General features: G+C 73.6%; 59 protein-coding genes and 1 pseudogene. 28 read left to right on the top strand and 32 right to left on the bottom strand.

Annotated elements, in window-relative coordinates:
* Nucleotides 1–48: 48 nt before the first annotated feature.
* The 4 genes from AWH51_RS01645 to AWH51_RS01630 form a co-directional block, all read right to left on the bottom strand.
* Nucleotides 49–663: an RES family NAD+ phosphorylase gene (locus tag AWH51_RS01645; protein WP_254654427.1), complete on the bottom strand. Its 615-nt coding sequence runs from the start codon at nt 661–663 to the stop codon at nt 49–51.
* 2 nt (nt 664–665) lie between these two features.
* The gene (locus tag AWH51_RS01640; protein WP_131798090.1) at nt 666–1,277 is read right to left on the bottom strand and encodes a hypothetical protein; all 612 of its coding nucleotides are present in this window, start codon (nt 1,275–1,277) and stop codon (nt 666–668) included.
* 120 nt (nt 1,278–1,397) lie between these two features.
* Nucleotides 1,398–2,522, bottom strand: a complete 1,125-nt coding sequence (locus tag AWH51_RS01635; RefSeq protein WP_063070394.1) for an epoxide hydrolase family protein — start codon at nt 2,520–2,522, stop codon at nt 1,398–1,400.
* A gap of 89 nt (nt 2,523–2,611) precedes the next feature.
* Complete coding sequence (locus tag AWH51_RS01630) at nt 2,612–3,544, bottom strand: MerR family transcriptional regulator (protein WP_063070393.1); 933 nt, start codon at nt 3,542–3,544, stop codon at nt 2,612–2,614.
* 285 nt (nt 3,545–3,829) lie between these two features.
* Here AWH51_RS01630 and AWH51_RS01625 point away from each other — a divergent pair, with 285 nt between their 5' ends.
* A complete protein-coding gene (locus AWH51_RS01625; RefSeq protein ID WP_063070392.1) occupies nt 3,830–4,786 on the top strand; it encodes a manganese catalase family protein in 957 nt (318 codons plus the stop codon).
* Nucleotides 4,787–4,865: 79 nt separating this feature from the next.
* Here the strand turns inward: AWH51_RS01625 and AWH51_RS01620 are convergent, their stop codons facing one another.
* Nucleotides 4,866–5,702, bottom strand: coding sequence for an alpha/beta hydrolase (locus tag AWH51_RS01620; RefSeq protein ID WP_131798089.1), 837 nt, complete (start codon nt 5,700–5,702; stop codon nt 4,866–4,868).
* Between the two features lie 243 nt (nt 5,703–5,945).
* Between AWH51_RS01620 and AWH51_RS01615 the strand changes: the two genes are divergently transcribed.
* The 3 genes from AWH51_RS01615 to AWH51_RS01605 all read left to right on the top strand — a co-directional run bounded on the left by AWH51_RS01615 (nt 5,946) and on the right by AWH51_RS01605 (nt 10,217).
* Nucleotides 5,946–7,250, top strand: coding sequence for a hypothetical protein (locus AWH51_RS01615; protein ID WP_131798088.1), 1,305 nt, complete (start codon nt 5,946–5,948; stop codon nt 7,248–7,250).
* 32 nt (nt 7,251–7,282) lie between these two features.
* Nucleotides 7,283–7,687 carry a LysM peptidoglycan-binding domain-containing protein gene (locus tag AWH51_RS01610; RefSeq protein ID WP_131798087.1) on the top strand — a complete coding sequence of 135 codons (405 nt, stop codon included), beginning with the start codon at nt 7,283–7,285 and terminating at the stop codon, nt 7,685–7,687.
* A gap of 91 nt (nt 7,688–7,778) precedes the next feature.
* Nucleotides 7,779–10,217 (top strand): phosphoketolase, encoded by a 2,439-nt coding sequence (locus tag AWH51_RS01605; protein WP_063070389.1) that lies wholly within the window; start codon nt 7,779–7,781, stop codon nt 10,215–10,217.
* Nucleotides 10,218–10,241: 24 nt separating this feature from the next.
* Here the strand turns inward: AWH51_RS01605 and AWH51_RS16150 are convergent, their stop codons facing one another.
* Nucleotides 10,242–10,388 carry a hypothetical protein gene (locus tag AWH51_RS16150; RefSeq protein WP_175345445.1) on the bottom strand — a complete coding sequence of 49 codons (147 nt, stop codon included), beginning with the start codon at nt 10,386–10,388 and terminating at the stop codon, nt 10,242–10,244.
* A 252-nt stretch (nt 10,389–10,640) separates the two neighbouring features.
* On the opposite strand from AWH51_RS16150, the gene AWH51_RS01600 reads away from it, so the two are divergent.
* From AWH51_RS01600 to AWH51_RS16145, 3 genes are all read left to right on the top strand, one after another.
* Nucleotides 10,641–11,303, top strand: coding sequence for a pentapeptide repeat-containing protein (locus tag AWH51_RS01600; protein ID WP_063070388.1), 663 nt, complete (start codon nt 10,641–10,643; stop codon nt 11,301–11,303).
* Between the two features lie 105 nt (nt 11,304–11,408).
* Nucleotides 11,409–11,762 carry a hypothetical protein gene (locus tag AWH51_RS01595; protein ID WP_063070387.1) on the top strand — a complete coding sequence of 118 codons (354 nt, stop codon included), beginning with the start codon at nt 11,409–11,411 and terminating at the stop codon, nt 11,760–11,762.
* Nucleotides 11,763–11,783: 21 nt separating this feature from the next.
* A complete protein-coding gene (locus AWH51_RS16145) occupies nt 11,784–11,954 on the top strand; it encodes a hypothetical protein (RefSeq protein ID WP_175345444.1) in 171 nt (56 codons plus the stop codon).
* A gap of 28 nt (nt 11,955–11,982) precedes the next feature.
* Here the strand turns inward: AWH51_RS16145 and AWH51_RS01590 are convergent, their stop codons facing one another.
* From AWH51_RS01590 to AWH51_RS01575, 4 genes are all read right to left on the bottom strand, one after another.
* Nucleotides 11,983–12,633 carry a response regulator gene (locus AWH51_RS01590; RefSeq protein WP_063070386.1) on the bottom strand — a complete coding sequence of 217 codons (651 nt, stop codon included), beginning with the start codon at nt 12,631–12,633 and terminating at the stop codon, nt 11,983–11,985.
* A gap of 269 nt (nt 12,634–12,902) precedes the next feature.
* Complete coding sequence (locus AWH51_RS01585; protein ID WP_063070385.1) at nt 12,903–13,424, bottom strand: GNAT family N-acetyltransferase; 522 nt, start codon at nt 13,422–13,424, stop codon at nt 12,903–12,905.
* Nucleotides 13,425–13,456: 32 nt separating this feature from the next.
* Complete coding sequence (locus AWH51_RS01580) at nt 13,457–14,260, bottom strand: alpha/beta hydrolase (protein WP_063070384.1); 804 nt, start codon at nt 14,258–14,260, stop codon at nt 13,457–13,459.
* On the bottom strand, nt 14,260–14,790 hold the full coding sequence (locus AWH51_RS01575) for a phenolic acid decarboxylase (RefSeq protein ID WP_063070383.1): 531 nt from the start codon (nt 14,788–14,790) through the stop codon (nt 14,260–14,262). Before AWH51_RS01575 ends, AWH51_RS01580 begins: the two co-directional genes overlap by 1 nt.
* A gap of 63 nt (nt 14,791–14,853) precedes the next feature.
* Here AWH51_RS01575 and AWH51_RS01570 point away from each other — a divergent pair, with 63 nt between their 5' ends.
* Nucleotides 14,854–15,348, top strand: coding sequence for a MarR family winged helix-turn-helix transcriptional regulator (locus AWH51_RS01570; protein ID WP_063070382.1), 495 nt, complete (start codon nt 14,854–14,856; stop codon nt 15,346–15,348).
* A gap of 27 nt (nt 15,349–15,375) precedes the next feature.
* Here AWH51_RS01570 and AWH51_RS01565 read toward each other — a convergent pair whose 3' ends face one another.
* Together AWH51_RS01565 and AWH51_RS01560 are read right to left on the bottom strand one after the other, a co-directional pair.
* Complete coding sequence (locus AWH51_RS01565) at nt 15,376–15,978, bottom strand: MarR family winged helix-turn-helix transcriptional regulator (protein WP_063070381.1); 603 nt, start codon at nt 15,976–15,978, stop codon at nt 15,376–15,378.
* Nucleotides 15,975–17,744, bottom strand: coding sequence for an MDR family MFS transporter (locus AWH51_RS01560; protein WP_302621237.1), 1,770 nt, complete (start codon nt 17,742–17,744; stop codon nt 15,975–15,977). Before AWH51_RS01560 ends, AWH51_RS01565 begins: the two co-directional genes overlap by 4 nt.
* A 139-nt stretch (nt 17,745–17,883) precedes the next feature.
* Here AWH51_RS01560 and AWH51_RS01555 point away from each other — a divergent pair, with 139 nt between their 5' ends.
* Entirely contained in the window at nt 17,884–18,243 is a 360-nt protein-coding gene (locus AWH51_RS01555) for a VOC family protein (protein WP_063070380.1), read from the top strand.
* Between the two features lie 13 nt (nt 18,244–18,256).
* On the opposite strand, the gene AWH51_RS01550 is transcribed toward AWH51_RS01555, so the two are convergent.
* From AWH51_RS01550 to AWH51_RS01525, 6 genes are all read right to left on the bottom strand, one after another.
* Nucleotides 18,257–18,562 carry a DUF1905 domain-containing protein gene (locus AWH51_RS01550; protein ID WP_081234759.1) on the bottom strand — a complete coding sequence of 102 codons (306 nt, stop codon included), beginning with the start codon at nt 18,560–18,562 and terminating at the stop codon, nt 18,257–18,259.
* 20 nt (nt 18,563–18,582) lie between these two features.
* The gene (locus AWH51_RS01545; protein WP_063070379.1) at nt 18,583–19,101 is read right to left on the bottom strand and encodes an AAA family ATPase; all 519 of its coding nucleotides are present in this window, start codon (nt 19,099–19,101) and stop codon (nt 18,583–18,585) included.
* Nucleotides 19,102–19,213: 112 nt separating this feature from the next.
* A complete protein-coding gene (locus AWH51_RS01540) occupies nt 19,214–20,116 on the bottom strand; it encodes a hypothetical protein (RefSeq protein WP_063070378.1) in 903 nt (300 codons plus the stop codon).
* Nucleotides 20,117–20,238: 122 nt separating this feature from the next.
* The gene (locus tag AWH51_RS01535) at nt 20,239–20,868 is read right to left on the bottom strand and encodes an SDR family oxidoreductase (protein WP_063070377.1); all 630 of its coding nucleotides are present in this window, start codon (nt 20,866–20,868) and stop codon (nt 20,239–20,241) included.
* Entirely contained in the window at nt 20,865–22,286 is a 1,422-nt protein-coding gene (locus tag AWH51_RS01530; RefSeq protein WP_063070376.1) for a DUF6421 family protein, read from the bottom strand. The genes AWH51_RS01535 and AWH51_RS01530 overlap by 4 nt, the downstream gene beginning before the upstream one ends.
* A 136-nt stretch (nt 22,287–22,422) precedes the next feature.
* Nucleotides 22,423–22,986 carry a GNAT family N-acetyltransferase gene (locus AWH51_RS01525; protein ID WP_063070375.1) on the bottom strand — a complete coding sequence of 188 codons (564 nt, stop codon included), beginning with the start codon at nt 22,984–22,986 and terminating at the stop codon, nt 22,423–22,425.
* A 115-nt stretch (nt 22,987–23,101) separates the two neighbouring features.
* On the opposite strand from AWH51_RS01525, the gene AWH51_RS01520 reads away from it, so the two are divergent.
* The 8 genes from AWH51_RS01520 (at nt 23,102) to AWH51_RS01485 (ending at nt 30,315) form a co-directional block, all read left to right on the top strand.
* A complete protein-coding gene (locus tag AWH51_RS01520) occupies nt 23,102–24,319 on the top strand; it encodes an inorganic phosphate transporter (RefSeq protein WP_063070400.1) in 1,218 nt (405 codons plus the stop codon).
* An 11-nt stretch (nt 24,320–24,330) separates the two neighbouring features.
* Nucleotides 24,331–24,636: a hypothetical protein gene (locus AWH51_RS01515; protein WP_063070374.1), complete on the top strand. Its 306-nt coding sequence runs from the start codon at nt 24,331–24,333 to the stop codon at nt 24,634–24,636.
* A gap of 2 nt (nt 24,637–24,638) precedes the next feature.
* On the top strand, nt 24,639–25,328 hold the full coding sequence (locus AWH51_RS01510; RefSeq protein ID WP_063070373.1) for a DUF3349 domain-containing protein: 690 nt from the start codon (nt 24,639–24,641) through the stop codon (nt 25,326–25,328).
* A 47-nt stretch (nt 25,329–25,375) separates the two neighbouring features.
* On the top strand, nt 25,376–26,035 hold the full coding sequence (locus AWH51_RS01505; RefSeq protein WP_063070372.1) for a TetR/AcrR family transcriptional regulator: 660 nt from the start codon (nt 25,376–25,378) through the stop codon (nt 26,033–26,035).
* Entirely contained in the window at nt 26,032–27,735 is a 1,704-nt protein-coding gene (locus AWH51_RS01500) for an MDR family MFS transporter (protein ID WP_063070371.1), read from the top strand. The genes AWH51_RS01505 and AWH51_RS01500 overlap by 4 nt, the downstream gene beginning before the upstream one ends.
* A 184-nt stretch (nt 27,736–27,919) precedes the next feature.
* Nucleotides 27,920–28,363, top strand: coding sequence for an SRPBCC family protein (locus tag AWH51_RS01495; RefSeq protein ID WP_063070370.1), 444 nt, complete (start codon nt 27,920–27,922; stop codon nt 28,361–28,363).
* Nucleotides 28,364–28,513: 150 nt separating this feature from the next.
* Nucleotides 28,514–29,005, top strand: coding sequence for a helix-turn-helix transcriptional regulator (locus AWH51_RS01490; RefSeq protein ID WP_063070369.1), 492 nt, complete (start codon nt 28,514–28,516; stop codon nt 29,003–29,005).
* Entirely contained in the window at nt 29,002–30,315 is a 1,314-nt protein-coding gene (locus tag AWH51_RS01485; RefSeq protein ID WP_063070368.1) for a HipA domain-containing protein, read from the top strand. Before AWH51_RS01490 ends, AWH51_RS01485 begins: the two co-directional genes overlap by 4 nt.
* Nucleotides 30,316–30,395: 80 nt before the next feature.
* Here AWH51_RS01485 and AWH51_RS01480 read toward each other — a convergent pair whose 3' ends face one another.
* Nucleotides 30,396–32,021 carry a histidine-type phosphatase gene (locus AWH51_RS01480; RefSeq protein WP_063070367.1) on the bottom strand — a complete coding sequence of 542 codons (1,626 nt, stop codon included), beginning with the start codon at nt 32,019–32,021 and terminating at the stop codon, nt 30,396–30,398.
* 201 nt (nt 32,022–32,222) lie between these two features.
* Here AWH51_RS01480 and AWH51_RS01475 point away from each other — a divergent pair, with 201 nt between their 5' ends.
* On the top strand, nt 32,223–33,152 hold the full coding sequence (locus AWH51_RS01475) for an AEC family transporter (protein ID WP_063070366.1): 930 nt from the start codon (nt 32,223–32,225) through the stop codon (nt 33,150–33,152).
* On the opposite strand, the gene AWH51_RS16140 is transcribed toward AWH51_RS01475, so the two are convergent.
* From AWH51_RS16140 to AWH51_RS01465, 3 genes are all read right to left on the bottom strand, one after another.
* Nucleotides 33,149–33,307, bottom strand: a complete 159-nt coding sequence (locus AWH51_RS16140) for a hypothetical protein (protein WP_172407153.1) — start codon at nt 33,305–33,307, stop codon at nt 33,149–33,151. The genes AWH51_RS01475 and AWH51_RS16140 overlap by 4 nt on opposite strands.
* A gap of 125 nt (nt 33,308–33,432) precedes the next feature.
* Nucleotides 33,433–33,909, bottom strand: a complete 477-nt coding sequence (locus AWH51_RS01470; RefSeq protein WP_063070365.1) for a GNAT family N-acetyltransferase — start codon at nt 33,907–33,909, stop codon at nt 33,433–33,435.
* 98 nt (nt 33,910–34,007) lie between these two features.
* Nucleotides 34,008–34,970, bottom strand: a complete 963-nt coding sequence (locus AWH51_RS01465) for an NAD-dependent epimerase/dehydratase family protein (RefSeq protein ID WP_063070364.1) — start codon at nt 34,968–34,970, stop codon at nt 34,008–34,010.
* A gap of 74 nt (nt 34,971–35,044) precedes the next feature.
* On the opposite strand from AWH51_RS01465, the gene AWH51_RS01460 reads away from it, so the two are divergent.
* Both AWH51_RS01460 and AWH51_RS01455 read left to right on the top strand, forming a co-directional pair.
* A complete protein-coding gene (locus tag AWH51_RS01460; RefSeq protein ID WP_063070363.1) occupies nt 35,045–35,572 on the top strand; it encodes a GrpB family protein in 528 nt (175 codons plus the stop codon).
* A 34-nt stretch (nt 35,573–35,606) separates the two neighbouring features.
* Nucleotides 35,607–35,999, top strand: a complete 393-nt coding sequence (locus tag AWH51_RS01455) for a hypothetical protein (protein ID WP_063070362.1) — start codon at nt 35,607–35,609, stop codon at nt 35,997–35,999.
* Nucleotides 36,000–36,180: 181 nt separating this feature from the next.
* On the opposite strand, the gene AWH51_RS01450 is transcribed toward AWH51_RS01455, so the two are convergent.
* From AWH51_RS01450 to AWH51_RS01440, 3 genes are read right to left on the bottom strand one after another with little or no spacing between them, the layout of a single operon-like run.
* Nucleotides 36,181–36,933: a hypothetical protein gene (locus AWH51_RS01450; RefSeq protein WP_063070361.1), complete on the bottom strand. Its 753-nt coding sequence runs from the start codon at nt 36,931–36,933 to the stop codon at nt 36,181–36,183.
* A 33-nt stretch (nt 36,934–36,966) separates the two neighbouring features.
* A complete protein-coding gene (locus AWH51_RS01445; protein WP_063070360.1) occupies nt 36,967–37,842 on the bottom strand; it encodes an endo alpha-1,4 polygalactosaminidase in 876 nt (291 codons plus the stop codon).
* A gap of 9 nt (nt 37,843–37,851) precedes the next feature.
* Entirely contained in the window at nt 37,852–38,289 is a 438-nt protein-coding gene (locus tag AWH51_RS01440) for an ASCH domain-containing protein (RefSeq protein WP_063070359.1), read from the bottom strand.
* 111 nt (nt 38,290–38,400) lie between these two features.
* Between AWH51_RS01440 and AWH51_RS01435 the strand changes: the two genes are divergently transcribed.
* Complete coding sequence (locus tag AWH51_RS01435; RefSeq protein WP_081234757.1) at nt 38,401–39,309, top strand: SDR family oxidoreductase; 909 nt, start codon at nt 38,401–38,403, stop codon at nt 39,307–39,309.
* Nucleotides 39,310–39,371: 62 nt separating this feature from the next.
* Here the strand turns inward: AWH51_RS01435 and AWH51_RS01430 are convergent, their stop codons facing one another.
* The gene (locus tag AWH51_RS01430) at nt 39,372–40,010 is read right to left on the bottom strand and encodes an MOSC domain-containing protein (protein ID WP_254654426.1); all 639 of its coding nucleotides are present in this window, start codon (nt 40,008–40,010) and stop codon (nt 39,372–39,374) included.
* A gap of 111 nt (nt 40,011–40,121) precedes the next feature.
* Here AWH51_RS01430 and AWH51_RS01425 point away from each other — a divergent pair, with 111 nt between their 5' ends.
* Nucleotides 40,122–41,819 (top strand): sensor histidine kinase, encoded by a 1,698-nt coding sequence (locus tag AWH51_RS01425; RefSeq protein WP_063070358.1) that lies wholly within the window; start codon nt 40,122–40,124, stop codon nt 41,817–41,819.
* A gap of 455 nt (nt 41,820–42,274) precedes the next feature.
* The gene (locus tag AWH51_RS16415; RefSeq protein ID WP_254654425.1) at nt 42,275–42,781 is read left to right on the top strand and encodes an Hpt domain-containing protein; all 507 of its coding nucleotides are present in this window, start codon (nt 42,275–42,277) and stop codon (nt 42,779–42,781) included.
* A gap of 192 nt (nt 42,782–42,973) precedes the next feature.
* On the opposite strand, the gene AWH51_RS01415 is transcribed toward AWH51_RS16415, so the two are convergent.
* The 3 genes from AWH51_RS01415 to AWH51_RS01405 form a co-directional block, all read right to left on the bottom strand.
* Nucleotides 42,974–43,831: a response regulator transcription factor gene (locus tag AWH51_RS01415; protein ID WP_081234755.1), complete on the bottom strand. Its 858-nt coding sequence runs from the start codon at nt 43,829–43,831 to the stop codon at nt 42,974–42,976.
* 143 nt (nt 43,832–43,974) lie between these two features.
* Nucleotides 43,975–44,610 carry a hypothetical protein gene (locus tag AWH51_RS01410; protein ID WP_063070355.1) on the bottom strand — a complete coding sequence of 212 codons (636 nt, stop codon included), beginning with the start codon at nt 44,608–44,610 and terminating at the stop codon, nt 43,975–43,977.
* Nucleotides 44,611–44,701: 91 nt separating this feature from the next.
* A complete protein-coding gene (locus tag AWH51_RS01405) occupies nt 44,702–45,538 on the bottom strand; it encodes an exodeoxyribonuclease III (protein WP_063070354.1) in 837 nt (278 codons plus the stop codon).
* 354 nt (nt 45,539–45,892) lie between these two features.
* Here AWH51_RS01405 and AWH51_RS01400 point away from each other — a divergent pair, with 354 nt between their 5' ends.
* The gene (locus tag AWH51_RS01400; RefSeq protein ID WP_063070353.1) at nt 45,893–46,789 is read left to right on the top strand and encodes a hypothetical protein; all 897 of its coding nucleotides are present in this window, start codon (nt 45,893–45,895) and stop codon (nt 46,787–46,789) included.
* Between the two features lie 31 nt (nt 46,790–46,820).
* On the opposite strand, the gene AWH51_RS01395 is transcribed toward AWH51_RS01400, so the two are convergent.
* From AWH51_RS01395 to AWH51_RS01385, 3 genes are read right to left on the bottom strand one after another with little or no spacing between them, the layout of a single operon-like run.
* A complete protein-coding gene (locus AWH51_RS01395; RefSeq protein WP_063070352.1) occupies nt 46,821–47,210 on the bottom strand; it encodes a hypothetical protein in 390 nt (129 codons plus the stop codon).
* Entirely contained in the window at nt 47,207–47,821 is a 615-nt protein-coding gene (locus AWH51_RS01390) for an Asp23/Gls24 family envelope stress response protein (RefSeq protein ID WP_063070398.1), read from the bottom strand. The genes AWH51_RS01395 and AWH51_RS01390 overlap by 4 nt, the downstream gene beginning before the upstream one ends.
* Entirely contained in the window at nt 47,818–48,372 is a 555-nt protein-coding gene (locus AWH51_RS01385; protein WP_063070351.1) for an RNA polymerase sigma factor, read from the bottom strand. Before AWH51_RS01385 ends, AWH51_RS01390 begins: the two co-directional genes overlap by 4 nt.
* 133 nt (nt 48,373–48,505) lie before the next feature.
* Between AWH51_RS01385 and AWH51_RS01380 the strand changes: the two genes are divergently transcribed.
* The 4 genes and pseudogenes from AWH51_RS01380 to AWH51_RS01365 form a co-directional block, all read left to right on the top strand.
* Nucleotides 48,506–49,003, top strand: coding sequence for an Asp23/Gls24 family envelope stress response protein (locus tag AWH51_RS01380; protein WP_063070350.1), 498 nt, complete (start codon nt 48,506–48,508; stop codon nt 49,001–49,003).
* Between the two features lie 101 nt (nt 49,004–49,104).
* Nucleotides 49,105–50,040 carry an NAD(P)-dependent oxidoreductase gene (locus AWH51_RS01375; protein WP_254654424.1) on the top strand — a complete coding sequence of 312 codons (936 nt, stop codon included), beginning with the start codon at nt 49,105–49,107 and terminating at the stop codon, nt 50,038–50,040.
* A 66-nt stretch (nt 50,041–50,106) separates the two neighbouring features.
* Nucleotides 50,107–50,661: an orotate phosphoribosyltransferase gene (gene pyrE / locus AWH51_RS01370; protein WP_063070349.1), complete on the top strand. Its 555-nt coding sequence runs from the start codon at nt 50,107–50,109 to the stop codon at nt 50,659–50,661.
* Nucleotides 50,661–52,127 (top strand): annotated as a pseudogene (locus AWH51_RS01365) (large membrane associated protein); the annotation flags it as partial. The gene pyrE and the pseudogene AWH51_RS01365, both read left to right, overlap by 1 nt.

Genomic DNA, 52,127 nt, shown 5'->3' with positions numbered 1-52,127 from the left:
GGGCGCCCCGCATCCCGGGGCGTCCCGCCTTCGTGCGTGAGCAGTGCGTCAGGCGAGGCGCAGCACGGTGACGCCGAGCGGGCGGCACATCTCGTAGAGCCGCGCGAAGCCGTCGGCGTCGTCGAACCACCAGCGGTAGGCCGGGTCGGGCTCGAGGTCGCGGGTGCCCACGCGGTCGCCGAAGAGCACCATGGCCCGTCGTCCGGCTGCCTGTCGCGACGGATAGGCCAGCCCGTCGAACCCCGCGGCGTGGGATGCCTCCGCCCATGCGACGGTCTGCGGGTAGTCCGCGGCGTCGGTCGCGCAGACCGAGGCCGCACGGACGCGGAGCGCTCGGGGTCCTCCGCCCACGAGCGAGGCGAGGCGGAGGTCCCGCGTCGCGATCAGGCGAGAGCAGCGGCGGCCCGCGAGATCCCGGCCGCCGACGACGCCGCCGGAGAGCGGGACGTCGTGGAGGATCGTCTCGCATATCGCGACGTCCTCGGTGTCGCCGGCGTACAGCACCGGGACGACCGGGTCGCCGAAGAACGCGAACCGGGTCGGCGCCCCCGCTCCGGGGTTGAACTCCGCCGGTCCGAACCGGTCGGAGTGGATCCGGTGGATGCGCGACCCGGCAGCGACGACCTCGGGGATCGCGGTGAACGGCGTCGGCGGTGCGGGCACGCTCACCAGACGACGGCCCAGGCGCGCGCGGCGGCGTCGACGACCAGCTCGACGTCATCGAGGTGGTCCACCGGCCGTCGCGCGTCCCCGCGGAGGTAGGTGGTCGGGCGGCAGAGCCAGGCCACCACGTCCCGCGACTCCAGCCCGTTCTCCCGTCCGAGCGAGATGAGCCGGGGGACCACCGGCCGGATGGCCTCCGCGTGGAACTGGAAGCCCGGGTAGACGTACCTGTTCGTGCGTCGGAGTCCGAGGATCCTGCCCGCTGTCCGCAACTCGCTGGCGTAGGCGCGGTTCGGTCGCGCACCGAGCGCCGCCGATACGTCGACGCTCGAGAGGAACCCGAACTCCGCCTCGATGCTCCGCCAGAAGCGCTCGGTGTCGTTGAGGCTGCTGACGACTCCCGTCGGGAGCTGCTCGGCCTGCCGGGACAGGGCCTCGGACAGGGCGGCGGTCTCCGCATAGATGGCGGTCTGCCGGGCGATGAAGCGCTCGAAGTCCTCCGGCGCATCCGTCGTGACCGAGCGGATGTAGGCGCCGAGCGCGCGGCGCTGGTCGGCGCTCAGGGCGGCCAATGCGGGGATCGGCTGATCCTGCGGTGAATGCGCGTGGGACATGGGGGCTCCGATCCTGACGCGGGAAGTCTATCGTCAGGAACGTCGCGCCGGTCGAGGGAATGGGGATCCGGTCTCCGCGAGCAGCTGCCCCACGCGCAGGACGCGGGCGGCGGGTGGCCCCTACCGCAGCATCCGCAGGAACGCGCGGATGTCGTCCGCCAGCAGCCCCGGCTCCTCGTGCGGGGCGAAGTGGCCGCCGCGCGGCATGGTCGTGTGGCGGACGACGTCGTAGGTGCGCGCGGCCCAGCTCCGCGGCGGGTGCACCAGGTCATGCGGGAACACCGCGACCGCGGTCGGGACGCGCACGCGCTCCACCGGCGCGGTGCGTCCGGAGCCGTACGCGAAGTACGGGCGGAGCGACGCGCCGATGGATCCCGTGAACCAGTAGAGCGACGCGAGCGTCAGCAGGTGGTCGTCGCTGAAGCGCGTGGAGACGTCGCCGCCGCAGTCGCTCCAGGCGCGGTGCTTCTCGAGGATCCACGACAGCAACCCGACGGGCGAGTCCTGCAGCGCGGGCGCGAGCGTCAGCGGACGTGTCTGCTGCTGGTGCTCGTAGCCGCCCTCGGTCGACTCCCACGCGCGCACCTCGTCCTGGTACGCGCGCTCCTCCTCCGTGAGCGTCGCCTCGTCGAGGTCCGCGGGCGCGGCGACCGCCATCAGGTGGATCCCCGCCACCGCCTCCGGGTGCGCCTCCGCCAGCCGCGACGTGATCCCCGCGCCGAGGTCGCCGCCGTGCGCCGCGTACCGCGCGAAGCCCAGCTCCTCCGTCATCAGCCGGTGCCAGAGCTCGTGCGTCGGATCGTCGATCCGCGGCCGGGCCGGCGAGAACGGGAAGCCGGGGAGCGCGGGGACGATCACGGTGACGGCGTCGTCTGCGTCGCCGCCGGAGCGGGACGGCTGCGACAGTCGCTCGGCGAGCGGCACCAGCTCGAGCGCGGAGCTCGGCCAGCCGTTGGTGAGGAGCATCGGGATCCCGCCGGGCCGCTCCGCGTCGAAGCGGAGGTAGGAGATCGGCGTGCCGTCGAGATCGGCGACCGCCCACGGCAGCGCCCGGATCTCCCGCTCGCGCGCCCGCCAGTCGAAGCCGTCGGCCCAGACGCCCGCGAGACGGCGCAGCAGGGCCTGGTCGGTGCCGGCCTCCCACGGCTCGACCGGCCACTCCGGTGTCCAGCGCGTGCGGCGGATCCGGTCGCGGAGGTCGTCGAGGTCGGCGTCGGTGACGTGCAGGGGGATCGGGGTGGTCATGGTCGCTCCTCACGTGCGGGCGGATGGCGGGTGGGGCCATCCTCCTCCCGGGTCGACGGCGCCGACCACGCGCGCCGCGCGCTCGGCCCCTACGCGTCGGCCCAGTCGGGCATGCTCAGCTCGACGACCAGCTCCATGCAGCGGATGCGGGCGGGGGACAGGTCGTAGGGCATCCGCGTGAGGGCCTGCGCCGCGGTCAGGGAGCCGTGCCCGCGCGAGGGACCGGCGCCGGGCTCGTCCTCGCTGCCGTCGGAGCCGTCGGGGTGCAGCCGCTCCCACTCGGCGAAGAGGGCCTCGTCGTCCTCGTGCTGGCCCGACTCGCGGATGGCCGCGTCCAGCGCGCGCTCGAACGCGTGCCGCTCGGCGGCGACCTGGGCGACGCGGGGATCGTCCACCGCGACCGCGTCGTCGAGCGCCTCCTCGGCAGCGTCGACCCGGTCGGCCTGCGCGCGCAGCTCCGGGCGGGTGGCGAGGGCGATCGCCCGCGAGGCGTGCACGGCCGCGCCCAGCGGACCGTACATGCGCTCCATCACCAGGAGGGCGTCGAGGTCGGCCGGGCGCACGGATCCGGCGGGCAGGCCGTCGAGCCGCCGCGCGACGAAGTCGGAGAGGAGCCCGAGCCGGCTGCCGCGGGCGCGCATGCGCTGCACGGCGAGGCGCTGTCGGCCGATCTCCGCCTCGCGCTCGGCGAGCGAGGCGTCCAGCCGCTCCAGGATCCCGTCCACGTCGGGGTGGGCCTCCGCGTCCTCGACGCCGGGCACCGTGCCGGCCGCGTCGGGACCCGCGTCGGCGAACGCCTCGCGGATGTCGCCCAGGGCGATCCCGGCGTCGACGGTCCGCAGGATCCACAGCAGCCGCATCATGTCGTCATGCCCGTAGCGCCGGCGGTCGTCGGTGCCGCGCTCGGGCTCCGGCAGCAGGCCGATGCGGTGGTAGTGGCGGATCGCCCGCGGGGTGGTGCCGGCGAACGCGGCGGCGTCGCCGATCAGCACGGAGCGGGGCGGGATGAGGGACGGATGCATGGAGGGGCCTTCCTCGTCGTCGGGGTGTGATCCCACTGGATCACATGACGCCGCGTCATCAGCAAGCCCGGCGGCCGGATCGCGGGCCGGTTGATTCGCCTGCTGCTCCGCACGTCCCACCCGAGGGCGGATCCGCCCGGCCCCGGGCGCGACGTCCGTCGGCACCCTCCATCGGCCTCGCCCGTCCGACCCTGGGAACAACCTCCGTGCTGCCGGTCGCTCCTCGACGCCCGGAGCAGGGTGAAGGGGACGGTGATTCCACCGCACGAAGAAATAGGAGCCCCTATGTACTTCCACGCACAGACCTGGATCAACGAGATCGCCGACGGCGAGCCCGACCCCGCCGCCGCCAACGCGCTGCAGGAGGGCCTCGGCGGCCAGTTCGGCGAGATGCGCACGATGATGCAGTACCTCTTCCAGGCCATGAACTTCCGCGGGGCGGCGGCGAAGCCGTACCGCGACCTGATCCAGGGCGTCGGCACCGAGGAGATCAGCCACGTCGAGCTCATCGGCACGACCATCTCGCGCCTGCTCGACGGCGCGCCCGAGTACAGCGGCAAGCTCACCGACCCGCTCGACACCCCGGGCAAGGGCGGCGCGACGCCGCTGAGCATCGCGCTCGACCACGGCAACATCCACCACCACCTCGTGGGCGCCCAGGGCGCGCTGCCCGTCGACTCCGCCGGCAACCCGTGGAGCGGCAGCTACGTCTACAACTCGGGCAACCTCCCGCTCGACCTGCTCTACAACGTCATGCTCGAGTCGACCGGCCGCCTGCAGAAGTGCCGCATCTACGAGATGACCGACAATCCCGTCGCCCGTGCCACCGTCGCGTACCTCATCGTGCGCGACCAGGCGCACGAGAACGCGTACGCGAAGGCGCTCGAGACGCTCGGCGTCGACTGGGGCAAGCTGCTGCCGATCCCGAAGACCAACGCGGAGCAGTTCCCCGAGGTCAAGAAGCTGGTCGACCTGGGGCTCCAGAGCAAGCAGTACAGCTTCGACCTCGACGGCAAGAGCGAGGCCGGCCGGATCTTCCAGGGCGCATCACCCTCGAACGACGGCACCGACCTCACCGCCACCGAGCAGGCGCCCGCGGGCGTCCCGTCGACCATCGCGCCCGAGCGGCTCGAGGAGTTCGCGCCGGGCCTCGACAAGGACCTGATGGCGCTGATCCAGGAGACGGCCGAGCGCGAGCTCGCCGACATCGAGGCGTTCTACGGGCCGACGAAGACGGCCTGACCCGCCCTTCCGGGCATGACGACGGCGCCGTCTCCTCGCGGAGGCGGCGCCGTCGTAGCGCGCGAGCGAGCGGGGCGTTTCAGCCGCAGTAGCTCATCGACGCGCTGATCGGGCCGGTGGCCGCGGGTGCCGGGCAGATGTTCGCGGCCGCCGACTCGTCGTCGTTCAGGTAGCGGTCGAGGAACGTCGTGACGGCCGTGCGGATGGTGTCGTTCGGGGTCCGCTCGCCGCCGGCGTGCCCGACTCCCCGGAGCTCGAGGTACTGCTTGGGCGTGGCGCCCGGGAGTGACCGGTACATGCGCTTGCCCATGAGGAACGGGAATGCCACGTGGTCGGACTGGCCGGTGATGATGAGGGACGGCGTGGTGACCTTCGTGTAGTTGACGCGCACGTCGAAGGGCATCAGGGCGATCACGGCCTTCAGCGTGTGGCGGGCCTCGGCCGCGGCGAGCACGCCGCCGCCCGCCATGGAGTAGCCGAGCTCGGCGACGCGGGCGGGGTCGACCTCGTCGGCGACGGCGCTGGAGCCGGTGAGGTAGTCGGCGGCGGCGAGCATCTCGTTCGCGCGGGCCTGCGGCGGATCCTGCGTGTCGTTCGTGTCGATGGTGAAGACCACGAAGCCGGCGGCGGCGAGGTCGGTGCCGTACCAGCGCATGTCGGCCTGCGTGTCGCTGTAGCCCGGCGTGACGACGACGGCGCCGAGCTTCGTGCCGGCGTCCACCTTCGGGGCGAAGATCGTGCCGCCGCCGAAGCCGGAGACGTCGTTGCGGGGGACGGTGATCTCGTTGACGGTCCCGCCGCCCGCGGCGTGGGCGGTGACGGGGCCGGCCAGCGCCACGGCGCAGGAGAACGCCAGGATGAAGGCGCTGGTGATGGCGGTGGAGCGGGTGCGGCGTCGGGGGAGCAGGGGGGTCATGGTGCCTCCGGGCATCTCAGGCGTCCGCGCGGTCCATCCGGTCGGATCGGGGAGACCATAGGGGGATGCGGGCGACGGGCGGGCGGATCCTCCTCAGCGGGCACGCCGTGCCCGGGGCTGGGGAGAATCGCCGCCGCTCCTCGGCCGTTCCCTGCGCTCGTCGGCGCGCGCCATCCTCCCGGGGCATGCCGGTGGTGCCTCCGGCGGATGCCGGCGCGCGACCGCGCTCCGTACGGTGAGGGCATGGGGATGAGGATGCGGGCACGGCGGCGGACGGCATCCGCGCTCGCGGCGGTCCTGATCCTCGCCTCGGCGCTGAGCGGGTGCTCGTGGCTGTACCCGGATCCGCCCGAGGCCGCGGTGTCGTCCATGGAGGAGCTGCGCGTGCGGCTGGCCGCCGTCGACGGGATCGCGAATGTGACGACGCGCCTGATCCCGGGCGGCGAGGGGTTCGTGACGGACGAGTGGACCGCGGAGGTCGACGCGACCGCCGACACCCCGGATCCGGCCGTCGCCGTCGCCGTCCGCGCCGCCCTCGCCGACGGGATCACGGGGGCGGATCTGGTGCTGTCGCTCGCGCTGCCCGCGGGGGACGGGAAGGCGCCCGTCACGCTCGACCCGCGGGATCCGGTGTCCGTCGACCTCGCGGAGGTGTGGCGACGGATCCCGGTCGTCGCCTCCGTGGACGTCACGGGCGGCCACCCGTACGTCGAGCTCCGGGAGGGCACGACGATGCGGGCGGCGGCGGACCTCCTCTGGCCGTCCCTCGGCCCGGGCGAGATGCGGATCCGGCGCGGCACGACGAGCGCCGACGTCTCGGCCACCGCACCCGCGCCTGGCGTCCTCGATCTGCTGGATCGGATCGACGCGCGGCCGGACGTCTCCGAGCTGTCCGCGACGCTGGGGTCTGCGGCGAGCCGCGGCGGGGTATTCGTGGAGTCCGAGGATCCCGCGGGCGTGGCCGCGGTGCTCGCCGCGACGCCCGACGAGGCGGCGGACGCGGGCGCGGCGCCGAGGCTGGACTTCCTGGTGCGCGCCCCGTACTCCGCGGGCCGGGACACGGGCCCGAGCGCGGATCTCACGGGCTGGCTCGGCCTCCCGCTCGGGTCGCCCGAGCCCGACGACCTCCCGGACCCGTACGTGACCTCGACCCCGGCCGCCCCGGCGACGCCCGCGCCTCCGTACGACCTCGTCGACGTCAGCGAACAGGAGGCGGGGGTGCGCGCCTTCCTCGAGGCCGCGGCCGCCACCACGGGCGTGCCCGCCGAGGTGACCACGGTCGCGACGCAGTGCGAGGACGGCGCCGCGGGGACGCAGGCGACCGGCAGCGTGCTCATCCCGATCTTCACCGCGATGGACGAGCCGCAGCCCCCGTTCGACGCGATCACGAGGTCGTGGACGGACGCCGGGTTCGCCCCCGGAGGACGCGCGATGGGCCGCGACTACTGGACGGCGGGCGACGGGCGCGCCGACGGGGTCGCCTCGGCGAGCATCCGCGGCGCCTCCGACGGCCTCCACCTCTCGGCCGAGTCGGTCTGCGTGCGGTGACCGGCGCCCCCGCGACCGCTAGCCTCGCGATCATGACGCATCGTCCGCTCCTCGCCGCCGCCCTCCTCGCGGCGGCGGCGATCGCCCTCGGCGGGTGCACGTCCACGGATGACGCACCGGCGCCGGCCGCGACCGTGTCGGCGAGCGCCGACGCATCCCCGGCGACGCGCACACCCGAGGCACCCGAGCCCGTCGTGCCGACCGACGGCGGCCCGCGCTCCCAGGCGCAGGGCGAGATCGCCTCCGTGGTGGGCGGGCTGACCTACTACACGCCCGCACCCGGCGACACGATGACCGGCGTCGCCGCCCGCTTCGGCCTCTGCGTCGCCGACCTGCAGGCGGCGAACGCGGGGAACTCGGAGATCCTCGCGGGCGAGGAGATGGTGGTCGCCCGCACCACGGCCACGCCGCTCGACGACCGCGCCTGCCTCGGCTGACGGACCGACGGACCACCGCCCGCCCCTGCGTGCCCGCTGATCGGATCCGCCTCACCCGGGTCACCGGCGGACCACCGCCGTAGGCTGATGCATGGCCTCCGACACCGCACCCCGAGACCCCGCCGCGCCCCTCTACCTCGACGTCGTGGACGGCTGGTGGCGCGCCGCCAACTACCTCTCCGTCGGCCAGATCTACCTGCTCGACGACCCGCTGCTCGAGCGTCCGCTCACGCGCGACGACATCAAGCCGCGCCTGCTCGGGCACTGGGGAACGACGCCGCTGCTCAACTTCGTCTACGCGCACCTCAACCGCGTGATCATCGAGCGCGATCTCGACATGATCTACATCGCGGGCCCCGGCCACGGCGGCCCCGGGATGGTCGCGAACGCGTACCTCGACGGCACGTACTCGGAGCTGTTCTCGGCGGCGACGCCCGACCGGGCCGGCATGCGGCACCTGTTCCGCCAGTTCTCGTTCCCCGGCGGGGTGCCGTCGCACGCGGCGCCGGAGACGCCCGGGTCCATCAACGAGGGCGGCGAGCTCGGCTACTCGCTCGTGCACGCGTACGGCGCGGCGCTCGACGATCCGGACCTCGTGGTCGCCTGCGTCATCGGCGACGGCGAGGCGGAGACCGCGACCCTCGCCTCGAGCTGGCACCTCGACAAGTTCCTCGACCCGGAGACCGACGGCGCGGTGCTGCCGATCCTCAACCTCAACGGCTGGAAGATCGCGAACCCGACCGTGCTCGCGCGCATCCCGGAGGAGGAGCTGCTCGCGCTCTTCACCGGTTACGGGTACTCCCCGCGCATCGTCTCGGGCGGCTTCGACGGCGAGGACCACTTCGCGGTGCACGAGCGGTTCGCGCTCGCGCTCGCGGAGGCGCTCGACGAGATCAGCCGGATCCAGCTCGCGGCCCGCACGGGCGGCAGCGAGGAGCGCCCGGCGTGGCCGATGCTGATCCTCCGCACGCCCAAGGGCTGGACCGGCCCGCGCGAGGTCGACGGCAAGCAGATCGAGGGCACGTGGCGCGCGCACCAGGTGCCGCTCTCCGGCGTCCGCGACGACCCGGACCATCTCCGCCAGCTGCAGGAGTGGCTCGAGAGCTACCGTCCGCGCGAGCTCTTCGACCGCGACGGACGCCCGACGCCCGCGCTCCAGCCGAACCGGCCCGAGGGCGACCGGCGGATGAGCGCGAACCCGCACGCGAACGGCGGCCTGCTGCGCCGCGACCTCGCGCTGCCGCCGCTCGAGGTCAACGCCGTCGACCTCAGCGAGGGGCGCGGCGCGCTCGCCGAGCCGACGCGCGTGCTCGGCGGCTGGCTCCGCGACGTGATCGCCCGCAACCCGCTCGACTTCCGGATCTTCGGCCCCGACGAGACCGCCAGCAACCGGCTCGACGACGTCTACGAGGTGACGGCGAAGGCGTGGCAGGGCGAGGTGACCCCCGCGGACGAGCACCTCGCGCACCAGGGCCGGGTCATCGAGATCCTCAACGAGAACCTCACGCAGGGGCTGCTGGAGGCGTACCTCCTCACCGGCCGGCACGGGCTCTTCACCTCGTACGAGGCGTTCATCCACGTGGTCGACTCGATGTTCAACCAGTACGCGAAGTGGCTCGAGTCGAGCTCGAAGGTGGAGTGGCGGCGGCCGGTGGCGTCGTTCACGTACCTGCTCTCCTCGCACGTGTGGCGGCAGGACCACAACGGCTTCTCGCACCAGGACCCCGGCTTCCTCGACCACGTCGTGAACAAGCGGGCGTCCATCGTGCGCGTCTACCTGCCGTTCGACGCGAACTCGCTGCTCGTGACCATGGACCACTGCCTCCGCGGCACCGACCTCATCAACGTCGTGATCGCGGGCAAGCAGCCGACCGCGACGCTGCTCTCGCTCGAGGAGGCGCGGGCGCACGGCGAGCGCGGCGTGGGCGTCTGGGAGTGGGCGGGCACCGAGGTGCCGGGGCTCGAGCCCGACGTGGTCGTCGCGTGCGCGGGCGACATCCCGACCGTGGAGGCGATGGCGGCCGTGCAGATCCTCAAGCGGGAGATCCCGCAGCTGCGCGTGCGGTTCATCAACGTGGTCGACCTGATGCGGCTGCAGGACTCCACGCAGCACCCGCACGGCCTCGACGACGGCTCGTTCGACGCGCTGTTCACGCGCGACAAGCCCGTGGTGTTCGCGTTCCACGGCTACCCGTCGCTCATCCACCGCCTCACGTACAAGCGCGCGAACCACGCGAACATCCACGTGCGCGGCTTCGTGGAGCAGGGCGGCACGACCACGCCGTTCGACATGCTGATGCTCAACGACCTGGACCGCTTCCGGCTCGTGATGGACGTGATCCGCCGGGTGCCGCACCTCGAGACCGCCTACGCGGCGCTGTCGCAGCGGATGGACGACGAGCGGATCGCGCACCGCGTGCACACGCGGCAGTTCGGCGAGGACATGGCCGACGTGTCGGGTGCGGAGGGGCTGCCGTTCGCGGATCCGTCGCGGCAGACGGCGATCGACACCGGCGACGACAACGCGTAGCGCGGCGTCGGGCCGCGACCTCCGCTAGTCGGCGGTCGCGGAGGTCGCGTCGGTCGCGTCGCCGCCCGCCGTGCCCGGCCCGTGGTCGAACAGGCCGATCGCGTTGCCCTCGCTGTCCCGCACGTAGGCCCAGCGGTCGCGCTCGTCGAGCATCTGGATGGCGCCCAGCACGGATCCGCCGTGCGCCTCGACCGCGCGACCGTCTCCTCGATGGAGCCGACCGTGATCACGATGGTGGGGTGCGGCACGTCCGCGCCATGTCGTCGGCGGGGATCTCGAAGTGCTCGACAGCGACCATGCACCGATGATCCTGCGGCTGGGGAAATGGCGTCAAGGGGCGATCGCGGGGGTCTCCCGTACCGTGGGGCGAGGCCCGCCGACGGCGCGCCCGCACCCGAATCGACCCGCCCCCGGAGGCACCGCATGGCCGCATCGACCCGCATCCTCCCGCCCCGGATCAGCGACCCGCGGTTGGGCGGCCTCGCCGACGGCGACCCGTCCGACCTCGACGCGCACGCGTCCTTCGAGCGCCTGCGCTTCGCCGACGCCGACCTGAGCGACGCCGACCTCGTCGACATCGGGTTCGAGGAGTGCGTGCTCGAGCGCATCCGCCTGCACGAGGCCGACCTCACGGCCGCGAGCCTCGTGGACGTGCTCGCCTCCCGGCTCGACGCGCCCGTGCTGAAGGCGCCGCGCATCCGGATGCGCGACGTGCGCCTCGAGGGCTCGCGCGTCGGATCGGCCGAGCTCTACGACGCGTCCCTCTCCTCGGTGCACATCGCCGACTGCCGCCTCGGCTTCGTGAACCTGCGCGGCTCCAAGATCACCGACCTGCTCCTCACCGACTGCGCCATCGAGGAGCTGGACCTCCGCGGCACGTCCGGCATGCGCGTCGCGTTCGCGCGCACCACCATCGGCACGCTCGACCTCGCCGACTCGTCGCTCACGCACCTCGACCTCCGCGGCGCCGAGATCCACGACCTCGACACCCCCGACGGCCTCCGCGGCGCCGTGCTCGACTCGACCCAGCTCATGGCGCTCGGCCCCGTGTTCGCGCGGCACTTCCGCGTGCGCGTGGAGGACTGAGGCGGTCATGCGGCCCGCCGGGCGGCTGGTTTGTCCAGCCACGTGGATGACGGATCGTCCCGCGGGGGCATGCGCAGGTCATGGCCTCCCGAGCACGATCGCCCCATGAACACGACGACACGCTCAGCATCTCGGCCCGTCGCCCTCCTACTCGCCGTCGCGTTGGCGGGTGGCGTCTCGCTCACGGCTCTGCCCGCCGCACCGGCCCGCGCGATCGACAGCATCAGCGACCTGTGCGCCAGCTTGCCGCAAGACAGCCAGGCGTATCGGGACTGCGTCGAGACCCGCGTGGTCGCGCAGCGCCCGAGCGAGGAGGAGCTCAAGTGCTATCGCGGGGCTGGTGTAGCGGTCGGCGCGCTCCTGGTCGACAACTACCTCAGCAAGGGGAACGCGCAAGTGCTCGCTGCTAGGCTCATCGCCGCCGGCGCCTTCGGGTGCATAGGTTCACTCTTCGTCTGACCGGGAACCGGGGGAATGCGCGTGCGGAGCCTCATCAAGACCGTCGCCCTGGCAGCTGTGCTCCTCTTCGCAATGGCGCTTCTCCCCGACGAGCCGGGAGTGAGGTTCACGGGCTTCGTGGTGGCCACCATCGTCTTCGCCGCCGGGCTCCGGCTGCTGAAGGTGTTCGGCTCCGAGTCGCCGAAGGCCTGACCGGAGCGGCCACTCGGAGGCTCGTCACTCAGGCCGCGAAGGGCAGACCCGCGCGAGCGGCGACCGCGACCGCTTCGACGCGCGTGGTCACACCCAAGGTGCGCAGGATCACGCTGACCGAGTCCTTCACCGTGCCGAGAGGTACGCGGAGATCCCGGGAGATGTCGGAGTTGGTCGCCCCTTCGGCCATCACCTTGAGCATCTGCAGCTGGATCGGGTTCAGCGAATGCAACGCGGCGGAGGCACGAGTCCGCGAGGCGTCCGGGAGCAGGCTCCGGCTGGACCGGCCCCACGCCAGCACGACGGCTCCTGCTGCGAGCGATCGGACGTGAGCTCTCAGGCTCTCGGGGTCCATGTCCAGTGACAGGGCTCCCGATGCTCCCATCTCGATCCCCTGGCATGCCAAGCCGATGGCGTCGCTCTCGGCGATGACTGACACGGGACGTGGATCTGACCGCGAGCAGTGCCGGATGACCTCTGCGAAGTGGGGATCTGGGAGGTGCCGAGCGCCGAGGAGCACGACGTCCGAGTCATGGTGCTTGATCCGAGGAATGGCGTCGACACCCCGTGCGCACTCGACCCGCAGGTCGCCGCTGTCCGAGAGCACCTGCGCGATGCCCGATCGGATCAACTGCTCGTCGTGCACGACGAGGATGTCCAGCGATCGATGTCCTTCCACGTTTCCTCCTGTCCGCCGCCGAATCCACAGCGCAGCGCGCGCTCGGGACTCCCACGGTAGGGGCCGATCAGGAGGAGGCGCAGGCCGTCCTGCGGGTCTTCGGGTGTCGCGTCCTCCACGGTAGGGTGCGCGCTCACGGACGGAGGGTCCGTCGATGGTCGCGCCGATGGCAGCGGCCTCCGCGGCGCCGTGCTCGACTCGACCCAGCTCATGGCGCTCGGCCCCGTGTTCGCGCGGCACTTCCGCGTGCGCGTGGAGGACTGAGGCGGTCAGCCCGCCGGCGGGATCCGCAGCTTGAAGCCCAGGTGCGACCGGGCGTACCCGAGCCGCTCGTAGAAGCGGTGCGCGTCGACGCGCACCGCGTCGGAGGTGAGCTGCACGAGGGTCGCGCCGAGGGCGGGCGCGGCGACGTCCGCGACCCAGCGCATCATCGCGCCGCCGATGCCGGAGGAGCGCAGGTCGCTCCGCACGTGCACGGACTCGACCTGGAGGCGGGAGCTGCCGCGGCGGGACATGCCCGGGATCAGGGTGAGCTGCAGCGTGCCGACGAGGGCGCCCTCCGCGTCGGTCGCGACCAGCAGGTCGTTCGCGGGGTCGGCGACGATGCGGTCGAGCGCCGCGCGGTAGAGGTCCGCGTCGGCGGGATCCGCCCGGTCGCCTCGTGCGGCGCCCACCGGGTCGTCGGCCATCAGGTCCATGACGGGCGCGAGGTCGGCGGCCGTCGCGCGGCGGAGGGTGACCCCGTCCACGCGAGCCGGGAGGGGGACGGGGAGGAGGAGGGGTGCGAGCACGCCCCCATCCTCCCCGATGCGCGCCGGGCGCGTCAGGCCGATGCCGGGCGGGCCTGCCCCGACGCCCGCGCCACGTGCGCGAGCAGCCGCTCGATGAGCATCCGGCGGAGGTCCACCGACGACCAGCCGTGATCCGCGCCCTCCACGGCCGTGAAGGTCGCGTCCGGCATCAGCTCGCCGTACCGGGCGCCGTACGCGGCGGGCACGACCTCGTCGGCCGTGCCGTGCACCACGTCGACCGGGCCCGGATAGCCGGACACCGGGCCGTAGACGTCGACGCCCGCGAGCACCTCGTCCGGGAAGCCCAGGCCGAGGCCCATGCCCTGGACGTCGACGACGCCGCGCTCGCGGGCCGCGGCCAGCGGCACGCTCATCACGCGGTCGTTCGCCGTGATGTCGTCGACGACCACGCCGGCCGGCGACCACAGCGTGAGGCTCGCGACGAGCTCCGGGACGCGGGCCGCGGCCAGCGCGGACTCGACGCCGCCGAGGCTGTGGGCGACCACGTGCACGGGCCCGTCCACGTCCTCGGCGAGGGCGCGGATCATGGCGGTCACCTGGTCGACCTCGTCGAGCAGGCGCACGTCGGCGAAGTCGCCGTCGCTCACGCCGTGCCCGAGCCGGTCGTAGGCGCGCGCCGCCGTGCCGGACGCGGCCAGCGCCCGGGCGACGGGGACCCAGAGGCCGTGGCCGCCGGTGCCCGAGTCGCCGAAGCCGTGCACGAGCAGCGCGGCGGGCGCGCCGGGACGCACGGTGCCGTGCTCCCAGCCGCGGATCGTGTGCCCTCCGTGGTCGAGGGCGAGCGGGGTGACGCGCGGCGCTCCGGCCGCTGCCATCAGTTCCGCCGGTCGGCGAAGCCGGCCGGGAGGTCGCCGGGGGCGGTGTCGACGACGGTCTCGTCGTCGGCGCCCACGAACTCGTCGAGGGTGATGTGCGCGAACTCCGGCACCACGTAGATCGGGTACGTGGGGCCCTCGTCGCGGAACGCGCGCATCTGCTCGAGGTGGTCGTTCTGGAAGAGCACGGTCTTGGAGCCGTCCTCCTCCACCCAGCGCGGGAAGAAGATCGTGCCGTGCAGCACGCGCGCGGCGGGGATGATGTTGACGACGACGCTGGTGCCGGTGGGCTCGTTCCACGACACCTTGAAGACGCCGTCGGCGAGGGCGACGAGGTCGACCGTCTGGTCCTTGACCCAGCGGCCGCCGACCATCCCGGAGTGGATCCGGTAGTCGATGGTCGTGGCGTTCTTCACGTACATCTCGTACTGCCAGCCGTTGGCGTACGTGTAGATGAGGCGGTGTCCGACGAGGGGGCTGAGGTCCTGAGCGGGCACGGGGTGCTCGACGCTCGTGGTGATGTTGTCCATGCCGCCGATCCTGACACCGGAATGCGTTTGTCACAAGCGCATCTACCTGGGTATCCTCGGTGCATGCCAGCCGACGCGTCCGACCAGGAGCTGCGGGCCGTCGCCCGGCGCCTCGGCTCCGAGCTCGGGCCGTTCCGCCGCCGCCTCATGAACGCCTCCCGGAGCGCCGCCGACCTGCCCGACCTCCCCGACGCGCAGGTCGAGGTCCTCCGCCGGCTCGAGGCGATCGGCTGGGCCACGCCCACCGGCCTCGGCCGCGCGCTCGGGCTCGCGCGCTCCACCGTCAGCAACCTGGTGCTCGCCATGGAGCGCGACGGCCTCGTCGACCGGCGGCTCGTGAAGGGCGACGGCCGCAGCACCGAGGTGGGGCTCACGGATCGCGCGCGGGATCTGCTCCGCGCCTTCGACCGCTCCGCCGAGGGCGTGCTCGTGGGCGCCCTGCGTCGGCTCACGGCCGAGGAGCGACGCGCCATCGCCCGCGCGCTGCCGGCGATGGAAGCCCTGCACGCGGCGATCGGCGGCGCGCCCGCGTCGGCGCCGGCACCTGCCGCGTCGTGATCCTCCGAGCGGTCGCGCCGCTCGGTCTCAGGCCGCGTGCACGGGCGCGCGCGGGGCCTCGGCCGCGGGAGCGGCGCCGGGGGCGTCCGCCTCGCAGCCGACCGCGCCGGTCGCGGGCCCGGAGTCGGCCTCGGCCGCCACGTTGAGCCGCGCGAGGTAGCCGGCGAATGCCTCCAGGTCGGAGCGCTCCCACCGGCCGAGCACGCGGACGAGGCGGCTGCCCTGCGCGTCGTCGGCGTCGATCCCGGTGCGGCCGGCGGGCGTGAGCGCGAGCACGCGCACCCGGCCGTCCTGCGCGTCGGCCCCGACCTCCACCAGCCCCAGGTCCTGGAGCTGGCGAAGCTGCCGGCTGACCACGCTGCGGTCGACGCCGAGCTGGTCGGCGACGGCGCTGGCGTGGGCGCTGCCGCAGCGGCGGATCACGCGGAGCATCTTGTAGCCGATGGGCGGGAGCTCCGGGTGGATCGCGGCGGCGGCCTCCCGGGTCGTGGCGCGGATCCGCGCGGCCAGGGCCGTCATCTGCTCCTCGACCTCGGCGATGCCCGCCGCGATCCCGTCCCCGGAGCCGCCAGCGACGTCGGAGCCTCCGCCGGATGCCCCGTCCGCGACGGGGCGGTCGTCATCGGTCATCGGCGGGCGTCGACCCCGGCGTCCTCGTGCTCGGGCAGTCGGATGGATCCGGTCGAGTTCGCCTCGCCGGCCGGCGTCAGCGCGACGGCCCCGGCGGAGGCGGCGATGAGCGCGTCCTCGGCGTCCACGCGGCGCACGTCCTTCGCCGCCTTCTCGTTCTTCATCTGCACGGCGTTCTTGCTGCCGAGCTGCGCGTTGGGCAGGAAGATCACCGCGATGAGCGACACGATCGCGAGCGGCACGCTGTAGAGGAACACGTCGCCGATGCCGACGCCGTACGCGCTCTCGACCACGGTGCGGACCGCGGGGCTGAGCTGCGACACCTGCGGGATGACGCCCGAGCCGAGCGCCTGCGCGGCGGCGGCCTGGTCGGCGGGGGCGAGTCCCATGATCCCGGCGGTGATCTCCGACGCGACGATCGTGCCGAGCACCGAGCCGAGCACCGAGACGCCGACCGTGCCGCCGAGGCTGCGGAAGAACGTGACCGCGCTGGTGGCGACGCCGAGGTTCTTGACCTCGATGGCGTTCTGCACGACGAGCACGAGGTTCTGCATGAGCATGCCGAGGCCCGCGCCGAGCACGAACATGTAGATGCCCACGAGCAGGAAGTCGGTGTCGTAGCGGAGCGTCGACAGCAGCGCCGTGCCGGCGACGATGAGGACGGCGCCCGAGATCATGATCGTCTTCCACTTGCCGCGGCGGCTGATCAGGCTGCCGAACACGGTCGAGGAGATGAGCAGGCCCGCCATGAGCGGGATCGTGAGGAGGCCCGACTGGGTCGGCGTGGCGCCGCGCGACAGCTGCATGTACTGCGCGAGGAAGACCGAGGTGCCGAACAGCGAGATGCCGACCGCGAGGCTCGCGACGACCGAGAGCGTGAAGGTGCGGTTGCGGAACATCGTGAGCGGGATGATCGGCTCGGCGACCTTGAGCTCGGTGACGACCGCGGCGATCAGGAGCACGACCGCGCCGCCCACCATGAGGTACGAGGTGCCCGAGGCCCACTCGAACTGCTTGCCGGCCTGGGAGACCCAGATGAGCAGGAGCGAGACGCCGCTCGCGATGAAGACCGCGCCGAGGTAGTCGACGTGCACCTTGCGCTTCGGGTGCGCGGGGAGGTGCAGGGTGACCTGCAGCAGGATGATCGCGATGATGGCGATCGGCAGCGCGATGAAGAAGTTCCAGCGCCAGCCGATCGCGTCCGTCACGACGCCGCCGAGGAGCGGGCCGCCGACGGTTCCGACGGCCATGACGGCGCCGAAGAGGCCGGCGTAGCGGCCGCGGTCACGTGGGCTGATGATGTCGGCCATGATGATCTGGCTGAGCGCGGCGAGGCCGCCGGCGCCGAGGCCCTGGAGCACGCGGAAGACGATGAGCGTCTCCGTGTTCTGCGAGAAGCCGGCGAGCGCGGAGCCCAGCACGAAGGTGCCGAGGGCGAGCTGGATGAGCAGCTTGCGGTTGAAGAGGTCGGCGAACTTGCCCCAGAGCGGCGTGCTCACGGTGGTGGCGAGGAGCGTCGCGGTGACGACCCAGGTGTAGCCGGACTGGTCGCCCTTGAGGTCGCTGATGATGATCGGCAGCGAGGTGGATACGACGGTGCCGGCGAGGATCGAGACGAACATGCCGAGCAGGAGGCCCGAGAGGGACTCGAGGACCTGGCGCTTCGACATGGATCCGTCGGCGGAGACGGTGCGGCGTGGGGCCTTCGCGGGTGCCGCGTCGGTGTGGTGCTGGGACATGTTCCTCCGGTAGTTGACTGCAAGCAACCATATGACTGTGGTGGATAGTTGTCAACCATCTCGGTTCCCGGGGATCCGCCGCGGCCGGCGGCCGCATCCCCGCCCCCGGAGTAGGCAGGAGGGGAGAGCCGGTCGACCGACCGGTCTCGATGCGAGGAGGAATCCCATGGTCGATTCGGTGGCGACGGTCTGGCTGCCCGTGCAGGACATGACGCGCGCGGTGGCGTTCTACCGCGACACGCTCGGGCTCACGGTCACGAGCGAGGACGACGACTGGAGCGAGATCGACGCGGACGGCCTGATGATCGGGCTCAACGCGCGCGAGGAGACGAGCGGGTCGACGAGCGGCGGCGCGGTCATCTCGTTCACGCCCGAGGGGTCGATCGAGGACGAGCTCGCGAAGATCAAGGCACGCGGCGCCGAGATCACGGGCGAGATCAGCGACCACGAGTGGGGCCGCATCCTCCCGTTCCAGGACAGCGAGGGCAACGACCTCCAGCTCTACACGCCGCCGACCGGCGGCTAGCGGAGGTCGCCGCTCACGGCAGCGGCTCGAGGTCGACGTGCACGTCGTCGCCGACCTCGAGCCCCTGACGGTCGCGGACCTGCCGCTTGACGGGGAGCACCCAGGTGCCGTCGCCCTGCGGGAAGACCGAGGTGCGCCAGGTGGTGGTGCCGACGCGGACCCGCACGGGGACGGATCCGAACCCGCGGCGGCCTGCCTGCCCCAGCTCCCGCAGCATCGGCGTCAGCTCCGCGGGCAGGGACACGAACGTCCACAGCTCCCGCCGCGCCTCCCACGCCCACAGCGGCGCAGTGAAGGCGAGCGGCAGGTCGTCGGTCATGCCCTCGACCCTACGGGCGCTCACCACCGCAGGCCCTCGGCGATGAGCGCGGCGGCCTCGGCGGGCGAGCGCGTGGTCGTGTCGACCTCCGTGCCCCCGAGGTCGGCCGCTTCCAGGATGGCCGCGAGCTCCGGCGCGCGGGCCGCATGCCAGGCGCGCGCGTCCGCATCGCCGTCGTGCCGGGCGTCGAGGCGGGCGCTCACGATCCGCGGATCCGCGGTGAGGTGCACGAGGAGCGGCTCCCGGGACCCGAGCGCCTCCGCGTAGCGCGGCAGGTCGGCGGCCTGCTCGACCACGGCGGCCACGATCACGACGCGGGCCCCGGCGTCACGGAAGTTGCGCGACAGGTCACGCAGGTTGCGGAGCTCGAGCTCCCGGTGGAACGGGTCGTCGGGCGGCGACGGACGGAGCAGGCGTACGGCGTCCGCATCGACCATCGCGTGCGGCACACCGCGCTCGCCGAGGAGCGCGCCGAGAGCGTGCATCGTCGACGTCTTGCCGGATCCGACCGTGCCGGTGAGGATCACGGCGTCGGTCATGCCTCGACCCTACGGGCGGGCGTCGTCGTGCGCGCCCGTCCCCCTGAAGTGGTCATCCGCGGTCGCGAGGATCGCGATCCCGACGGCGATGACCACGAGGCCGCGGGCCGCGTCAGCGGCTGACCGTGAGCAGGTCGCACTCCAGCGGCTCGGACGCCTCCGCGATCAGCTCGAACGTCGCGGCACCCGCCCGGATCGTGAGGGTCGACATGCCCCGCCAGCGCGGGTGCGGCTCCGAGGTCGTCGAGGTGATGGCGTGGCGGAGGATCCGCAGCCGGTCGATCGAGAGGGTCGCCGTCCGGCGGCGCAGCACCGCGTCGCGGCGCGAGACGATCAGCAGCTCGCGCGGCGTGCACGCGGCCAGAGCTCCGGCGAGGCTCATCGGGCGGAGCCGCTGGAGCGCGCCGACCAGGCCCGTCGCGGTCGTCCGCAGCGGCGTGCGCGGCCGCGAGGAGAGGTAGCGCAGCTGCGGATCCCGCGCCGTGAGCTCGTCGTACGCGGAGGCGATGCCCGCCTCGTCCGTGCCCATGTCGATGCGCGGGGCCACCCGCTCGGCCCGCCCGGGCGCGTGGACGGGGACGCCCCCGGCCGCCCCCGCGAGGCCCACGAGGAGCTCGGTGAGGTCGACGACCACGTCCGCCGACGCTCCGTTGAACGGGATCTCCAGGGCGGTGCCGTCGATCGTGTGCAGCGTGAGCAGGCCGTCGAGGAGGTCGACGCGGTCGCGCACGGCCACGACGTCGGCGTAGGGGATGCGGCGGGCGACGAACGTGGGTTCGCGTCGCGAGAGCACCTCGAGCTCGCGGTCGCCGACCACGATGAGGTGCTCGTAGAGGTCCATCGTCGGATCGGTGTCGCGGCGCGCGATGTCGCGCGGCACCTTGAGCACGAGACGGGCCGTGAACGGGTCGGCGCCGTGCGGGCGGAACAGGCGCGGGACCTGGTCGAGGGTGCGGACGGTGTCGATCCACGGGCCGAAGGCGTCGTGCTCGGCGGTTCTGGCGGGCGGGGTCACGGAGCGACGCTATACCGGCGACGGGCTCGGATCGAGGACGGGGGCGGGCCTCGTGCCGAGCCCGGACGTGTGCTACGCGGCGGATGCGGTGGACCGCCGCCGGAGCCGGTGTCGAGCCCCGGTCAGCCCTCGATCAGATCGCGCTCGGGCGGCACCGAGGTCCACAGCCCGACCACGCGACGGGCGAGCGCGCGCTCGAGGCCGCCGAGCGCCTTGACCACGAAGATCGTCGTGCGGGCGGGGGAGCCCGCCTTCGAGAAGCCGCGGTCGACCGCGCGCACCCACGTCTCGGCGGCGATCTTCGCGGTCGAGTAGTTGGCGCCGCCGGGGTACGGGCGCTGCACGGCGGTGGAGGAGACGATCGCGAGGCGGCCGGCGTCGGACGCCTGCAGGTCGGCGTCGAACGCGCGCGTCGTGTTGCGGAGCGTCGTGACGAGCCGCTCGTGCAGGAAGTCCCAGTCGTCGTCGGTCTGGCCTTCGAGGCCGTTGCCGCCGCGCCAGCCGCCGACCAGGTGGATCAGCCCGTCGACGCCGCCGAGGTCCGCGCGGATCCGCGCCGCCAGCTCCACGACGGCCGCGTGGTCGGCGAGGTCGCACACCTCGCGACGCGACGCGTCCACGCCGTCGAGCCGGCCGGCGTCCGAGCCGACCGCGACGACGCGCGCACCCGCCGCGGTCAGCTCGGAGCAGACCGCCCGACCCGCCGCGCTCGACGCACCCGCCACCACGACCACGCGGCCGTCGACGCTCATGCCGCCTGCCCCGTGATGCCGGCGGTGGAGCCGATCACGTCGCGCATCTTCTTCTCCAGCGCCTCGAAGAACATGCTGAGCGGGAACTCGTCGTCGAGCACGAGATCCGTCAGGCCCTTGGGCGGCCCGTCGAGCGGCAGCGCGTCCGGCCCCTTCGCCCACGTGGACGCGGGGTGCGGCGTGACCGTCTCGGTGACCATCGCGTAGGCGGCCAGCCAATGCGCGGTCTTCGGCCGGTCGATGGAGCGCCAGTAGAGGTCGTTGACCCGGTCGGCGAGCGCCACGACCACGTCGGCCACCTCGTCCCAGTCGATCGTGAGGCGCGTGTCCGTCCAGTGCAGCACGTGGTGCTGGTGCAGCCAGGCGAACAGCAGCTGGCCGCCGAGGCCGTCGTAGTTGCGGACGCGGGATCCGGTGATGGCGAAGCGGAAGATGCGGTCGAAGATCACCGCATGCTGCACCATGCCGGCGCGCTCCAGCAGGGCGTCGTCGGCGGCGGTGCGCTCTTCGGGATCCGTCGCCGCGAGCCGGCGCTGGATGCGCACGGCCTCGCGGAACGCGGTGAGGTCGCAGCGGAGCTCCTCGATCGAGTAGAGGAAGAAGGGCATCCGCTGCTTGATCATGAACGGATCGAACGGCAGGTCGCCGCGCATGTGGGTGCGGTCGTGGATGAGGTCCCACATCACGAAGGTCTCCTCCGCGAGCCGCTGGTCCTCCAGCAGGCGACGGGCGTCGTCCGGCAGCTCCAGCTTCGTGACCTCGGCGGCGTGGCGCACCACGCGGCGGAAGCGGGCGGCCTCGCGGTCGGCGAAGATCGCGCCCCATGTGAAGGTCGGCACCTCGCGCATGGCGACGGTCTCGGGGAACAGCACGGCCGAGTTGGTGTCGTAGCCGGGCGTGAAGTCGACGAACCGGATGGGGACGAAGAGCGCGTTGCCGTAGTCGCCCGCCTCCAGCTCGGCGACGAACTCGGGCCAGACCACCTCGATGAGCACGGCCTCGACGAGCCGGCTCGCGCTGCCGTTCTGCGTGGTCATCGGGAACACGACGAGGTGCCGGATGCCGTCGACGCGGTCCCGCTGCGGCTGGAACGCGGTGAGCGAGTCGAGGAAGTCGGGCACGCCGAGGCCGGCGTCGACCCAGCGCGCGAAGTCCACGTCGAGAGCCGCGAGGTACGCGGCGTCGTGCGGGAAGAGCGGGGCGAGCGCGCGGATCCCGTCGCGGATGGTCGTGATCAGGCGGGTCGCCTCCGCGTGGTGCGCCGCGTCGGGGATCGACCCGTCCTTGACCTGCATCGGCTGGAGCGCGACGGCGGCGTCCTTGAGGGCGCGCCAGGCGGGGGAGGAGGCGACGGAGCGCACGTCCTCGACGACCTCGGGCTCGCCGATGACGGCTGCGGGGGCTGCGGCGCTGGACATGGATCGACCTCCGATCGTGCGGGTGCGTGCGGTGCCTCCACCGTATCCGCGGGGTGGGCGTCAGATCGTGTCCCGCTAGCGGGTTCCGCGCGTGGATCCCGACGCCCGCGCAGCATCCGTGCGCGGGCGCGGGAGCCTACGCCTCGTCGTCCACCGGCACCTGCGTCGTGGTCCCCGTCTCGTGGTCGCGCCGCAGCATCGCGTAGCCGACGGACGGGCGCGGCTCGCCGCCCGCGACGGGCCAGCCGTCGCGGTAGTGCGCCTCCTTCACGAAGCCCGCGCGCACGAGCACCCGGCGCATCGCCCGGTTGTCGTCGCGGGTCTGCGCCTCGAACCGGGTGACGTGCGGGTACGAGCCGAACACGTGCGAGGTCAGCGCGCGCACCACGGGCACGCCGAGGCCGCGGCGCCAGGGCTCCGCGAGGCGCAGGTCGAACAGCACCCCTGGGTCCTCGAGGTCGTCGAGCACGACGAGGCCCACGCGGCCGGATCCCTCGACCTCCACCCACAGCGCCTCGTGCTCGGGCCCGGCGAAGTCGCCGTCGGCGATGCGCGCGTCGACCTCCGCGGCCGTCGGTGCCGACCGCATGTGGAACGGGAACGCGTTCGACGTGAGGAACTCCCGGAGAGCCGCGCGGTCCTGGTCGACGTCGACCGGGACCAGCGCGACGGTCGGGGATGCGGGTGGGGTGTCGGACATGGGGTCCTTCCGGGTGGTCCGAGCGACGCGCTTCTCCACAGCCGCGGGTGAACAGCGGGTGAACCCGAGGGCCCCCCGTAGAGGGGACGCCCGGGCAGGGCGCATGCTCGTCGCCGTGGATCCCTTCATTCTCCTCGTGCTCGTCGTCATCACGGCGCTCGCCTTCGACTTCACCAACGGCTTCCACGACACGGCGAACGCGATGGCCACGTCCATCGCGACCGGCGCGTTGAAGCCCAAGGTCGCGGTCACGCTCTCCGCCGTGCTCAACCTGGTGGGCGCCTTCCTCAGCATCGAGGTCGCGCTCACGGTCACGAACGCGGTGGTCAAGATCCAGGACAAGACGGGGGCGCCCGACCCGGCGCTGCTGGAGGGCGGCGGATCCGCGCTCCTCCTCATCGTGCTGGCCGGCCTCATCGGCGGCATCGTCTGGAACCTCCTCACCTGGCTCCTCGGCCTGCCGTCCAGCTCGTCGCACGCGCTGTTCGGCGGCCTCATCGGATCCACGCTCGCGGGTCTCGGCGTCAACGGCGTCAACTGGGCCGGCGACGGATCGAAGCTCGACGGCGTGGTCGGCAAGGTCATCCTCCCGGCGCTCATGTCGCCGCTCCTCGCCGGCGCCGTGGCCGCGATAGGCACCTGGCTGGTGTTCCGGATCATCGGGAACCTCGCAGGCCGTGGGCTCGACCGCACCTTCCGCATCGGCCAGATCGGCAGCGCCTCGCTCGTCTCGCTCGCGCACGGCACGAACGACGCGCAGAAGACGATGGGCGTCATCACGCTCGCGCTCATCGCGGCCGGCGGCTGGACCGACACCTCCTCCGTGCCGTTCTGGGTGAAGATCAGCTGCGCGCTCGCCATCTCGCTCGGCACCTACATCGGCGGCTGGCGCATCATCCGCACGGTCGGCAAGGGCCTCGTCGAGATCGACACGCACCAGGGCATGGCGGCCGAGAGCTCGTCGGCCGCGGTCATCCTCGCGTCCAGCCACCTCGGCTTCGCGCTCTCCACCACGCACGTGGCCACCGGATCCATCCTCGGCTCCGGCCTCGGTCGCCCGGGCGCGCAGGTGCGCTGGAAGGTGGCGCTGCGCATGGTCGTGGCGTGGATCATCACCCTCCCGGCCGCGGCCCTCGTCGGCGCGGTCATGTGGTGGCTCGGCCACCTCATCGGCGGCGCCGCGGGCGGCATCGCGATGACGATCGTGCTCCTCGCCGTCGCCATCACGGTCTACGTGCGCTCCCGCAAGGACGACGTGGGCGCCCACAACGTCAACGACGAGTGGTCGGACGACGCGCCCGCCCGCCCCGCCACCCAGCCCGCCGACGCCTGAAGGGCCACGCCATGCTCCCCCTCTTCCTCTCCGCCGTCGGCCAGGTCGCCGTGGTCGCCGTCCTCCTCGGCGCGGGCCTGCCCGCCCTCTTCGCGCTCGGGGTCCGCTCCTTCGCGCTCGCCAGCCCCGACACGAGCGGCCGGGCGACCGGATCCGGTCCCGGCCTCCCGGCGCCGCTCCTGCAGCTCGTCGGCGCGGTCTGCTACGCCGTCGTGGTCCTCGCCGTGGTCGCGGGCCTCACGCTCATCATCGCGACGGGCCTCGGCCAGACCGTGAGCTTCGAGCACGTCATCCCGACCTTCACCTCGAAGGGCTGACCATGACCACCAGCGCATCGACGGAGGACGGGCCCGCCGAGGGCCCCGCCCCCGAGCGCGGCATCGTCCAGCGCGTGGTCGGCTGGCTCCGCGCGGGCTACCCGTCGGGCGTGCCCGACCAGGACTACGTGCCGCTGCTCGGGATCCTCCGCCGCAGCCTCACCGCCGAGGAGCTCGATCAGGTGGTGGACCAGCTCGTCGACGACGCGACCGCGGCCGACGCGGCGGGCGAGGAGATCGGCCGCCGTCAGCTCCGCGAGCGCGTCGAGGAGCTGCTCCTCGGGCCGGCGATGCCGGAGGACCTCGTGCGCGTCTCGGCCCGTCTCGCCGCGGCGGGCTGGCCGCTCGGATCGCCCGACGACCTCCACGAGCCGGACAGCGCCGACGCGCGTGCGACCGAGCGCACGGGTCTCATCTCGCGCATCGTCGCGTGGCTGCGCGCCGGATACCCGGCCGGGCTCCCCGAGCAGGACTTCGTGCCGCTGCTCGCCCTGCTGCGCCGGCGGCTCAGCGACGAGGAGGTGCAGGAGGTGAGCGCCCGGCTCGCCTCGGAGGGCGGGCTGCCCGCCAGCCGCCTCGACGTGGCCGACGCCATCGCGGGCGTCACCTCGGAGATGCCGTCCGACGAGGACGTCGAGCGCGTCCGCGCGTACCTCGAGGCGCACGGCTGGCCGGAGGGCTTCCGCATCTGAGCCCGACGGGGATCCGCCACTTGCACTGAGCACCAGATGGTGCAAACATGCACTCCGTGACTGATGGTGCAACAGGACTGCGCGAGCGACGCCGGGCGGCGACGTCGGCGACGCTCACGACCCTGGCGCGCCGCCTCACCGCGGAGCGCGGCCTCGCCGGCTTCACCGTCGAGGAGGTCTGCGAGCAGGCCGGCGTCTCCCGCCGCACCTTCTTCAACTACTTCGCCTCCAAGGAGGACGCGGTGTTCGGGCGTCCCGCGCGCCTCGACACCGCCGACCTCGAGGAGGCGTTCGTGGCCGCGGGGAAGCCGTCCCGCGCCACCTCGCCCGACCTCCTCGCCACCCTCGCCGACCTCTGCCTCCAGCGCTGGGCCCGCCTCGACACCGACGGCACCTCCATGAAGGACATGCACGCCGCCTTCCGCCGGGAGCCCGGCCTGCTCGTCCGCGCGCTCGACGCGTCCATCGAGGACGAGGCGAGCGACGTGCGCCTCGTCGAGCGCCGCGAGGGCCTGCCGGAGGGCGATCTCCGCGCATCCGTGGTGGTGCAGGTCATGGCCGCGCTCGGCCGGGCGAGCGCGCGCGAGTTCCTCGCCCCCGGCAACGCCGATCCCATGCCGACCATCCTGCGGCGGCGCCTCGACGCCCTCCGCGAGATCGCGCACCCCACGACCGTGACCACCCGCCAGCACGAACGGACCCCATGACCGCCACCGCCCCCGCGCCCCTGCTGCTCACGCAGCGGCGCATCTGGATCATCTTCTCGGCGCTCATCGCCGGCATGCTGCTGTCGAGCCTCGACCAGACCATCGTCTCCACCGCGATGCCGACCATCGTCGGCGAGCTCGGCGGCGTCGACCACCAGGTCTGGATCACCACGGCGTACCTGCTCGCCACCACGATCGTGATGCCCATCTACGGCAAGTTCGGCGACGTGCTCGGGCGGCGGAACCTGTTCCTCGCGGCCATCGCGATCTTCACGCTCGCGTCGGTCGGCTGCGCGTTCGCGGGCGACTTCTGGTCGTTCGTGGTGTTCCGCGCGGCCCAGGGCCTCGGCGGCGGCGGGCTCATGATCCTGTCGCAGTCGATCATCGCCGACATCGTCCCGGCCAACCAGCGCGGCAAGTACCTCGGCCCGCTCGGCGGCATCTTCGGTCTCTCGGCCGTCGGCGGCCCGCTGCTCGGCGGCTTCTTCGTCGACCACCTCACGTGGCAGTGGGCGTTCTACATCAACATCCCGGTGGGGATCGCGGCGTTCGCCATCGCGTTCGTCACGCTGACGCTGCCGAGCAAGCGGGCCACGAAGAAGGTGGACTGGGCGGGCGTGCTGTTCCTGTCCGCCGCCACGACGTGCCTCATCTTCTTCACCGACTTCGGCGGCGACAAGGCCTACGGCTGGGGCTCGCTCGCGACCTGGGCCTGGGGGATCGGGCTCGTCGTGGCTGCGTCGCTGTTCGTGTTCACGGAGGCGCGCGCCGACGACCCCATCATCCCGCTCAGCCTCTTCCGCAACCCCGTCTTCGTGAACGCGACGGCCATCGGCCTGGCGCTCGGCATCGGGATGTTCGCGGCGATCGGCTTCGTGCCCACGTTCCTGCAGATGTCCACCGGCACCTCGGCGGCGGTCTCGGGCCTCCTGCTCCTGCCGATGATGGTGGGCCTCATCGGCATGTCGATCACCTCGGGCATCCTGATCACCCGCACGGGCCGGTACCGGATCTTCCCGATCGTCGGCACGCTGCTCACGATGCTGGCGCTCGTGCTGATGACCTCGCTCACCGCCCAGACCCCGGTGTGGCTGATCTGCGTGTTCCTCTTCATCTTCGGGCTGGGGCTCGGCCTGATCATGCAGGTGGTCGTGCTCGTGGTGCAGAACGCGGTGCCCGCCGCGCAGATCGGCACGGCGACCAGCACGAACAACTACTTCCGCGAGGTGGGCGCGGCGCTCGGCACGGCCGTGTTCGGCACGCTGTTCACGACGCGCCTCACCGAGAACCTCACGGGCGTGTTCGCCGGCGCGGGCGCGGCCCCGGGTGATGCGGCGGCCTCGGCCAGCAGCATCGACCCGCAGACGCTGAACGGGCTGCCCGACGCGGTGCGCGACGGGATCGTGGACGCGTACGCCGACGCGCTGGCGCCGGTGTTCTGGTACCTCGTGCCGTTCATCGCGATCGCGTTCGTGCTCTCGCTGCTGCTGAAGCAGATCCCGCTGTCGGACGTCGCCGGGCTCGTCGCCCGCGGCGAGGCGGTGGGCGGCGAGGAGGCCGAGCGGCTCGAGGCGGAGCAGCGGGCCGGGGCGCGCCCGGGTGCGCGCCCGGAGCAGGCGGCCGGGCCGGATGCGACGGACGACGCGTCGCGGATCGCGGTGCCGTCGAGCGACGCGCGGGACAGCCGCTCCGAGCGCTGACGGTTCGTCCGCGCGGTCGCTCGTCGCTGCGGGGTCGCCTGTCGCTACGGCCGCCTGTCGCTGCGGTCGCCCGTCACCGCGGTCGCCCGTTGACACGGGCGCGAGCGGGTGGTCGACTCGCGGCAGGGCCGTCGTCCCACGAGCGGCGGCCCGTCCCCGTCCCGACGAGCCGCCGGAGGTCGCCGTGAGCGAGCCCATCGTCATCACCTGCACGTTCGCCGCCTCACGGGAGCGCGTCTTCGACGCGTGGACCACGCCGGCCGACTTCGCCGCCTGGTTCGGCACCGCGGAGGTCGACGTGCCGCTCGACACCCTGCGCATGGACGTGCGCGTCGGCGGCGCCTGGAGCGCGGTGATGCGCCTGCCCGACGGCGGATCCATCGACTGGGCGGGCGAGTACGTCGAGCTCGACCGGCCGACACGCCTCGCGATGACGATGACCGACCAGCCGGACGCGCCCGCCGGTCCGCCGCTCACCGTCGACCTCGAGGAGGTCGCGGGCGGCGCCACGCGCATGACCATGACGCAGACCGCGGGCGAGTTCACGCCCGAGCAGCGCGAGATGACGATCCAGGGCTGGGGCGCGTTCCTCGATGTGATGGAGGGGCTGGTCGCGCCGACGGCCTGACGCCCCCCATCGGGAGGGCGGCGTTCGTGCGCCGCCTCCTCGTGCTGTAGTCAGCTTGGAACACACGAATTCCACCTGGTAGGTGTCACGCGTGCGTTCCACGCGCCCTGTGGGACACTTGCGTTACATCGGCAGGGGAGGGGAGCGGGCATGCGCGCTTCGTGGCCGTCGGATCTCGGTCTCGTCGCGCGCCAGCGACGTCTCGATCTGGCCTGGTCGCAGGAGGAGCTGGCGGCGAAGGCGGAGGTGACGCGCCAATGGCTGACGCGCTTCGAGACGGGCAAAGGCGATCCCACCCTCTCGAAGGTGCTCCGCGTCCTCCGGGAACTCGAGTTGCACGTGCATGTCACGCCGGAGGAGCGTGCTGCGCCCCGGCGGCCGCGGGTCACGATCCCGGTCTACGAGCCCGTCGTCCTGGATGCGTCGGACCTCCTCTCCGCCCTCGAGCATCGTTCCCGCCCTGCGTCGCGGGTGAAGGCGCCCGATGGGAAGGCGGTCTCGTCCACGTCGACCGCCATGCACGCCGAGATGGCAGGGGCGCTGGAACGGCTCTCGCGCTCCCAGCAGCAGATGCGCGGACAAGGACAGCTCCCCTCCGGCACCCGGCCTGGCCGCGGGGAAGACCGTGAGGACATGGAGTGATCCGCGTCCTCGACGTGCACCTCTACGGCGAGCTCGTCGCCACGGTGGAGCAGATCCGTCCACGTCATTACGTCCTCGACTACGCCGAAGCGTGGAGCGACGCAGAGGGCCCGCCTGTCTCCCTGTCCCTACCGGTCGTGCAGCGGCGGCATGAAGGGGGGTTGGTGTTCCACTTCATCGACAACCTGCTGCCGGACAGCGGCCCCGTGCGGGATCGATGGGCGAGGGAAGCGGGCCTCGACGACACGGAGCCGTTCCAGCTCCTCGCCGTGCACGGAGCAGACGTGGCCGGCGCCCTGGAGTTCTACCCGACAGGGGTCGGACGTCGCTCCGCCGGAAGCCCCCATCCGCTCCGTCACGATTCCATCGCGGAGCGCATCCGGGCCATTCGCGATGATCTCCCTGACCCGGCGCTCGTGGGCGGCGAGGCGGGACGTTTCTCTCTCGGCGGCGCGCAAGACAAGTTCGCTCTGGCCCTTCGCGACGGAAAGTGGTTCGCGCCGACCGGCGTGCACCCGTCGACCCACATCTTCAAGCCCAAGGTCGTCGGCCTGGCTGATGGCGAGATCGTCGAGCACGTGACGATGTCGGCGCTCCCGCTGCTCGGCATCCCCGCTGCGCGGACCGAGATGCTGGACTTCGGTGGTGAGAGATCCCTCGTGGTCACCCGCTTCGATCGACGAGCTGCGCCAGATGGCAGCATCACGCGCTTCCATCAAGAGGATCTCGTGCAAGCGACCGGCACGCCACGGCTGAAGAAGTACCAGAGGGACGGCGGCCCCGGATATCGCGACATCCTCGACCAGCTCGACCGCATCCCCGACAGGGAAATCTCCTCGCTCGCGAAGTCCCGCTTCGTCGAGGCGTTCTTCGCGTCGTGGTTCCTGCTGAACACGGATGCGCACGGCAAGAACTTCTCGCTGCGGCATGCGGCCCCCGCATCCGACCTGACGGAGATGTACGACTTCTCCTCCCTGTTGCCCTACGTCCGGCCCCGGGGGGATGCGCCGCGGGACCTGCTCCGCGCCTTCGGTGCGACGCGGATGTCCATGGCCATCGCCGGGCGGTACGAGGCGGAATCGATGGGTGCCTTCGAATGGGCCGCCGTCGCGCGAGAAGCGGGCCTGCTGGGGGATGCGTTCCTCGAGTGGGCCACGGACTTCGTGTCCATCGCGCCCGTCGTGTTCCGGGCGGTGGCGGAGGGCCTGTCCGAGGCGCATCGGACGTCGACGGTCGAGACGCTGCTCGATCGGTTGGAGATCCGCTCCGAGCAAGTGCTGCGCATCCTGAATCGGAAGATCCTCATCTGAGGCAGAGCCCCCGGGGCTGAGCCCGTTCCTCGACGTGATGGAGGGGCTGGTCGCGCCGACGGCGGAGCGTCCGGGGCCGACTAGGGCCGGTGAGGCCGCCGCACCATGCCGACCGCGGTGATCCCCGCCGCCGCCAGCGCGAAGGCCAGCACTGCGAGGAACGGCAGCTCGTCGGCCGACATGCCGGTGGCGGGCAGCTCCGCGCCGTGCGACGACGCGGATCCGGCCGGAGCGACCCCGGCCGCGGATGCGGGGTCGGCGGGAGCGCCCGACGCCACGGGCGCCGCGGCGGCGCCCGTGAGGCAGCGGCGCACCTCGGCGACGTCGTAGAAGAGGGAGCCGGCGGCGATGGGCGCGCAGCCCGTGCGGAACGGGATCGCCTTCTCGTCGTAGAGCATGCGCACGACGGCGCGGCCGTCGGCGGCGCGGTACACGTCCCACTGCACGTTCGCGGCCATGGGCGTGACGGTCTCGCCGCGCCACGCGTTCGTCGCGTAGTCGTACGGCGCCTCGGGCGTGACCTGCTGCGTCGATCCCGGCAGGCCGAGGAGCGCCGCGAACGGGATGATCGTCTCGGCGTGCGCGAACCGGAACGTCGCGGCGGTGGAGGAGCCGGCGAGCCGCGCGTCCATCGAGTCGAGGAAGTCGTCGAGGAGCGGCGTCGCCATCCGGTACGTGATGTCGCTGCCCTGGAACGCCGGGCCCTTCGAGTAGAAGTCCTCCGCGTCGAGCAGGTACGCGAACCACTCGGCGTCGGCGCTCGTGACGTAGCGGTCGAAGTCGACGGAGACCTCGTCGGCCATGTCGGGCGCGATGATGTAGAGGTTGTAGAGCATCATCGCGGCGTCGACCTCGTCGTCGACGGTGGTCTTCCCGTCGCCGCCGTCCACGAAGCGGTAGCTGCCCGCGGCGAGGCGGTCGACGAACGCGGGCGTGTAGATGCGCTCGAGCGTGCGGCGGGCGACCTCGTGGCTGCGCGGCTGGTCGGTGATGGCGGCGACCGCGGCGGTCACCGCGGGGCCGTCCTCGTACGCCTGGTAGTCGGCGTTCGCGTCCGACTTGTGGAAGTACAGCGTGTCCGGGTCCTTCGCGATGTCCTTCGGCAGGTGCGAGGCGAGGAGCGGATCCGCCGACGTCAGGCCCTTCGCGAACGCCTTCCCCGACGCGGTGGCGCGCGCCTCGCCCGAGCTCTCGAGCGCGATGGCGTCGGATCCCGCGTCGACGCCGGCGAACAGCGCCGGGAGCCGCTGGACGACCCGGCTCCCGATGCCGCGGTGCTGGTCCGCGCCCTGACCGGTGAGGTTGCCGTAGCCGAGCTTCCGGTTCGCGGCCGTGAGCTTCTGGACCTCCGGGCCGAGCGTCTGCCCGAGCGTCGTGAGCGCGCCCTCGGAGCGGGCCTGCTCCCACACCTGCGTGGTCAGCGAGTCGTACTTGAAGCTCGACAGCGCACGCGACCCGTGGCGCGCGACCGACTCCGTGTACACCGGCACGAAGCCGGCGGGCGCGGGCGCCAGGTCGGCGGGTGACCCCTGCGGCGCGTACGGGGTCTTGCTGCTGTAGTGCGGGCGGTCGGCGGACGCGGCGGTCCCCGCGCCGGTCCCGGCGCCCGCGCCGGTGGCGGCGAGGGCCGGCAGCGCGGATCCGCCGACGGCGAGACCCAGCGCGAGGACGAGGGAGGCGGGCAGGCGGAGGGAGCGGAGGGGCATGGGTTCCTGGCGGAGCGGGCGCGGCGCGACGGCGCCGGCGGGGGAGCGGTCGCGGTCGCGACGCTCCCGACGCTATGCGGTGACGGTGACGCGTCGGGGCCCGGCCGGTGTCCCGGCGCTGAACGCCGGACGGGCTCGCGCGTGTCGGCGCCGCCCGCGAGCGCCCGTAGGGTGGAGGCGACGCGTGGCGAGGGGAGCCGGATGATCGGGGTGCTGACCGGGTTCGCCATCATCGGCTTCATCATCGCGGTGGGCTACGCCGTCGGCCGCTCGGGCCTCGCGGGGCCGGGCGCGCAGCACTCCCTCAACCGCGTCGCGTTCTTCGTCGCGACGCCCGCGCTCCTCTTCACGGTGCTCGCGAAGGCCGACCTGCACGTCGTGTTCTCGTCGTTCCTGCTCGCGTCGGCGTCCGCGGTGGCCGTCGCGGCGGTGCTGTACCTCGTCGTGGCGCGGATCCTGTTCCGCCGTCCGGTGGCGGAGACCACCATCGGCGCGGCCTCGGCGAGCTACGTGAACGCCAACAACATCGGCCTGCCCGTCGCGATCTACGTGCTCGGCGACGCGCAGCTGGTCGCGCCCGTGCTGCTGCTCCAGCTGCTGGTGCTCGCGCCGACCACGCTCACCATCCTCGACATCTCGAGCCGCGGATCCGCGTCGGTGGTCGGCATCCTCACGCAGCCGCTGCGGAACCCGATGATCATCGCGTCGCTGCTCGGCATCCTCATCGCGGTGACGGGGCTGCCGGTGCCCGACGCGGTGTACGAGCCGTTCCGGCTGATCGGCGGCGCGGCGATCCCCATCGTGCTGATGGCGTTCGGCATGTCGCTCGTGGGGCGGAAGCCGCTCGCGCCGGGATCGGGGCGGGGCGAGATCGTGGTGGCGTCGGCGATCAAGACCGTGGTCATGCCGCTCGCCGCCTTCCTGCTGGCCCGCTTCGCCTTCCACCTCGACGCCGAGCAGACGTTCGCCGCGACCGTGATCGCGGGACTGCCGACGGCGCAGAACATCTTCAACTTCGCCTCGCGCTACGAGCGCGGCGTGGTGCTGGCGCGCGACACGGTGCTCATCACGACCGTCACGTCGATCCCGGTGCTGCTGGTGATCGCGGCGCTGCTCGCCCCCGGGACCTAGCGGCGGCGGGTCGCGGCGGCGCGCTGGGCGGCGCGCTTCTGCGAGCGCTTGGCCAGCTGGGCCTTGCCCTTGGCCATGGCGGCCTTGCCCTGGCGGCTGCGCAGGAACCGGCGGATGACGGGGACGGCGACGAACAGGAAGCGGATCAGCGGCATGGTGCTCCTCGGGTGCTCTGCGGGATCCGGTGGGAGCCCGCTCCTCGACCCTGCCAGGGACGGCCCGCGACGACCGGGTCGGCGGCGGATCCGACGGGGATCGGCCAGGCCCGTCGCGGTGCGCGTCAGAGCGCCTTCCGCATCTGCTGGGCCGTCACCCCGTATCCCGCCGACGCGTACAGGGCGATCGCGACGCGGTTGGCGCCGAAGACGTTGAGGGCCAGCGCGGGGGCGCCGGCGGCGCGCGTCGCGTCCTCCACCGCGGCGAGGAGCGCCCGGCCGTACCCGGATCCGCGCCGCGACGGGTCCACCAGGAACTCGAAGAGGAACGCCGTGTCCGGCGAGCCGTTCGGGTGGTCGAGCGCGACCCAGGCGCTGCCGACCCCGACGCCGTCCTCGTCGAGCCCGCGCAGGAGCAGGGTGCGCGGCGTCGCGATCCCCTCGGGGAGCAGCCGGGCGGTCTCCGCGGCGGAGAGGCGGCGGGCGTCCGCGGCGGACCAGATCCCCGCCTCGACCTGGCGCTCGGCGTAGTCCTCCTCCGCGGCGAGGAGCATCTCGGCGAGCTCGGTCGGGGTCTGGGGGCGCACGGTCACGACGGGCATGCCGGCATCGTGGCAGGTCGGCGCGGGCCACGGGTCGGGCGTCCACGGGCCGCGCCCCGCGCCCCGCGACCGCGCCCCGCGATCGCGTGGATGCGCGCTCAGTCGCACCGACGGACCCCGTCGCGGACCCACGCGACCTCCTCGCGCAGGAGCTCCGCGCCCGGGCCGACCGGCGCGTAGCGGAGCGCGAGGGACGCCCGGGTGTCGAGCACGATCGGGTGCGGCGCGGCCCACGGGTGCGCCCCGCCCTCGGCACCCGGCTCCAGCGGCACGATGCGGCCGCGCCAGCCGAGCTCATCGGCGATCACCCGGACGATCTCGGCGGCCGTGAGCGGATCCGGGTCGGCCGAGTTGAGGATCCGCGCACCCGGCACGTCGGCCACGCGCGCGATGAGCGCCGCCGCGTTGGCCGCGGCCGTGAGGTGGTCGACGGAGGCGCCGCGGTCGGCGAGCTCGACGGTCCCGGCGCCGCCGAGCATCCGCTCGACGATGCCGCGCGTGCGGGCGTTCCGCGCCCACCGGCCGTGCACCTTGGAGGGCCGGATCACCGTGACGGCGAGCCCGCTGTCGAGCGCCGCGCGCTCCACGGCCACCTTCGACGGCGCGTAGCCCTCGCGCGTGAAGGGGTCGGTGCCGGGCGCGGCGGGCGCGAGCGTGGGCGTCGACTCCGGCATCGGCACGGGGAAGCGCGGCGGCTCGTCGCCGTTGACGTGCCGGCCCTCCGCGTCGACGTGCACCGCGCGGGAGGACGCGACGACCACGGATCCGCTCGCCCGCATCACCGGGAGCAGCGCCTCGACGTCGGCCGCGGTGAAGGCCGCGAGGTCGACGAGCAGGTCGACCCCGTCGCCCGCGAGCCGCTCGATGCCGCGCGCGTCGGCGCGGTCGACCGCGTGGAAGCGGACGCCGAGCGCGGTCAGCTCGGCGGGCATGCCGAGCGGATCCCGGCCGGTCACGTCGACCGTCCAGCCGTCGCGCGCGAGCCGGGCGGCCGTCGCGCCGCCGATCGCGCCGGTGCCGCCGAGCAGGAGCGCGCGCCGCGCGGAGGGGGAGGAGGGCATGGTGGTCGAGCCTAGGGGCGGCCGGGGCGGCCGGAGTGGTCGGGGCGGCCGGGTCCGTCGCTAGGGTGGGCGCGATGATCCGCCTCGAGGAGCACGACCCGGCGTGGGCGGAGGCGTTCCGCGCCGAGGCCGAGCGGATCCGCGGGGCCGCCGGCGACGCGCTCACGGCCGTCGAGCACATCGGCAGCACGGCCGTGCCGGGCCTCCGCGCCAAGCCCGTCCTCGACCTGGCCGCCGCCGCCGCACCGGGCGTCGACCCGTTCGGGCTCGACCCGGAGCTGCATCCGCTCGGCTACGCGCAGCACCGCACCGGCCCGCGGAACCACGGCGTGCACGTGCGGATGGCGGGTGGCGTGCGGACGCACATCCTCCACGTGTTCGCGGCCGAGACGTGGGCGACGTGCCCGCAGCGCCTCCTCCGCGACCGGCTCCTGCGCGATCCCGACGCCCGGCGCCGCTACGACGCGCTCAAGGCGCGGCTCGCCGCGACCGCCGAGGACGGGCTCGCCTACACGGCGGGCAAGACCGCCCTCGTGGAGGAGCTGGTGAACGCCGAGCGCGCCGACCGCGGACTGCCGCCGGTGCGGGTCGGCGACAAGTGACGCGGGGCGCGCACCCGTGCGCCAGGATGTGCGCATGCCCCTCCACGACTCCGAGGCCCGCCTGATCGACGCGGCCGAGGCGCTCGCCCGGACGCTGGGCGCCGACCCGGACCACACCATGGCGGCCGCGGCCCTCGACGCGGCGGGCCGCATCCACCTCGGCGTCAACGTGCTGCACTTCACGGGCGGACCGTGCGCGGAGCTCGTCGCGCTGGGCGCTGCCGTCGCGGCGCACGCCGGACCGCTCGTGGCGATGGCGGCCGTGGGCGACGGCGGTCGCGGCGTCGCCCCGCCGTGCGGTCGCTGCCGCCAGGTGATGCTGGACCTCCAGCCCGGCATCCGCGTGGCCGTGCCCGGTGCCGACGGGCCGGAGATGGTCGCGATCCGCGACCTGCTGCCGGTCTCGTACGCGCGACCCGAGGAGTAGCCGACCCCTTCCGGATCCGGTTCGGCGGGCGCGCGCCGCAACGGCGGCCAGTGGTGGAGAGCTCCGGAAATCGAACCAGACGAGGCGCCCCGATAGGCGCGCTCCCCGAACAGCACACAACCTATCGCATCCGCCGTCGCTCGCCGGTCCGCGGATCGGGAGAGGACGACGCGGTCCCGCGTCACCCGACGGTGCGCACCCGGACCGTCTCGCCGTCGGCCTCCAGCTCGAAGGTCAGCGTGGTGCCGAGCGGGAACGCGTCGCGGAGCTCCTGCGGCTGGTCGGCCGTGATGACGATCGCGGTGCGGGCGGGGACGGCGCCGGTCGCGCAGCCGGCCGGACCGCTCACCGCCCCGTCCTGCTCCGCGGGCCCGGCGACCAGGCAGATCTCCTCGACCCCCGTGGACGACTCGATCATCGGCACGCGCGCCACCGAGATCCCGTGGAACGGCGCGAACAGCGATCCCTTCGCGATGGTTCCGGTGTCGACCGACAGGTAGGTCGCGTTGTCGGGCACCGGCGGCGGCTCCAGCGCGAGCTCCGCGACCGTGTCGCGATCGTCGTCGAGCCACCACGCGGTCGCGCCCGCGGAGGCGAGCGCGGCGATCACGACCGAGGCGGCCCACACGGCGGCGAGGCGCGGGCGGATGCGCGGCCGGCGCGCACCGTGACGCGGCGGCGCGTCCGCGGGTCCGCCGTCGCGGGCGTCGTCGACGTGCGGGTCGTCGTCGGTGCCCGGGTCATCCGTGCGCGGATCGTCGCCGTCGCCGGCCTCGGGATCCGCCGTCCGCTCGCGTCGCGCGCGCCCGCGCCCCTCCAGCTCCCGGAGCCGCGCGAGCGCGTCGGCGTCGCCCGGTTCCGCGTCCGGCCCGAAGACCCGGCGGCGCAGCTCCACGAGCTCCGCGATCTCCGCGCGCCGGTCGTCGTCGTCCATCCCCGCATCGTGTCACGGGGCGCCGGGATCCGCTCAGCAGGCGGCGAACGCGTATCCGTCCTCGCTCGCCGGCACCAGGTCGCGGTCGCGCACGATGGCGCGGGGCGCGGGGTCCAGCGCCAGGATCCGCGCGCACGCGCCCTCGACCGTGTCGCGCAGGTCGTCGGTGTACTCGACGTCGAGCACGTGCGGTCCGTAGACGGCCGTGTACGCCGCGCACTCCTTCCAGCGGTCGCACTCCTCGGCGATGGCGAAGTCGAAGCCGGCTTCGTCCCGGCCGCGCGCGCCGATGTCGGTGGTGTTCTTCTGCGCGACGGCGAGGCCCCGCCCGTGCGCGTGATCCACGAGCAGGGTCGCGAGGGCGAGCGCGTCGTCCTCGTCGAGCGCCCCCTCGGACCTGTTCCACGAGTCGAGGTTGTCGAACTCCACGGCCTGGAAGCCGGCGTCGGCGCAGCGATCGACCGCCGTCGCCTGCCGGGCGGCGATGGCCGTGCGCTTCGCGGCGGTCGAGGTGTCGAGGAGGAACTCGTCGTCCCAGTTCGGGTCGACGAGCGGCCCGTCGTCGCCCTGCACCAGGAGGTCGTCGGGCCAGGTCTCGCCCGGCTGCGTCTGGAACCCGTTGACGTAGCAGACGCCGTACGCGCCCGCGGCGGGCTCGTCCGTGCTGTCGCGCACGACGATGCCCGCGCCCGCGGGCACGGGGGAGGCGCCGCCGAGCTGGTAGTCGAAGCCGGTCCCCACGGGCGGGAGGGTGATGCCCACGGTGGTCTCCGTCGCGAGCACGCCGGTCGCCGGGGCCGAGCGGGCCTCGCCGGTCGGGGCCGAGGCCGGGCGCGGATCCGCGGACGCGCAGCCTGACAGGGCGACGAGAGCGGCGGTCACGAGGGCGGCGGAGAGGAGGGGGCGCATGACCCGACCCTAGGCGGGTCGATCCGCCGTGCCCACCACCCGGAAGCGCTCCATGACGATCTCGGTGTCGTCGTCGAGGCGGAACCCCGCGGGCAGCTCCGCCACGACCTCGGGCGACGTCCAGAACTCCTCGTGGCCGTCCCGCCACTCGGCGACCGTCGTGAAGCCCTCACCCTCGTCCACCGCGTGCGCGAGCGGCACGTCGGCCAGCCGGCGGATCTCCACGGCCGTCGTCTCGGTCACGAGCACCGGCCGCCCCTCCGAGTCGATGACGGTGCCGCGGGATCCGACGACCGGCAGCTCCTCGCCGTCGACCGCGTACTGGATGAGCAGCGAGCTCGTCGAGGTCTTCTCGCCCGACACGATCGCCGCCACGAGCTGATCCCGCAGCGGCCCCGGGAACGCGAACTCGACGGTCGGGAGGTCGGACTCGGGCGTCGTCGTCATGCACCGATCGTAGGAGCGCACGGCCGACGTCCCCTCCGCCTCCCCGGACGCCGCGCGCTCGCCGGGCCAGGGTGGAAGGGACCCCACGACCGACCAAGGAAGGCGCATCGCATGAGCGAGATCCGCAACGGCGGCAACCAGTACGAGATCCAGGACCCGATCGCGCAGTACCCGTCCCCGCCGTTCCCGCAGCAGGAGCAGACGGGCCCAGGCGACGAGCTGAGATTCGAGCCGACCCCCGACCACGGCCAGGACAGCTACGTCGGCTTCGGCCGCCTGAAGGGCCGCAAGGTGCTCATCACGGGCGCCGACTCCGGCATCGGCAAGGCCGTCGCCATCGCGTTCGCGCGCGAGGGCGCCGACATCGCGCTCAACTTCCTCGACGAGGAGCTCGAGGACGCGCGCGACACCGCGTCCACCATCGAGGCCGACGGGCGCACCGCCGCGCTCGTGCCCGGCGACATCTCCGACGAGACGACCTGCCAGGACATCGTCCAGGCCTCGGTCGACGCGCTCGGCGGCCTCGACTGCCTCGTGATGGTGGCCGGCTACCAGCGCAACGAGGACGACATCCTCGACCTCGACTCCGAGCAGCTCGACCGCACGATGAAGACGAACGTCTACTCGCTGTTCTGGCTGAGCAAGGCCGTGATCCCGCACCTGCCCAAGGGCGGCAGCATCATCACGACCAGCTCGTCGCAGGCGTACCAGCCGAGCCCCGACAAGATCGACTACGCCGTCTCGAAGGGCGCGATCCGGAACTTCACGCAGGGGCTCGCGCAGCAGCTCGCGCCGAAGGGGATCCGCGTCAACTCGGTCGCGCCCGGCCCGTTCTGGACGGTGCTGCAGCCCGTCGGCCAGTCGGCGTCGGACGTCGAGGAGTTCGGATCCCAGTCGGTCTACGGCCGCCCCGGCCAGCCGGCGGAGATCGCGGCGACGTACGTGTTCCTCGCGAGCCAGGAGTCGAGCTTCACGAGCGGCGAGACGATCGCGGTCACGGGCGGCACGCCCGTCCACTAGGGCGGATCCGCGGAACCGCGCGGCGCGGCGCACGGACGTCGGCCGCCGCGCGGCGGGGCGCGTCAGAACAGGCGCACCCCGTCGCGGGGCGCGTCCCCGCGGGTCGCGTCCCCGCCGGTCGCGTCCCCGCGGGTCGCTCCGCGCGGGGCGGGCTCGCCGGGCACGCCCTCCACAGGCCGCTCGGTGCGGAGGACGGCGGGTCCCACCGTGAGGATCCCGTCCCCGAGCGGCTCGCAGCGCACGCCGCCCCGGCCGCGCAGCGCGCGGAAGGCGCCGGGCGCGAGCATCACGTCCATCCACGCGCACGGGTTCGCGGGCCGGTGCCCCTGGAACTCCACGGGTCCGTCGCCCGAGTCGAGGCTGAAGCGCATGCCGCGGAGCGCGTCGACGGGGGCGCCGCGGAGCAGCACGTTCCGCCGCGTCTCGACCGGATCCAGTCCGCTCTCGACACCGAGCTCCTCCGCCACGCGCTCCACCGCCTCGACCGCCATCACCGTGACCGCGGCTGTGCGGTGCGCGCGCTGGCCGAAGTAGCGGTCGCCTACGATTCCGAGGCCGGCCCGGATCCGCACGCTGCGGCGCGACGGGGGCTCTCCCGGCTCGTCCCGAGGGCCGTCCGCCGGCCGCCCCTCGAGGCGGTGCACGGGGGAGGCCACGAGGTGCGCGATCTCCACGCGGCGCTCGTGGGGCAGATCGGTCATCCATCGACCCTACGGCCCCCCTTATCACGGGGTACAGGCGTCCGGGGCGGATCCTCCACCGCCGGTTAGGATCGACGAGCGGCACGGGGATGACCGCAACCGGGGGGTCACGTGAGCGAGCAGGCCCCCTCCGCCGTACGGCGCGATCGTGCCTCCCGCCTCCCCGCCGCGCTCCGCAGCATGACGCTCTCGAAGCCGCTGCACGCGCAGATGCCCTTCATCCTGAGCCTCGCGGTCGTCGGGCTCGTCGCGGGCCTGGGCGACCTCGCCTCGGTGGCCGACCCGGGGTTCGTGGTGGGCGCCGTGATCGCGGTCCTCGTCACGGTGGCCGCCGCGGCCGTGCCGTGGCACCGCGTCGACGGGGGCTGGGTCGCGCTCCTGCCGATGCTCGACTTCGTCGCGCTCGCCCTCTGCCACGACGCCATCCGCGCGCAGGTGCCGTCGACGTCGTTCCTCCTCGTCTTCCCCGTCGTCTGGCTCGCGTACGCGTTCGCGCTGCACGTGCTCTGGCTGGGCGCCATCGGCACGGCGGTGGTCCTCGCGCTCCCCTTCATCCGATCCGGCTCGCTGCCCTCGAACACCACCGAGTGGTCGCACCTCGTCGTGCTGCCCGTCGTGATGCTGCTCGTCGCCGTCGCCGTGAACCTCCTCGCGCAGCAGCTGTTCCGACAGCACGCGCGCCTGGAGGAGATCGAGCGCGAGCTGACCGCCACGCTCGACGACCTGCAGCAGCGGAACACGATCATCGACGGCGTGCTCGACGCCATCGACGACACGGTGGTGGTGCTCGACCCGACCGGGCGGATCATGCTGCGGAACCGGGCGTCGGTGGAGCTGATGACGCTCGCCGACCCCCTCGACCCGGCCGACCCGATCATCGGCGGCCTGGTCTACGAGGAGGACCGCACCACGGTCGTGCCGCCCGAGCGGCAGATGGTCGCGCGGGCCCGCGCGGGCGAGGCCATGGCGCGGCAGGTGTACTGGGTGGGCGACGGCGGCGCGCAGAAGGCCGTGCTCGCCTCCGTCTCGCCGCTCGTCGCCGCGGACGGGCGCTCCCTCGGCATGGTCGTCGTGAGCACCGACGTCACGGCCCTCGCCCTGGCCGTCACCGAGCGCGAGGAGTTCGTGGCGAGCGTCTCGCACGAGCTGAAGACGCCGCTCACCTCGATCCTCGGCTACATCGAGCTCATCGCCGACGACCTGGTCGAGGACGACCTGGAGGACCGCATCACGGCGGCCCGCCTCGCCATCGTGGAGCGCAACGCGCAGCGCCTCCTCGGCCTCATCGGCGACCTGCTCACGGCGGCGCAGCACCGGCTCGCCGTGAACCGCAACCTCGTCGACGTCGGCGAGATCGTGGAGAACGCGCTCGACGTGATCCGGCCGCACGCGCGCTCGAGCGGCGTCGCGCTCGTGGAGCCCGAGTACGAGGAGCTCGTCGCCGAGGTGGACGCCGTGCGCATCGGCCAGGTGCTCGACAACCTCCTCAGCAACGCGGTGAAGTACACGCCGGAGGGCGGCACGGTCACGACCGAGGTCGGCGTGGAAGGCGACCAGCTGCACCTCTGCGTGAGCGACGACGGCGTGGGCATGTCCGAGGACGACACGGCCCAGCTCTTCACGCGCTTCTTCCGCACCAGCTCCGCGCGCGCCAGCACGGTCGCGGGCGTCGGGCTCGGCCTCAGCATCACGCGCTCCATCGTCGACGCGCACGACGGGCGGATCGAGGTGGAGAGCGCCGTGGGCGTCGGCACCACCATGCGGGTCCGGATCCCGCTCCGCGTCCGGCCGCCGGCCCCGGGATCCTGAGCCCCGGCGTGACCCGCCTCGGTCCGCCCTGCCATGGGCGCGCCGACTTGAGCTGATCTTGTCCACAACTTGAGTCGAACCGGCATGCGGCGCTGGCAGGCTCGTGCCACGGCGGGCCTCCCACCCGTCCGACACGAGCGATCGAAGGACCGGATGACCCCCCACGACCACCCCGCGAGCGGCACCCGAGCCGCGCGCACCGGGTGCCGTACCGGGTACGCGGATGCGCTGACGGTACCCGCCGTCGGCCTGGCCGGTCCTTCCGCTCCGCTCGTCGGCGGCCGGGCGTGAACGCCCATGCCGCCCGTGCCCCGCAGCTCCCCCCGCTCCTCGACGTCCGCGTCCTGGAGCAGCTGCTGGTCGAGCTGTCGGACGTGCCCGGTCCCGCCCGACTGTCCGTCGTCCCCCCGACGGACACCCCCGCTGCGTCTCCCGGCGTACCCGCACCAGGAGACGTGACCCCGCAGCGCGGCCACCCCGAGCCGCGCCGCGGGAACCCGTCGTCCGGATCCCCCCGTCCGGACGACCGCCTCGCGTCCCGTGGTGCCCCCGCACCGGGACGCGGGCAGGCGCCGGCCGGGTCCCCCCGCCCGGTCGGCGCCCCCTCGCGCGCGCTGCAGGCCGCCGAGCCGCACGCGCTCCCGGACGCCGAGCACGCCTGCATCGCCTTCCTGCGCTTCTACGTCGACCTGTGGCCGAGCCGCTGGGACCGCCTCGCTCAGGCGGTGGCCGACGGCGACCGCGACGCGGCCCTCGACGCCTGCCTCAGCGTCAAGTCCTCGGCCGCGATGGTGGGCGCGCTCCGCCTGAGCGCGGCGGCCGCCCAGCTCGAGTCGGCCATCCGCGGCGGGCGTCCGGAGGCGGCGCGGTTCCTCCTCGCCGGCATCGGCGAGACGGGGGAGCGGAGCATGGACGCGATGCGGTCCTGGATCCGCGCCTCGTCCGGGGCCGCGCCCGACTGAGGCCGCCCCACCAGACCCGTGCCCGCGGCCGACCCGACGGTCGAGGTGCACGCCCGACCGGCTCCCGCGACAGGCCGGATCGGATGACGGGACCGGGATCCCACCCGAGGGGACCCCGATCCACGGCGCAGCCGCCGCGGAGCCCACCGGCTCCGCGGCGGCCTCGCGCGCCCGCGTCCGGTCGCCCCGGTGTCAGTCGCGCGGCGGCGCGAGCCGGTAGCCGACGCCGCGCACCGTCTGGACCCACCGCGCCTGACGCGGATCGTCGTGCAGCTTCCGGCGGAGGTTGCCGAGGTGCACCTCGACGGCGCGCTCCTCCGGCTCGGTGGAGGAGGAGACGGCGTACGGGCCGCCGCGGATGTCCCGCACGAGGTCGCCCTTGGTGCGCACCCGGCCGCCGCTCGCGAGGATGGAGGCGAGCAGGTCGAACTCCGTGCGGGTGAGGTCGACCTGCTCGCCGTCGACCGTGACGTGGCGGGTGCCCCCGTCGAGCACGAGGCCGTTGTGGCGGAGGACGTCGGCGTCCGGGGCGTCGTCGGGCGCGGCGTCGGTGGGGAGCGCGGGCGACACCGTCGTGGTGGTGGCGAACGCGGCGGGCTGGACGGGCTCGTCCGCGGGATCCGCGGCGTCGGCGGCCGGGGAGGCGGGAGCCGCCGGAGCCGCGGGGGAGTCGCCGCCGCCGCGCGGGCGCCGCATCATCGCCGAGATGCGGGCGCGGAGCTCGCGCGGCCGGAAGGGCTTCACGATGTAGTCGTCGGCGCCGGCCTCGAGGCCGAGCAGGGTGTCGACCTCCTCGCCCTGCGCCGTGAGCATGACGATGTACGCGTCGCTCACGAGGCGGATCCGGCGCGCGGCCTCGAAGCCGTCGAAGTCGGGCAGGCCCACGTCGAGCGTGATGACGTCGGGCGCGACCTCAGCGGCGAGGCGGACGCCCTCGGACGCGGTCCCGGCGGAGTGCACCGCGAAGCCGCCCTGGCGCAGGACCACCTCGAGCAGCTGGCGGATGTCGCCGTCGTCCTCGATGACCAGAGCCACTCGTCCGCTGTCCACTACGCCCCCTCGCATGCCGCGTGGTGCGGCCGATCCCCCGGATCCGCGTCGCGCGCGTCCGGCCTCCCACGCTAGCGGAACGGCGGTGCGGCGCCCGCGCCGCCGGAGCGCCCGCTCGGGACAGGTGTATGGCGGCTCCCGGGTCAGGTGACGGGCGAGGATCCGGGCACGGCCACGAGCACGAGCACCGCGCCGAGGACGTACGCCGCGAGCGACGCGGCCACCCCGATCAGGAGCACGAGCCACGGCCGGGTGCGCCCCCGGATCATGCCGACGAGGGCGACGAGGAGCGCGATGCCCGTGAGGAGCAGCGGGCCGGCGACGGCGAGCCCGTAGCCGAGCGTGAACAGGGTATCGTCGCAGACGTACGCGTCCACGTCGCAGGCGTCGGTGACGAAGATGAGGCCCAGTCCGTACGCGGCCACGGCCCCGCCGATCAGGGCGGCCACGAGCATGCCGACCGCGGTGGTGACGAGCACGCGGCGGTCCACCCGGCGGATCCAGCGCGGCAGCCAGGCGGGGCCCGGCAGGTCCTCGTCGCGGCGGTCGCGGGCGGCGTCGCGGCGGTCGCGGGCGGCGTCGCGCGCGACGTCCCGCTCCGACGGGCGGCGGATGACCTCGGTCTCGGCCGGGTCCCGGACCGTCCGGCGCGGGACGGCCGGGACGGCCGCCTTCGGCGGAGTCGGCAGGCGTCGGGCGCGGGCGGGCGCGACGGCGGAGCGGCGTCCGCGGTCGGCGCGGCGACCGCGCTCGGGGGTCGCGTCGTCGTCGGAGGTCACGCCACGAGACTACGGGGCACGCCCCTGGGCGCCGGAATCGGAATCGGGAGCGGCCATCGGCTCGCGACTCCGGCCGGGGCCGCGGCGCGGATCAGAAGATCATCGGCCGGTCGTCGTCGAGCTCGGTCTCCACGTCGAGGTCGACGGCCACCGGCACGTGGTCGCTCGGGCCGTCGCCCTTGCGCTCGTCGCGGTGGATGCGGGGCGCGTCCACGAGCTCCGCGAACCGCGCGCTGCCGAGGATGAAGTCGATCCGCATGCCCTCGTCGCGCGGGAACCGCAGCTGCTGGTAGTCCCAGTACGTGTAGCCCTCGGGGATCGACGGGCGCACGACGTCGGCGAGCCCGGCCTCGAGGAACGCGGCGAACGCGGCGCGCTCGGGCTCCGAGGTGTGCGTCTTGCCCTCGAAGAGCGCCGGATCCCACACGTCGGTGTCGAGCGGCGCCACGTTCCAGTCGCCCATGAGCGCGAGCGGCGTCTCCGGATCCGCCGCGAGCCAGGCGCGCGTGTCGGCAGCCAGCGCCTCGAGCCACTCGAGCTTGTAGGAGTAGTGCGGGTCGTCGAGCCCGCGGCCGTTGGGCACGTAGAGGCTCCACAGGCGGATGCCCGCGACGGTCGCGCCCATCGCGCGTGCCTCGAGCGGCGGCTGGCCGGTCGCGTCGGGCTTGCCGAACCTCGGCATCCCCTCGAACGTCGTCACGACGTCCTCGAGCGGCAGGCGGCTCGCGATCGCGACGCCGTTCCACTGGCTGAGGCCGTGCACGGCGACCTCGTAGCCGGCCTCCTCGAACGCCGCCATGGGGAACTGCTCGGGCTTGCACTTGATCTCCTGCATGGCCAGCACGTCGACGTCCTCGCGCACGAGCCAGTCGACGACGCGCCCCACGCGGGTGCGGATGGAGTTGACGTTCCAGGTGGCGACGCGCATGCGTCCACGGTACCGGGAGCGGGGGACCGGCCCGGCCGCGCGCGTGCCCGGTCGACAGAACACACGGACTGTCGGTCGTCTCCGTTATTGATGAGGGGCATGAGCAGATGGGCGGATCCCCAGAACATGGTCGTGGCGATCGGACCCGGAGGGACCGCGATCGACATACGCAGACCTGGGCAGTATGACCGCTGGCATTCCACGGAGTCCCGCGAAGGCCTGAGATGCATGGACTGCGATCGACCTGTGCACCCGAGGCGTCTTCATCGAGGGACGTCTTCTCAACGCGACATCCTGGCCCACACACCGCGACCGGACGAGGGCCCGGGCCTCGCGGAGGAGCAGTGTGCGGAGATGCGCGGAAGACGACGAGGGGGAGGGTGGAAGAGGGCGCTGGTCTCCGCCGTCGACGAGCATGCGCGCTCCCTCGGATACGAGACCGTCGTCGCGCCGAAGTTGGCGGCGGGGCATGTCGATCTCCTTGTGCGCACGCCGCAGGTACTTCACCTCATCCGAATCGAGCTGGAGAACGTCGAGGGGGAGGAAGCTGCCCGCGAGCACGACATCATCCGGCGGTACAGGGAGCCCCAGCGCTCCACCAGGGTTCTATGGCTGACATACGACTGCCATTGGGTCGACACGCGCATCCCCGCGTTCGGAGTGCGGCTCGTGACCGACACCTCCCGGCCGGAGGACGCGCTCGACGTCGGCGGCCTGAGCGCGATAGTCGACGCCGGGATCCTCCAGCCCGATCGGCATCAGATGCTGCGTCAGCCCGCAGTCAGTCAGTTCGGGCTAGCGCTCGTGCTCCAGCAGTACCTGGCAGGGAAGCTCCACCACGACATCGCCGGTGGCGTGGAGCGCACGGCCTATTACGGCTGGGCCAGCACCGGTAAGTGGCTTCAGATGATGCAGGCGCTCGTGCGTCGGAACCGTGCTCTGGGCAGAGAGATCCGAGACAGGATCGAGGAGCGTGACGCTGCCCTTCGCTCCGCCTCGATCGTTGAAGGAGATCTCGCGAAAGCGACATGTCGCCTTGACGAGATGAAGATCGAGCTTGCGACGAGAGAGCAGCAGCTTGCGACGAGAGAACAGCAGCTCGCGGCGAGAGATCAGCAACTCGCGGCGCTGGAAAGACGGCATTCGCAAGCAAAGGACTGCCTCAGGGCAGTGGAGGTGCTGCGCGGCACTACTTTCGGGCGTATTTATCTCCGCCGAGTCTCCGTGTACGCGGAGAAACCGTCGGACTAGCTGGTGTCACCCTCTGACGACGTCCTCGTGATCAGCCGATGCTGCCGACGCGCACCGTGACGGTCGCGAGCGCCGCGGCGTCCGCGCCGACGGCCTCGGCGAGGCGCGCGCGGATCGCGTCGACGGCGGCGCGCGCGGTGTCGCTGGCGCGGCCCGCCGCATCCACCGCGATGGACGCCTGCACGAGCACGGTGCCCTCGCCGGTCTCGACGGTGACGAGCTGCTCGGCCGCGGTCGAGGACCCGGCGACGACGCCCTCCACCACCTGCCGGGCGGCCAGCAGCACGGGGGAGCGCGGCGCGAACACGTCGGCCACGCCCGGGACGCCGCGGAGCACGGCGGTGAGGTCGCGGGACAGGGCGGCGGGGTCCGGGAGCGGGCCGGTGCCGGGCGCCGCGGACGCGTCGTCGTCGAGGGTCATCGTGCTGCCTCCTCCTCGGGCGCGGGTGGCGCCTGCACGTCCACCACGGTCACGTCGATGCCCTCGATGCGCAGCTCGGTGTGCCGGAGCAGGGCCGCGTGGACCCGCTCGCGCACGCGCTGCGCCAGCTCGGGCAGCGGATCCCCCCACACGACGCTCATGGTGAGCGCGACCCGGACCGGCTCGCCGGCGCGCGTCACGTCCCCGTCGAGCGTGCAGCGGCCGATGAGCACGCCCGGCACCTCGTCGCCCGCCTGCCGCACGAGGGTGCGCACGGCGCCCTCGGTGAGCGCGAGGCTGACCCCCGGATCCGGGTGGGAGAGCGGGATGTCGCGTCCGGCGCGCGACTCGCGGCTGATGTGCGCGAGCACGCCGCGGAAGAAGTCGTCGCCCGGGGCCTCGGCCTCCTCGGCCTCGGCCTCCACGAGCTCGCGGCCGAGGTCGCGCATGTGCTCGAGGGCGCGGAGCGCGTTGCGGATGTCGGGGTCGTCCTCGTACGCGGCGATGCGCGGGGTGCGCCCGCGGTCGAGGTAGTCGGCGAGGGCAGCCATGTCGAGGGGCTCGCCGTCGGCGTCGAGGGCGGGTCCCCCGTGCGGTCCGGTGCCGCTCATCGCCACGCCTCCATGCTCGTCATCACCGTGGTGCGCGCCCGGGACAGCCGGCCGCGGATGGTCGAGGGCGTCGCGCCCAGCCTCTCGGCGATCTCCTCGTAGGAGAAGCCTCCCACCTCGCGCAGCATCCACACCTCGCGCTGCTCGCGCGGCAGGGCGTCGAGGACGACCGCCAGCGCGCGCATCTGCGACGACGTCTCGGCATCGCGCTCCGGCGAGGTGAGCCGGTCGGCGATCTCGTGGTCGTCGATGTCGTCGGCGGGGCGGCGCGCGCGGATCCGGTCGAGGGACTTGCGGCTGACGATCTGCAGCAGCCAGCTCTTCACGCGGTCCGGCTTCTCGAGCGTGGGCAGCCGGTCCCACGCGGTGATGAGCGCCTCCTGCACCGCGTCGTCCGCGTCGGCGCGGGATCCGGTGAGCCGGATGGCGAAGGCCCGCATGTAGGAGGCGTGCCGGCGGACCAGGACCTCGAAGGCCCGGGTGTCGCCGTCGGCCGCGCGCTCGGCGAGGATCCCGTCGCCCGCGTCCTGCAGGGAGGAGGAGAGGGCCATGCCGTACCTCCGTGTGCGCTGGGAGACGAGCCGGATCCGGGTCCGGTCCGTGACGAACCGGGGACGAGCCGCGTCTGATCCATGAGTACCACAGCAGACGCCCGTCCGACGGGCCCCGACGGTGAGGAACCGCATGAGCGACACGAACCCCAGCACCAGCCCCAGCACTCCCACTCCCACCCCCGCTCCCACCCCGGCCGACGTCACGCGCGTCGCGCCGGCATCCTCCGGCACCGTCTCCTCCGGGGCGCTCGCCGAGGGCGACACGGTCGTCGCCGACGGCGTCGTCGCGAAGGTCGCGGGCCTCGCGATCCGCGACATCCCCGGCGTGCACGCGCTCGGCGGCGGCGCGGCCCGCGTCATCGGCCAGCTCCGCGACCGCATCGGCCAGACCGACCTCACGCAGGGCGTCTCGGTCGAGACCGAGGAGTCCGGCGTCGCGTTCCAGGTGACGCTCGTCGCCGAATACGGCGTGCCGCTCCAGCAGGTCGCCGCCGACGTGCGCGCCGCCATCACGGACGCCGTCACCGAGCTCGTGGGCCGGCCGGTCACGCGGGTCGACGTGACGATCGCCGACATCGTGCTGCCGGGCGAGGGCTCCGACGACGACGCCGAGGCGCCCGCGGTCTGAGCCGTCCGCACCGCCCGACAGGCCGTCGATCCCCGCGATCGGCGGCCCGTCGTCGTGCGCGGGCGCGATGGTCTCCGATCCGGCGGGCGTACCGTCGGGGGATGACCGACGACACCGCTGCCGCGCCCGCCTCCGCCCCCGCATCCGACGGGCCGCCCCGCGTGGCGCTGCTCGGCACCGGCGTGATGGGCTCCGGCATGAGCCGCTCGATCCTTCGCGCGGGCCTCCCGCTCACGGTCTGGAACCGCAGCGCCGAGAGGGCCGCGCCCCTCGCGGACCACGGCGCGACCGTCGCGGAGAGCGCCGCCGACGCGGTGCGCGACGCCGACATCGTGGTGGTCATGCTGTTCGACCAGGACGCCGTGCTCGAGGTCCTCGCCGACGTCGCGCCCGCGCTCCGCCCCGGCGCCGTGGTGCTCCAGTCGTCCACCGTGGGCGTCGAGGGCACCCGCCGGATCGCCGCGCTCGCCGCCGAGCACGGCATCCGGTTCGTGGACGCGCCCGTCCTCGGCACGCGCGGCCCCGCCGAGCAGGGCCTCCTCGTGCACCTCGTCTCCGGATCCGAGGACGACCTCGCCGTCGCGCGCCCCGTCCTCGAGGCGACCGGCTCGCGCACGGTGGTCGCCGGGTCCACCGCCGGTCCCGGATCCGCCCTCAAGCTCGCCTGCAACGCCTGGATCGCGTCCATCACCGCTGCGACGGGCCAGTCGCTCGGCCTCGCGCAGCTGCTCGGCGTCGAGCCGCGCCTCTTCCTCGACGCGATCGCGGGCGGCGCCGCCGACACCCCGTACGCGCACCTCAAGGGCGGGTCGATGCTCGCGGGCGAGCTCGCGCCGTCGTTCGCGCTCGACGGCCTGCTCAAGGACGTGACGCTCATGCTCGCCGCGCTCGACGGCGCCGACGCGCACGACTTCGACACCGCGATGCTCGAGGCGCTCCGCGAGACGTACGCGGAGGCGTCCGCCGCGGGCCACGGCGGCGACGACGTGGCGGCGGTGGGCACGGTGTTCGGCCTGCCGACCGCATCCGGCAGCTGATCCGCGTCGCGTCGCGCCCGCCCGTCGCACCTGTCGGCGCGGGCCCCCGCCCGTAGGATCGGCTGCGTGACGACCTCCGACGCGCGCCAGCAGCTCATCGCCCACATCAAGGAGGACGCCGTCTTCCACGGCGACTTCACCCTGACGAGCGGCAAGAAGGCGACCTACTACGTCGACCTGCGCCGCGTGAGCCTCGACCACCGCGTCGCGCCGCTCATCGGGCGGGTCATGCTCGACCTCATCGCCGAGGTGCCCGACGTCGCCGCCGTCGGCGGGCTGACCATGGGCGCGGATCCCATCGCCGCCGCGATCCTGCACCAGGGCGCCGCGGTCGGCCGCGGCTACGACGCGTTCGTCGTCCGCAAGGAGCCCAAGGACCACGGCCGCGGCCGCCAGGTCGAGGGGCCCGACCTCCAGGGCAAGCGCGTCATCGTCGTCGAGGACACCTCCACCACCGGCGGATCCCCGCTGAAGGCCATCGAGGCGCTCGAGAAGGTGGGCGCGGAGATCGCCGCGGTCGCCGTGGTCGTCGACCGCTCGACCGACGCCCGCGCGGTCATCGAGGCCGCCGGCCACCGCTACCTCTACGCCATCGGCCTCGAGGACCTGGGGCTCGCGTAGTGGACGGGCAGGCGCCTCCCGGCGGCGGATCCGGCCGCGACCGCGACCGCGACGACGACCCCTTCGCCGTCCGTCCCGCGACGGACGCCGACCGGGAGCGGCCCGTCCGCCCGCTGGCGCCGACCGGCTGGGGCGGCATCGAGGGCGTCGAGCCCGAGCCCGCCGACCGCGACGACGCGGAGCAGGCGGAGGCCGATGAGATCGCCGCCGCGCAGGAGGAGGGCATCGACCCCGCTCCCGCCGACGCGCCGCAGGCCCCGGCGGACGACATCCTCGCCGGCATCGCCCCGCTCGACGCGACCGAGGACGCCGACCGGATCGCCCCGCTCGACCAGGCGGACGCCTCCGCCGAGGCCGACCCCGCTGACGACGCGCCCGGCCCGGCGCCCGAGCCGGAGATCGCCGCGGCACCCGGCATCGCCGACGAGCTCGAGTTCGCGGGCGAGCCCGACCCCGGGTACGTCCCGGCGCCCGTGGACCTGCCCGCCGGGACCGTGCCGGCGGATGCGCCGCCGTCCGATGCCACGCTGCCGGATGCGCCGACGTCCGACGCGCCGCCGTCCGGCGAGGTGCTGTCCGGCGAGCTGGAGTCGGATCCCGAGCCCGTCGACGACGCGACCGCCGAGCTCGTGCTCGAGCCCATCGCGGACGGGGACGGCGTCGAGCGCCTCCCGGAGCCCGATGCCGACGGCGCCGTGGAGTCCGCCGTGGTGGACGCCGAGCTCGTCGAGGAGCCGGCCGCCGAGATGCCCGCGGAGACGCCCGCCGACGACCTCGTGGACCTCACGCCCCGCGTCGACGAGGGCCTCGACGAGGACGCCGGGGTCGTCGACGATCCGGTGGGCGCGGCGGATGCCGCCGGCCGCGCCGACCCCGCGGGGCCGGCCGCGATCGAGGCGGCGCACGACGGGGACGCCGAGCCTGCCGCTGCCGCTGGTGACGCAGAGGAGCGCGACGACGCCTCCGCCCCGCTCGCGCCCGCCGCCGCGGCTGCGCGTGCCGCCGCCATGGCGTGGGCCGCCGGTGCCCCGGTGGCGGCGCCCGCTCCGGCCGAAGCCGCCGCTGCCGCTGTCGCCGCTGTCGCCCCGGCGGACGTCGCGTCGTCGGGCCCCGCTCCCGTCGCGGACGGGGCCCGCCTGTCCGACGGCGATCCCGCCCCGGCCGACGCCGACGAGCACCGTGACGCCCCGGGCTCGCCCGTCGCCGACGACCGTGACGACCGCGATCCCGTCGCGTCCGACGCCGAGCCCGTCGACGCCATCGCGCTCCTCTTCGGCGACGTCGACGAGGACGAGGACGCAGGCCGCCGCGTCAGCGACCCCGACCATCCCGAGCAGGACGGCGATGAGGACCGCACGCGCGTCCTCCCGACCGTCGGCGCGGTCGGCGCGGCCGCCGCAGTCGCCGGTGCCGCCGCCCCGGCCGCGCACCCGGACCGCGACGCCCCCACGGTCGCCGTGCCCGCG

This window comes from Clavibacter tessellarius (genome assembly GCF_001618005.1).
Taxonomy (GTDB): Bacteria; Actinomycetota; Actinomycetes; order Actinomycetales; family Microbacteriaceae; genus Clavibacter; species Clavibacter tessellarius_A.
Note: the sequence above shows the minus strand (reverse complement) of the source record. Positions and strands in the feature narration are given on the sequence as shown.

What these genes read in the sequence shown, in the direction of transcription:
- AWH51_RS01640 (WP_131798090.1), bottom strand. Translation starts at nt 1,277, where the DNA reads ATGTCCCACGCGCATTCACCGCAGGATCAGCCGATCCCCGCATTGGCC.
- AWH51_RS01635 (WP_063070394.1), bottom strand. Translation starts at nt 2,522, where the DNA reads ATGACCACCCCGATCCCCCTGCACGTCACCGACGCCGACCTCGACGAC.
- AWH51_RS01630 (WP_063070393.1), bottom strand. Translation starts at nt 3,544, where the DNA reads ATGCATCCGTCCCTCATCCCGCCCCGCTCCGTGCTGATCGGCGACGCC.
- AWH51_RS01625 (WP_063070392.1), top strand. Translation starts at nt 3,830, where the DNA reads ATGTACTTCCACGCACAGACCTGGATCAACGAGATCGCCGACGGCGAG.
- AWH51_RS01620 (WP_131798089.1), bottom strand. Translation starts at nt 5,702, where the DNA reads ATGACCCCCCTGCTCCCCCGACGCCGCACCCGCTCCACCGCCATCACC.
- AWH51_RS01615 (WP_131798088.1), top strand. Translation starts at nt 5,946, where the DNA reads ATGGGGATGAGGATGCGGGCACGGCGGCGGACGGCATCCGCGCTCGCG.
- AWH51_RS01610 (WP_131798087.1), top strand. Translation starts at nt 7,283, where the DNA reads ATGACGCATCGTCCGCTCCTCGCCGCCGCCCTCCTCGCGGCGGCGGCG.
- AWH51_RS01605 (WP_063070389.1), top strand. Translation starts at nt 7,779, where the DNA reads ATGGCCTCCGACACCGCACCCCGAGACCCCGCCGCGCCCCTCTACCTC.
- AWH51_RS01600 (WP_063070388.1), top strand. Translation starts at nt 10,641, where the DNA reads ATGGCCGCATCGACCCGCATCCTCCCGCCCCGGATCAGCGACCCGCGG.
- AWH51_RS01595 (WP_063070387.1), top strand. Translation starts at nt 11,409, where the DNA reads ATGAACACGACGACACGCTCAGCATCTCGGCCCGTCGCCCTCCTACTC.
- AWH51_RS01580 (WP_063070384.1), bottom strand. Translation starts at nt 14,260, where the DNA reads ATGGCAGCGGCCGGAGCGCCGCGCGTCACCCCGCTCGCCCTCGACCAC.
- AWH51_RS01575 (WP_063070383.1), bottom strand. Translation starts at nt 14,790, where the DNA reads ATGGACAACATCACCACGAGCGTCGAGCACCCCGTGCCCGCTCAGGAC.
- AWH51_RS01570 (WP_063070382.1), top strand. Translation starts at nt 14,854, where the DNA reads ATGCCAGCCGACGCGTCCGACCAGGAGCTGCGGGCCGTCGCCCGGCGC.
- AWH51_RS01565 (WP_063070381.1), bottom strand. Translation starts at nt 15,978, where the DNA reads ATGACCGATGACGACCGCCCCGTCGCGGACGGGGCATCCGGCGGAGGC.
- AWH51_RS01555 (WP_063070380.1), top strand. Translation starts at nt 17,884, where the DNA reads ATGGTCGATTCGGTGGCGACGGTCTGGCTGCCCGTGCAGGACATGACG.
- AWH51_RS01550 (WP_081234759.1), bottom strand. Translation starts at nt 18,562, where the DNA reads ATGACCGACGACCTGCCGCTCGCCTTCACTGCGCCGCTGTGGGCGTGG.
- AWH51_RS01545 (WP_063070379.1), bottom strand. Translation starts at nt 19,101, where the DNA reads ATGACCGACGCCGTGATCCTCACCGGCACGGTCGGATCCGGCAAGACG.
- AWH51_RS01535 (WP_063070377.1), bottom strand. Translation starts at nt 20,868, where the DNA reads ATGAGCGTCGACGGCCGCGTGGTCGTGGTGGCGGGTGCGTCGAGCGCG.
- AWH51_RS01530 (WP_063070376.1), bottom strand. Translation starts at nt 22,286, where the DNA reads ATGTCCAGCGCCGCAGCCCCCGCAGCCGTCATCGGCGAGCCCGAGGTC.
- AWH51_RS01525 (WP_063070375.1), bottom strand. Translation starts at nt 22,986, where the DNA reads ATGTCCGACACCCCACCCGCATCCCCGACCGTCGCGCTGGTCCCGGTC.
- AWH51_RS01515 (WP_063070374.1), top strand. Translation starts at nt 24,331, where the DNA reads ATGCTCCCCCTCTTCCTCTCCGCCGTCGGCCAGGTCGCCGTGGTCGCC.
- AWH51_RS01510 (WP_063070373.1), top strand. Translation starts at nt 24,639, where the DNA reads ATGACCACCAGCGCATCGACGGAGGACGGGCCCGCCGAGGGCCCCGCC.
- AWH51_RS01505 (WP_063070372.1), top strand. Translation starts at nt 25,376, where the DNA reads ATGCACTCCGTGACTGATGGTGCAACAGGACTGCGCGAGCGACGCCGG.
- AWH51_RS01500 (WP_063070371.1), top strand. Translation starts at nt 26,032, where the DNA reads ATGACCGCCACCGCCCCCGCGCCCCTGCTGCTCACGCAGCGGCGCATC.
- AWH51_RS01490 (WP_063070369.1), top strand. Translation starts at nt 28,514, where the DNA reads ATGCGCGCTTCGTGGCCGTCGGATCTCGGTCTCGTCGCGCGCCAGCGA.
- AWH51_RS01480 (WP_063070367.1), bottom strand. Translation starts at nt 32,021, where the DNA reads ATGCCCCTCCGCTCCCTCCGCCTGCCCGCCTCCCTCGTCCTCGCGCTG.
- AWH51_RS01475 (WP_063070366.1), top strand. Translation starts at nt 32,223, where the DNA reads ATGATCGGGGTGCTGACCGGGTTCGCCATCATCGGCTTCATCATCGCG.
- AWH51_RS16140 (WP_172407153.1), bottom strand. Translation starts at nt 33,307, where the DNA reads ATGCCGCTGATCCGCTTCCTGTTCGTCGCCGTCCCCGTCATCCGCCGG.
- AWH51_RS01470 (WP_063070365.1), bottom strand. Translation starts at nt 33,909, where the DNA reads ATGCCCGTCGTGACCGTGCGCCCCCAGACCCCGACCGAGCTCGCCGAG.
- AWH51_RS01465 (WP_063070364.1), bottom strand. Translation starts at nt 34,970, where the DNA reads ATGCCCTCCTCCCCCTCCGCGCGGCGCGCGCTCCTGCTCGGCGGCACC.
- AWH51_RS01460 (WP_063070363.1), top strand. Translation starts at nt 35,045, where the DNA reads ATGATCCGCCTCGAGGAGCACGACCCGGCGTGGGCGGAGGCGTTCCGC.
- AWH51_RS01455 (WP_063070362.1), top strand. Translation starts at nt 35,607, where the DNA reads ATGCCCCTCCACGACTCCGAGGCCCGCCTGATCGACGCGGCCGAGGCG.
- AWH51_RS01450 (WP_063070361.1), bottom strand. Translation starts at nt 36,933, where the DNA reads ATGGACGACGACGACCGGCGCGCGGAGATCGCGGAGCTCGTGGAGCTG.
- AWH51_RS01445 (WP_063070360.1), bottom strand. Translation starts at nt 37,842, where the DNA reads ATGCGCCCCCTCCTCTCCGCCGCCCTCGTGACCGCCGCTCTCGTCGCC.
- AWH51_RS01440 (WP_063070359.1), bottom strand. Translation starts at nt 38,289, where the DNA reads ATGACGACGACGCCCGAGTCCGACCTCCCGACCGTCGAGTTCGCGTTC.
- AWH51_RS01435 (WP_081234757.1), top strand. Translation starts at nt 38,401, where the DNA reads ATGAGCGAGATCCGCAACGGCGGCAACCAGTACGAGATCCAGGACCCG.
- AWH51_RS01430 (WP_254654426.1), bottom strand. Translation starts at nt 40,010, where the DNA reads ATGACCGATCTGCCCCACGAGCGCCGCGTGGAGATCGCGCACCTCGTG.
- AWH51_RS01405 (WP_063070354.1), bottom strand. Translation starts at nt 45,538, where the DNA reads ATGCGCGTCGCCACCTGGAACGTCAACTCCATCCGCACCCGCGTGGGG.
- AWH51_RS01400 (WP_063070353.1), top strand. Translation starts at nt 45,893, where the DNA reads ATGCGCGGAAGACGACGAGGGGGAGGGTGGAAGAGGGCGCTGGTCTCC.
- AWH51_RS01395 (WP_063070352.1), bottom strand. Translation starts at nt 47,210, where the DNA reads ATGACCCTCGACGACGACGCGTCCGCGGCGCCCGGCACCGGCCCGCTC.
- AWH51_RS01390 (WP_063070398.1), bottom strand. Translation starts at nt 47,821, where the DNA reads ATGAGCGGCACCGGACCGCACGGGGGACCCGCCCTCGACGCCGACGGC.
- AWH51_RS01385 (WP_063070351.1), bottom strand. Translation starts at nt 48,372, where the DNA reads ATGGCCCTCTCCTCCTCCCTGCAGGACGCGGGCGACGGGATCCTCGCC.
- AWH51_RS01380 (WP_063070350.1), top strand. Translation starts at nt 48,506, where the DNA reads ATGAGCGACACGAACCCCAGCACCAGCCCCAGCACTCCCACTCCCACC.
- AWH51_RS01375 (WP_254654424.1), top strand. Translation starts at nt 49,105, where the DNA reads ATGACCGACGACACCGCTGCCGCGCCCGCCTCCGCCCCCGCATCCGAC.